Source organism: Lentzea sp. (assembly GCF_035525475.1).
GTDB lineage: Bacteria > Actinomycetota > Actinomycetes > Mycobacteriales > Pseudonocardiaceae > Lentzea.
In genome coordinates this window covers 1-56,217 of record NZ_DATLEC010000208.1, presented here as the reverse complement: position 1 = coordinate 56,217, position 56,217 = coordinate 1, and the positions used below count along the sequence as shown (strand labels likewise).

Annotated in this window: 56 protein-coding genes and 1 pseudogene (1 of these 57 only partly in view); 15 read left to right on the top strand and 42 right to left on the bottom strand. The window is 69.5% G+C overall.

From position 1 onward, the window contains the following. Positions 1 to 755: the 3' portion of a LacI family DNA-binding transcriptional regulator gene (locus VM306_RS32085; RefSeq protein ID WP_325521504.1), read on the top strand. 217 nt of this gene lie to the left of the window's left edge; the window shows 755 of its 972 coding nt (coding positions 218-972); its start codon lies beyond the left edge, outside the window; the stop codon is at positions 753 to 755. On the opposite strand, the gene VM306_RS32080 is transcribed toward VM306_RS32085, so the two are convergent. The 11 genes from VM306_RS32080 to VM306_RS32025 form a co-directional block, all read right to left on the bottom strand. Next, positions 752 to 1,408 (bottom strand): hypothetical protein, encoded by a 657-nt coding sequence (locus VM306_RS32080; protein WP_325521503.1) that lies wholly within the window; start codon positions 1,406 to 1,408, stop codon positions 752 to 754. The genes VM306_RS32085 and VM306_RS32080 overlap by 4 nt on opposite strands. Beyond that, positions 1,405 to 2,280, bottom strand: a complete 876-nt coding sequence (locus tag VM306_RS32075; protein ID WP_325521502.1) for an ABC transporter ATP-binding protein — start codon at positions 2,278 to 2,280, stop codon at positions 1,405 to 1,407. The genes VM306_RS32080 and VM306_RS32075 overlap by 4 nt, the downstream gene beginning before the upstream one ends. Continuing rightward, positions 2,280 to 2,645 carry a GntR family transcriptional regulator gene (locus tag VM306_RS32070; protein ID WP_325521501.1) on the bottom strand — a complete coding sequence of 122 codons (366 nt, stop codon included), beginning with the start codon at positions 2,643 to 2,645 and terminating at the stop codon, positions 2,280 to 2,282. Before VM306_RS32070 ends, VM306_RS32075 begins: the two co-directional genes overlap by 1 nt. Positions 2,646 to 2,781: 136 nt before the next feature. Then, complete coding sequence (locus VM306_RS32065; RefSeq protein ID WP_325521500.1) at positions 2,782 to 2,976, bottom strand: MbtH family protein; 195 nt, start codon at positions 2,974 to 2,976, stop codon at positions 2,782 to 2,784. 22 nt (positions 2,977 to 2,998) lie between these two features. After that, on the bottom strand, positions 2,999 to 4,246 hold the full coding sequence (locus VM306_RS32060; RefSeq protein WP_325521499.1) for a lysine N(6)-hydroxylase/L-ornithine N(5)-oxygenase family protein: 1,248 nt from the start codon (positions 4,244 to 4,246) through the stop codon (positions 2,999 to 3,001). 197 nt (positions 4,247 to 4,443) lie between these two features. Continuing rightward, positions 4,444 to 5,448 (bottom strand): ABC transporter ATP-binding protein, encoded by a 1,005-nt coding sequence (locus VM306_RS32055; protein ID WP_325521498.1) that lies wholly within the window; start codon positions 5,446 to 5,448, stop codon positions 4,444 to 4,446. Next, on the bottom strand, positions 5,445 to 6,263 hold the full coding sequence (locus tag VM306_RS32050) for an ABC transporter permease (RefSeq protein ID WP_325521497.1): 819 nt from the start codon (positions 6,261 to 6,263) through the stop codon (positions 5,445 to 5,447). Before VM306_RS32050 ends, VM306_RS32055 begins: the two co-directional genes overlap by 4 nt. 7 nt (positions 6,264 to 6,270) lie before the next feature. Beyond that, complete coding sequence (locus tag VM306_RS32045; protein ID WP_325521496.1) at positions 6,271 to 7,251, bottom strand: ABC transporter permease; 981 nt, start codon at positions 7,249 to 7,251, stop codon at positions 6,271 to 6,273. Continuing rightward, complete coding sequence (locus VM306_RS41290; protein ID WP_349255705.1) at positions 7,248 to 8,153, bottom strand: ABC transporter ATP-binding protein; 906 nt, start codon at positions 8,151 to 8,153, stop codon at positions 7,248 to 7,250. Before VM306_RS41290 ends, VM306_RS32045 begins: the two co-directional genes overlap by 4 nt. After that, positions 8,154 to 9,797 carry an ABC transporter substrate-binding protein gene (locus tag VM306_RS32030; RefSeq protein WP_325521495.1) on the bottom strand — a complete coding sequence of 548 codons (1,644 nt, stop codon included), beginning with the start codon at positions 9,795 to 9,797 and terminating at the stop codon, positions 8,154 to 8,156. A 103-nt stretch (positions 9,798 to 9,900) separates the two neighbouring features. Continuing rightward, positions 9,901 to 10,896: a LacI family DNA-binding transcriptional regulator gene (locus VM306_RS32025; RefSeq protein WP_325521494.1), complete on the bottom strand. Its 996-nt coding sequence runs from the start codon at positions 10,894 to 10,896 to the stop codon at positions 9,901 to 9,903. Positions 10,897 to 11,169: 273 nt separating this feature from the next. Between VM306_RS32025 and VM306_RS32020 the strand changes: the two genes are divergently transcribed. After that, positions 11,170 to 11,709 (top strand): MOSC domain-containing protein, encoded by a 540-nt coding sequence (locus VM306_RS32020; protein WP_325521493.1) that lies wholly within the window; start codon positions 11,170 to 11,172, stop codon positions 11,707 to 11,709. On the opposite strand, the gene VM306_RS32015 is transcribed toward VM306_RS32020, so the two are convergent. Then, on the bottom strand, positions 11,706 to 12,443 hold the full coding sequence (locus VM306_RS32015) for an alpha/beta fold hydrolase (protein WP_325521492.1): 738 nt from the start codon (positions 12,441 to 12,443) through the stop codon (positions 11,706 to 11,708). The genes VM306_RS32020 and VM306_RS32015 overlap by 4 nt on opposite strands. A gap of 183 nt (positions 12,444 to 12,626) precedes the next feature. Here VM306_RS32015 and VM306_RS32010 point away from each other — a divergent pair, with 183 nt between their 5' ends. The 3 genes from VM306_RS32010 (at position 12,627) to VM306_RS32000 (ending at position 15,562) form a co-directional block, all read left to right on the top strand. Beyond that, on the top strand, positions 12,627 to 13,523 hold the full coding sequence (locus tag VM306_RS32010) for an anti-sigma factor RsbA family regulatory protein (RefSeq protein ID WP_325521491.1): 897 nt from the start codon (positions 12,627 to 12,629) through the stop codon (positions 13,521 to 13,523). A gap of 61 nt (positions 13,524 to 13,584) precedes the next feature. Beyond that, positions 13,585 to 14,874 (top strand): wax ester/triacylglycerol synthase domain-containing protein, encoded by a 1,290-nt coding sequence (locus VM306_RS32005; protein WP_325521490.1) that lies wholly within the window; start codon positions 13,585 to 13,587, stop codon positions 14,872 to 14,874. A 22-nt stretch (positions 14,875 to 14,896) separates the two neighbouring features. Further along, the gene (locus VM306_RS32000) at positions 14,897 to 15,562 is read left to right on the top strand and encodes an HAD family hydrolase (protein WP_325521489.1); all 666 of its coding nucleotides are present in this window, start codon (positions 14,897 to 14,899) and stop codon (positions 15,560 to 15,562) included. A 153-nt stretch (positions 15,563 to 15,715) separates the two neighbouring features. Here the strand turns inward: VM306_RS32000 and VM306_RS31995 are convergent, their stop codons facing one another. The 5 genes from VM306_RS31995 to VM306_RS31975 all read right to left on the bottom strand — a co-directional run bounded on the left by VM306_RS31995 (position 15,716) and on the right by VM306_RS31975 (position 19,783). Beyond that, complete coding sequence (locus VM306_RS31995) at positions 15,716 to 15,934, bottom strand: hypothetical protein (RefSeq protein WP_325521488.1); 219 nt, start codon at positions 15,932 to 15,934, stop codon at positions 15,716 to 15,718. A gap of 159 nt (positions 15,935 to 16,093) precedes the next feature. Beyond that, positions 16,094 to 17,374 carry a serine/threonine-protein kinase gene (locus tag VM306_RS31990; RefSeq protein ID WP_325521487.1) on the bottom strand — a complete coding sequence of 427 codons (1,281 nt, stop codon included), beginning with the start codon at positions 17,372 to 17,374 and terminating at the stop codon, positions 16,094 to 16,096. A gap of 70 nt (positions 17,375 to 17,444) precedes the next feature. Further along, positions 17,445 to 18,659, bottom strand: coding sequence for an ATP-grasp domain-containing protein (locus VM306_RS31985; protein WP_325521535.1), 1,215 nt, complete (start codon positions 18,657 to 18,659; stop codon positions 17,445 to 17,447). A gap of 117 nt (positions 18,660 to 18,776) precedes the next feature. Then, positions 18,777 to 19,394, bottom strand: coding sequence for a ScbR family autoregulator-binding transcription factor (locus tag VM306_RS31980; protein ID WP_325521486.1), 618 nt, complete (start codon positions 19,392 to 19,394; stop codon positions 18,777 to 18,779). Continuing rightward, on the bottom strand, positions 19,391 to 19,783 hold the full coding sequence (locus VM306_RS31975) for a nuclear transport factor 2 family protein (protein WP_325521485.1): 393 nt from the start codon (positions 19,781 to 19,783) through the stop codon (positions 19,391 to 19,393). Before VM306_RS31975 ends, VM306_RS31980 begins: the two co-directional genes overlap by 4 nt. 255 nt (positions 19,784 to 20,038) lie before the next feature. Here VM306_RS31975 and VM306_RS31970 point away from each other — a divergent pair, with 255 nt between their 5' ends. Together VM306_RS31970 and VM306_RS31965 are read left to right on the top strand one after the other, a co-directional pair. Then, positions 20,039 to 20,347, top strand: coding sequence for a helix-turn-helix transcriptional regulator (locus VM306_RS31970; protein ID WP_325521484.1), 309 nt, complete (start codon positions 20,039 to 20,041; stop codon positions 20,345 to 20,347). Positions 20,348 to 20,802: 455 nt separating this feature from the next. Then, the gene (locus tag VM306_RS31965) at positions 20,803 to 21,594 is read left to right on the top strand and encodes an intradiol ring-cleavage dioxygenase (RefSeq protein ID WP_325521483.1); all 792 of its coding nucleotides are present in this window, start codon (positions 20,803 to 20,805) and stop codon (positions 21,592 to 21,594) included. Here VM306_RS31965 and VM306_RS31960 read toward each other — a convergent pair. Then, a complete protein-coding gene (locus VM306_RS31960; protein ID WP_325521482.1) occupies positions 21,568 to 22,830 on the bottom strand; it encodes a PucR family transcriptional regulator in 1,263 nt (420 codons plus the stop codon). The two genes, VM306_RS31965 and VM306_RS31960, sit on opposite strands and share 27 nt — an antisense overlap. An 81-nt stretch (positions 22,831 to 22,911) precedes the next feature. On the opposite strand from VM306_RS31960, the gene gabT reads away from it, so the two are divergent. The 3 genes from gabT to VM306_RS31945 are packed head-to-tail and all read left to right on the top strand — an operon-like array spanning position 22,912 to position 26,549. Beyond that, on the top strand, positions 22,912 to 24,228 hold the full coding sequence (gene gabT / locus VM306_RS31955; RefSeq protein ID WP_325521481.1) for a 4-aminobutyrate--2-oxoglutarate transaminase: 1,317 nt from the start codon (positions 22,912 to 22,914) through the stop codon (positions 24,226 to 24,228). Then, positions 24,123 to 25,535, top strand: coding sequence for an aldehyde dehydrogenase family protein (locus VM306_RS31950; RefSeq protein ID WP_414672472.1), 1,413 nt, complete (start codon positions 24,123 to 24,125; stop codon positions 25,533 to 25,535). The genes gabT and VM306_RS31950 overlap by 106 nt, the downstream gene beginning before the upstream one ends. Positions 25,536 to 25,586: 51 nt before the next feature. Then, on the top strand, positions 25,587 to 26,549 hold the full coding sequence (locus VM306_RS31945) for a LacI family DNA-binding transcriptional regulator (RefSeq protein WP_325521480.1): 963 nt from the start codon (positions 25,587 to 25,589) through the stop codon (positions 26,547 to 26,549). 411 nt (positions 26,550 to 26,960) lie between these two features. Here VM306_RS31945 and VM306_RS31940 read toward each other — a convergent pair whose 3' ends face one another. Beyond that, entirely contained in the window at positions 26,961 to 27,446 is a 486-nt protein-coding gene (locus tag VM306_RS31940; protein WP_325521479.1) for a hypothetical protein, read from the bottom strand. 116 nt (positions 27,447 to 27,562) lie between these two features. Between VM306_RS31940 and VM306_RS31935 the strand changes: the two genes are divergently transcribed. Further along, entirely contained in the window at positions 27,563 to 28,879 is a 1,317-nt protein-coding gene (locus tag VM306_RS31935) for an amino acid permease (protein ID WP_325521478.1), read from the top strand. On the opposite strand, the gene VM306_RS31930 is transcribed toward VM306_RS31935, so the two are convergent. From VM306_RS31930 to VM306_RS31915, 4 genes are all read right to left on the bottom strand, one after another. Next, positions 28,860 to 29,387, bottom strand: a complete 528-nt coding sequence (locus VM306_RS31930; protein ID WP_325521477.1) for a hypothetical protein — start codon at positions 29,385 to 29,387, stop codon at positions 28,860 to 28,862. The genes VM306_RS31935 and VM306_RS31930 overlap by 20 nt on opposite strands. Before the next feature lie 145 nt (positions 29,388 to 29,532). Continuing rightward, positions 29,533 to 29,790 (bottom strand): helix-turn-helix domain-containing protein, encoded by a 258-nt coding sequence (locus VM306_RS31925; protein WP_325521476.1) that lies wholly within the window; start codon positions 29,788 to 29,790, stop codon positions 29,533 to 29,535. A 279-nt stretch (positions 29,791 to 30,069) separates the two neighbouring features. Further along, positions 30,070 to 30,696: a UdgX family uracil-DNA binding protein gene (locus VM306_RS31920; RefSeq protein ID WP_325521475.1), complete on the bottom strand. Its 627-nt coding sequence runs from the start codon at positions 30,694 to 30,696 to the stop codon at positions 30,070 to 30,072. Then, positions 30,674 to 30,853, bottom strand: coding sequence for a CsbD family protein (locus VM306_RS31915; RefSeq protein ID WP_325521474.1), 180 nt, complete (start codon positions 30,851 to 30,853; stop codon positions 30,674 to 30,676). Before VM306_RS31915 ends, VM306_RS31920 begins: the two co-directional genes overlap by 23 nt. A 217-nt stretch (positions 30,854 to 31,070) precedes the next feature. Here VM306_RS31915 and VM306_RS31910 point away from each other — a divergent pair, with 217 nt between their 5' ends. Continuing rightward, positions 31,071 to 31,415, top strand: coding sequence for an ANTAR domain-containing protein (locus VM306_RS31910; protein WP_325521473.1), 345 nt, complete (start codon positions 31,071 to 31,073; stop codon positions 31,413 to 31,415). Here VM306_RS31910 and treZ read toward each other — a convergent pair. The 7 genes from treZ to VM306_RS31875 all read right to left on the bottom strand — a co-directional run bounded on the left by treZ (position 31,334) and on the right by VM306_RS31875 (position 40,927). Then, positions 31,334 to 33,007, bottom strand: coding sequence for a malto-oligosyltrehalose trehalohydrolase (gene treZ / locus VM306_RS31905; protein WP_325521472.1), 1,674 nt, complete (start codon positions 33,005 to 33,007; stop codon positions 31,334 to 31,336). The genes VM306_RS31910 and treZ overlap by 82 nt on opposite strands. Then, a complete protein-coding gene (gene treY / locus VM306_RS31900; protein ID WP_325521471.1) occupies positions 33,004 to 35,097 on the bottom strand; it encodes a malto-oligosyltrehalose synthase in 2,094 nt (697 codons plus the stop codon). Before treY ends, treZ begins: the two co-directional genes overlap by 4 nt. Further along, a complete protein-coding gene (gene glgX, locus VM306_RS31895) occupies positions 35,097 to 37,202 on the bottom strand; it encodes a glycogen debranching protein GlgX (RefSeq protein ID WP_325521470.1) in 2,106 nt (701 codons plus the stop codon). The genes treY and glgX overlap by 1 nt, the downstream gene beginning before the upstream one ends. 60 nt (positions 37,203 to 37,262) lie before the next feature. After that, the gene (locus VM306_RS31890) at positions 37,263 to 37,520 is read right to left on the bottom strand and encodes a hypothetical protein (protein WP_325521469.1); all 258 of its coding nucleotides are present in this window, start codon (positions 37,518 to 37,520) and stop codon (positions 37,263 to 37,265) included. Positions 37,521 to 37,657: 137 nt separating this feature from the next. Further along, a complete protein-coding gene (locus VM306_RS31885; protein ID WP_325521468.1) occupies positions 37,658 to 39,472 on the bottom strand; it encodes a 4-alpha-glucanotransferase in 1,815 nt (604 codons plus the stop codon). Positions 39,473 to 39,576: 104 nt separating this feature from the next. Beyond that, positions 39,577 to 40,002 (bottom strand): RidA family protein, encoded by a 426-nt coding sequence (locus tag VM306_RS31880; protein WP_325521467.1) that lies wholly within the window; start codon positions 40,000 to 40,002, stop codon positions 39,577 to 39,579. A 4-nt stretch (positions 40,003 to 40,006) separates the two neighbouring features. Next, positions 40,007 to 40,927, bottom strand: a complete 921-nt coding sequence (locus tag VM306_RS31875) for a LacI family DNA-binding transcriptional regulator (protein ID WP_325521533.1) — start codon at positions 40,925 to 40,927, stop codon at positions 40,007 to 40,009. A gap of 31 nt (positions 40,928 to 40,958) precedes the next feature. On the opposite strand from VM306_RS31875, the gene VM306_RS31870 reads away from it, so the two are divergent. Further along, positions 40,959 to 41,408 (top strand): peroxiredoxin, encoded by a 450-nt coding sequence (locus VM306_RS31870; protein ID WP_325521466.1) that lies wholly within the window; start codon positions 40,959 to 40,961, stop codon positions 41,406 to 41,408. Here the strand turns inward: VM306_RS31870 and VM306_RS31865 are convergent. The 10 genes from VM306_RS31865 to VM306_RS31820 form a co-directional block, all read right to left on the bottom strand. Then, on the bottom strand, positions 41,395 to 41,883 hold the full coding sequence (locus VM306_RS31865) for a hypothetical protein (protein ID WP_325521465.1): 489 nt from the start codon (positions 41,881 to 41,883) through the stop codon (positions 41,395 to 41,397). The two genes, VM306_RS31870 and VM306_RS31865, sit on opposite strands and share 14 nt — an antisense overlap. 27 nt (positions 41,884 to 41,910) lie before the next feature. Beyond that, positions 41,911 to 42,480, bottom strand: a complete 570-nt coding sequence (locus VM306_RS31860) for a TetR/AcrR family transcriptional regulator (protein WP_325521464.1) — start codon at positions 42,478 to 42,480, stop codon at positions 41,911 to 41,913. 2 nt (positions 42,481 to 42,482) lie between these two features. Then, positions 42,483 to 43,433 (bottom strand): LLM class F420-dependent oxidoreductase, encoded by a 951-nt coding sequence (locus tag VM306_RS31855; protein WP_325521463.1) that lies wholly within the window; start codon positions 43,431 to 43,433, stop codon positions 42,483 to 42,485. A 76-nt stretch (positions 43,434 to 43,509) separates the two neighbouring features. Beyond that, positions 43,510 to 44,166: an O-methyltransferase gene (locus tag VM306_RS31850; protein WP_325521462.1), complete on the bottom strand. Its 657-nt coding sequence runs from the start codon at positions 44,164 to 44,166 to the stop codon at positions 43,510 to 43,512. Positions 44,167 to 44,179: 13 nt separating this feature from the next. Continuing rightward, complete coding sequence (locus VM306_RS31845) at positions 44,180 to 44,860, bottom strand: L-tyrosine 3-hydroxylase (RefSeq protein ID WP_325521461.1); 681 nt, start codon at positions 44,858 to 44,860, stop codon at positions 44,180 to 44,182. Between the two features lie 74 nt (positions 44,861 to 44,934). Then, on the bottom strand, positions 44,935 to 46,446 hold the full coding sequence (locus tag VM306_RS31840; protein ID WP_325521460.1) for an aromatic amino acid ammonia-lyase: 1,512 nt from the start codon (positions 46,444 to 46,446) through the stop codon (positions 44,935 to 44,937). A 193-nt stretch (positions 46,447 to 46,639) separates the two neighbouring features. Further along, the gene (locus tag VM306_RS31835; protein ID WP_325521459.1) at positions 46,640 to 48,067 is read right to left on the bottom strand and encodes an AMP-binding protein; all 1,428 of its coding nucleotides are present in this window, start codon (positions 48,065 to 48,067) and stop codon (positions 46,640 to 46,642) included. 111 nt (positions 48,068 to 48,178) lie between these two features. Further along, complete coding sequence (locus VM306_RS31830; protein ID WP_325521458.1) at positions 48,179 to 49,006, bottom strand: M23 family metallopeptidase; 828 nt, start codon at positions 49,004 to 49,006, stop codon at positions 48,179 to 48,181. A 482-nt stretch (positions 49,007 to 49,488) separates the two neighbouring features. Continuing rightward, positions 49,489 to 51,582, bottom strand: coding sequence for a transglycosylase domain-containing protein (locus VM306_RS31825; protein ID WP_325521457.1), 2,094 nt, complete (start codon positions 51,580 to 51,582; stop codon positions 49,489 to 49,491). Positions 51,583 to 51,707: 125 nt separating this feature from the next. After that, positions 51,708 to 52,736, bottom strand: a complete 1,029-nt coding sequence (locus tag VM306_RS31820; RefSeq protein WP_325521456.1) for a carbohydrate kinase family protein — start codon at positions 52,734 to 52,736, stop codon at positions 51,708 to 51,710. 51 nt (positions 52,737 to 52,787) lie between these two features. Between VM306_RS31820 and VM306_RS31815 the strand changes: the two genes are divergently transcribed. Continuing rightward, positions 52,788 to 53,996: an MFS transporter gene (locus tag VM306_RS31815; RefSeq protein WP_325521455.1), complete on the top strand. Its 1,209-nt coding sequence runs from the start codon at positions 52,788 to 52,790 to the stop codon at positions 53,994 to 53,996. Here the strand turns inward: VM306_RS31815 and shbA are convergent. After that, positions 53,993 to 54,688 (bottom strand): RNA polymerase sigma factor ShbA, encoded by a 696-nt coding sequence (gene shbA, locus VM306_RS31810; protein ID WP_325521454.1) that lies wholly within the window; start codon positions 54,686 to 54,688, stop codon positions 53,993 to 53,995. The genes VM306_RS31815 and shbA overlap by 4 nt on opposite strands. A gap of 192 nt (positions 54,689 to 54,880) precedes the next feature. Next, positions 54,881 to 55,117, bottom strand: a pseudogene (locus VM306_RS31805) (class I SAM-dependent methyltransferase); the annotation flags it as partial. Between the two features lie 306 nt (positions 55,118 to 55,423). Here VM306_RS31805 and VM306_RS31800 point away from each other — a divergent pair. Continuing rightward, positions 55,424 to 56,217, top strand: a 794-nt coding sequence (locus VM306_RS31800; RefSeq protein ID WP_325521453.1) for an alpha/beta hydrolase, incomplete at its 3' end; no start/stop codon positions are given.

Sequence of the window (56,217 nt, the reverse complement as noted above, 5' to 3'; positions counted from 1 at the left end):
GCGATCCGCACCTGGCGAGCGTGGTCAGCGGCGTGACGAGGGTCGTCCGGCCGCTGGGCGTCCAGCTCGTGCTGATGATGACCGGCCCCGGCACCCGCGAGCAGGCCCTGAGCGACCTGCGGTGCGGACGGCTCGACGGCGTGATCCTCGTGCACACCGACCCGGCGGACCCCGTGCCCGGCCAGCTGATCGCGGCCGGGCACCCGGCGGTCCTGGCGGGGCGTCCGCTCAAGCCGATGCCGATCACGTACGTCGACGTGAACCAGACGGCGGGCGCAGCACTGGCCGGGCGCCGCCTGAAGGAGCTCGGACGGCGCCGCATCGCCACGATCACCGGCCCGCAGGACACCCCGGCGGGCCAGGACCGGCTCCAGGGTTTCCTCGCCGAGGTGCCCGACGCGTGGGTCGTCCACGGCGACTTCACGCGGCAGTCCGGTGTGGCCGCGATGGAACAGCTCGTCAAGCTCTGCCCCGACGTCGACGGCGTGTTCATCGCGTCGGACCTCATGGCCAACGGCGCGATCCCCGTGCTGCACCGCCACGGCCGCAAGGTGCCCGACGACGTGGCGATCGTCGGGTTCGACGACAGCACCGCCGCGCTGACGTGCGAACCCGAGCTGACGACGGTCCGGCAGCCGATCGCCGACATGGCCGCGGAGATGGCCCGCCAGCTCCTGCGCCAGATCACCGACGACCGGGCGCCCGTCACGTCCGTGATCTTCGAGCCGTCGCTCGTGGTGCGCGACAGCGGTTAGGTTTTGATGCGGATCGGCATGTCCCGCGCGATCGCCCACGTCCCGGCCAGTGCGACCACGAACGCCGCGCCCGACACCGCGTGCCATCCGGGCCCGAGCAGGTCGGGGACGTTCGCGACGAACGGCAGGGTGCCCGTGCCCGGGATCTGGGCCCTCGTGACGGTCATGAGCGCGAACGCGACCGGCAGCGCGAAGGCCCCGCCCGCCCCGAACCTGGCGAACGCCGCCGCGCAGAACATGCCCGTCACGAACCACACCAAGAACATCAGGGGGTGCGCGAACAACATGCCGCGGTCGTCGGCGTTCCAGTCCATGAGCGGGTAGATCGCGCCCTCGGCGAGGAACCCGAGCCACGCCAGAACCGTCGCCACGACCGTCAGCGCCACGGAAAGCCCGGACGCCGCCACGAGGAACTCGCGGCGCGTGCGGCCGTGCGCGACCGCGATCGGCAGCACGTTGTGGATCGCGTAGACGCCGACGAACAGCAGGAACCACGGCGCGACGTGGGAGGCGACGACGTTCCACGCGCTGATCTCGACGTCGCGGAAGAACGAGACGACGAACGTCAGCACCACGGCGAACGCGAACGCGCCTCCCGCGACCATCGCGGAGAACGAGAGGAGGATCTTGGTCAGGTGCGGGAAAGTCTTCACCGCTTCCCCCCGACGGGTTCGGTGAGGTGGACGAACAGGTCCTGCAACGCGATCGGGCCGAGCTCCAGCCCGAGCCGGCGTGCGCTGACGAGCCGCGCGTCGTCCAGCGCGCCGTAGACCATCGCGGACTTGGTGCACCCCAACGACTTCTCGCTCAGCACGGTCAGCCCGGCGGTGAACTCGTCGACGTCCGGCGCGGTCCCGGTGACCTCGGTGCCGCGCGAGCGCAGCACGTCGGCCTCCTCCTGCAGCACGAGCCGTCCGCTGTCGATGATCAGAACCTCCTCCAGCAGCGAGGCCAGCTCCTCGATGAGGTGCGTGGAGATCATGATCGTGCGCGGGTGGGCCATGAAGTCGCCCAGCAGCGCGTCGTAGAACGCGTACCGCGTGGGCGTGTCCATGCCGAGGTGCGACTCGTCGAGCATCGTCAGCGGCGACCGGCTGGCGAGCCCGATCACGACACCGAGCGCGGACCGCTGTCCCAGTGACAGCTCGCCGACCTTGGCCTTGGACAAGATCTTGAACAGGTCGAGCAGCTCCAGCGCGTACGCGTTGTCCCACGTGTCGCGCCACGCCGCGCCGTACTCGAGGACGTGGGAGACCCTGTCGCCCTTGTCCGCGGCGTCGGCGGTGTGCCGGACCAGGCAGACCTGGCGCATCGCGGCGGCGTTCTCGAAGACCGGCACGCCGTCGAGCGTCACGGTCCCGACCGGCCTGCGGTAGCCGGCGAGCGCCGACATCAGGCTGGTCTTGCCGGAGCCGTTGCGGCCGAGCAGGCCGTAGATCTTGTTGCCCTCCAACGAAAAGCTGATGTCGTCAACGGCGGTGACATCGCCGTAGCGAACCGTTAGACCTCGCGCGTCAACGCGCATCACACGCCCCCGTTCTCGTGCTGCTCGATACGCCGGATGACCTCGGCGAGCGGAATGCCGATGGCGCGCGCCTCCGCCACCATCGGGTCCACGACCTCCCCGAAGAAGGTCTCCCTCCCCTGTGCCCGCAACATGTCGCGAGCCTGCGCGCTCACGAACATCCCTATCCCCCTCTTCTTGTAGAGCACCTGCTCGTCCACGAGCTGCTGGAAGGCCTTCGCCGCCGTCGCCGGGTTGATCCGGTAGTACGCGGCGTACTGGTTGGTCGACATGACCTGCTCGTCGGCCTTCAACGCCCCGTTCAGCACGTCCGCCTTGATCCGGTCGGCGATCTGGCGGTAGATCGGGCTCCGGTCGTCGAACACGGCGTCACTTCCTGGGTTCGTTACTCATGTAATGAACCATAGCAGCAACGAGGCCGCGGGGTGGCGCAAACCCGCTGAACAAAAATGGAGGCGTGACCCACGGGGTCACGCCTCCTCACTTCACCGCTTCACCACTTCACCGGATCGAGGCCGGACGCAGATCCGTCCAGTTCTCCTCGACGTAGGCCAGGCACGCCTCGCGGCTCTCCTCGCCGTAGACCTTGGTCCACCCGGCGGGCACCTCCGCGAAGGTCGGCCACAGCGAGTGCTGCTGCTCTTCGTTGACCAGCACGAAGAAACGGCCCTGCGGGTCCTCGAACGGGTTGGTCATCACTGGCCCTTCCTCACTGGAACTACCGGACTGCCTGAAGCTTCGACAGCGGCAACGCGGCAGGCCGCCGCAACACCGAGTCGAGAATCTCGCCGACACGCACAGCCGTGTTCGACAGCAACGACGACGTGATGCCATGCGTGTGCTCGGTACCGCCCTGCAGATAGATCCCGCCGCGAACGTCCTCACTGGTGACAACGCGGTAGTCACGAGCAACCTTCAACCGCCCGTGCTCATCCCGCTCACAGTGCTCAGCGAGATCACCCAGCAACCCCACCGGGTTGGCCGGCCGGTACCCGGTCGCGTACACGATCACATCGGCATCGACGGGCACCCGCCCACCATCAGCGAGCGACTCGACCACGCACTTCCCGTCAGACCCGACGTCGACGAGGCGCGATGTGTTGTGCAGCAACAACCTCTGCCGCCCGACGACCTTCTCCCGGTACACCCGCCGGTACAGCTCCTCGATGAGGTCCTGGTCGACAACCCCGTAGTTGGTGTTGGCGTGGTACCCCATCAACCGCCGCTTGACCTCCTCCGGCGCCGAGTAGAAGTCGTCGACAGCGGCAGGATCGAAAATCCGGTTGGCGAACGCGCTGTCATCGGCAGGGCTGTACCCGTACCGCGCGAAGACGCCGTGCACCACAACCCCGGGGAACCGGTCGTGGAAGAACGCCACCGCCTCGGCAGCACTCTGCCCAGCCCCCACCACGACGACGTGCCGAGGGTCCCTCAACGACTCCACCCGGTGCAGCAGGTCCTTGTTGTGCCAAATCCGCTCACCAGTGGCGATGCCCTCAGGCAGGTTGGCCTCCAGCCCGGTGGCCAGCACGAGGTTCCGAGCCCGAACCCGCCCCTCCCCGGCAGCGAACGAAAACCCGTCCCCCTCGACTTGAACATCACTCACCGCAGAGCCGTACGACACGTGGTGAGCAACCCGCTCAGCAGCCCACTCGAAGTAGTCGTGGAACTCCTTGCGCAGCGGAAAGAGGTTCTTGTGGTTGACGAAGTCGATCAACCGACCCCGATCCCGCAGGTAGCAGAGGAAGCTGAACGAGCTGGTGGGGTTGCGCAGGGTGACAAGGTCCTTGAGGAACGACACCTGCATGGTGGCGTCCTCGAGCAACATCCCCCGATGCCACCCGAACCGGGCCTGCCTCTCGAAGAACCGAGCCCGAACAGGAAGCGGATGCTCCTCGACGGCGATCGCGAGAGCGAGGTTGGACGGCCCGAAGCCGATCCCGGCCAGGTCTAACACCGGTTCCATCGCGATCCTCTCCTGGCACTCCTGGTGGCGTAAAGTGACCCTAACTTAACTAAGGCATACCTTAGCTAGTACATTCGGACGTGATCCACGTCCTAGACCAGGAGAAGATCCCAACACGAGCACAGCTCGACCAGGCCGAAGCCGCGAAGCCGCCCAAACCACCACGCGTGCCCTCTACCTACGAGCGGCGCCGCCCATCAGATTGCCGGGGGCCTGGGGGCAGCGCCCCCAGAAGCACTCAGCCCGAGGACCCGCGCATCCGACAACCAGCAAGCCACCCGCCGCCGCTCCCCCGCAGCCTCCAACAACGGCATCCGCTCACCACAAACATCCATAGCATGCGGACACCGAGGATGAAACGGGCACCCGGATGGCATAGAACGAAGATCAGGCGGCGACCCGGGAATCCCTCGCAACTCCCGCCGAGGACCACGCAACGCCGGGAACGACGAAAGCAGCCCCTGACTGTAGGGATGCTTGGCCGCCCGATAGATCTCGGAAGCAGGAGCCTCCTCGACCACCCGACCGCCGTACATGATCGCGATCCGGTCGGAGAACTCCACCAGCAACGAGATGTCGTGCGTGATGAAGATGACCGAGAAGCCAAGCGTCTCCCGCAGCCGCATCATCTGACCGAGAATCGACCGCTGCACCACCACGTCCAGCGCGGTGGTCGGCTCGTCCATGATGACGATCTCGGGTTCGAGCGCCAGCGCCATGGCGATCATCACCCGCTGCCGCATGCCACCGGAGAGCTGGTGCGGATAGGACGACAGCCGGTCGGTGGGAATGCCCACCAGTGACAACAGCTCCCGGCCGCGCGCAGTCCTCTCCGGACGCTTCATCGACGGCCGGTGCGTGCGCAGCACGTCGTCGATCTGAGTGCCGACCGAGATGACGGGGTTCAGGGCGTTCATCGCGCCCTGGAACACGATCGCGATCTCGCTCCACCGCAGCACCTGGAGCTGCTTCTCGCTCAGCGCCAACAGGTCCTGGCCCTTGAACAGCACCTGGCCGGACGGCACCCGCCCCGGTGGCTGCAGCAGGCGGGTCGCGGCGTAGGCCAGCGTGGACTTGCCGCTGCCGCTCTCCCCCGCCAGGCCGAGCACCTCGCCGGCGTTCAACGTCAGGGTGACGTCGTGCACGGCTCGGAGCGTTCCGTAGTCCACCGAGAGATCGCGGATCTCCAGCACCGGGCTCATGCGCGCACCTTCCGCAGGCGGGGATTCGCGTACTCGTCGATCCCGAAGTTGATCAGTGCCAGTGCCGTGCCGAGCAGGGCGATGCACAGGCCGGCGGGGACGAACCACCACCACGCGCCCTGGCCGAGCGCCTGGTTGCTCTGCGCCCAGAACAGGATCGTTCCCCAGTTCCAGGTCGACAGCGACACGACGCCGACGAACGACAGGGTGATCTGCAGCATGACCGCGAAGATCACCGTGCCGACGAAGCCGGACGCGATCACCGCCATCAGGTTGGGCAGCACCTCGAACACGATGATGCGCCAGGTCGACTCACCGGACGCCCGTGCGGCCTCCACGAAGTCCCTGCGCCGCAACGACATCGTCTGCGCGCGCAACACACGCGCGCCCCACGCCCACGCGGTCAGCGAGATGACCGCCGCGATCAGCACGGTGTCCGCCGACGGCAGCATCGACGCCACGATGATGATCAGCGGCAGCGCCGGGATCACCAGGAAGACGTTGGACAGCATGGACAACGCCTCGTCGGCCGCGCCGCCGAGGAACCCGGCGGTCACCCCGACCAGGATGGACAGGAAGGTCGCCAGCACACCGCAGACCAGGCCGACGACCATCACGCCCCTGGTGCCCACGAGCACCTGGGAGAAGATGTCCTGCCCGGTCATGGTGGTGCCGAACCAGTGCGCCCCCGAGGGCGGCGACAGCAGGTCGTCGCCCATCGCGGACGGGTCGTACGGCGCGATCCACTCGCCGATCACGGCGATCAGCGTGAAGAAGGCCAGGATGCCCAGGCCGAGTTTCGTCTTGAAGTTCATCGGGGAATCAGCCCTCTCGCCGCGTGCGCGGGTCGAGCAGCAGGTAGCCGACGTCCGCGAGCAGGTTCGCCACCAGCACGGCCAGTGTGATCACCAGGAACACGCCCTGCATCAACGGGTAGTCCTTCGCGCCGATGCCCTGGAACAGCACGTACCCCAGGCCCGGGTAGGAGAACACCATCTCCACCAGCAGCGCGCCGCCGACGATGAAGCCGAGCGACAGCGCGAAACCGGAGATCGACGGCAGCACGGCGTTGCGCGCGGCGTAGGCGAACATGATCCGCCGCGGGGTGAGGCCCTTGGCCTTCGCGACGAGCACGTAGTCCTCCGCCGTGACGGTCACCATCATGTTGCGCATGCCCAGGATCCAGCCGGCCACCGAGCTCACGACGATCGTGACGCCGGGCAGCACGGCGTGCTCCAGGACGCTGCCGATGAACTCGCCGGAGAACTCCGGCACCAGCCCGGCGGCGTAGCCACCGGAGGCCGGGAGCAGCGGCCACGTCACGGAGAACACCGAGATCGCGATCAGCCCGAGCCAGAAGTACGGGATCGACGACAGGAACGTCGTCATCGGGATGAGGTTGTCCATCCACGAACCGCGCTTCCACCCCGCGTAGACACCCAGCAGGGTGCCGAGCAGGAACGCGATGACGGTGGTGACGCCGACCAGCCCGAGCGTCCACGGCAGCGACTGGGAGAGCACGTCCGCGACCGGCGTCGGGAAGAACGTGAACGACAGCCCGAGGTCGCCCTGCAGCAGGGCGCCCCAGTAGTCGACGTACTGCTCCCAGATCGACTTCTTCTCGTCGAGCCCGAACAGGACGTAGAGCGAGGCCATGGCGTCGCTGTTCAGCCGGCCGCCGAGCTTGGTGATCATCGCCTGCACCGGGTCGCCCGGGAGCAGGCGCGGCAGCAGGAAGTTCGCCGTGATCGCCGCCCAGAGCGTCACCAAGTAGAACAGCGCACGGCGCAGCAGGAACGTCATGCGGCCGCCTCCACGTACAGCCAGCACGCCGCCCAGTGCCCCGAGGAGTCGACCTCGGTGCGCGGTGGCGCATCCGTCCAGCAGCGGGACCGCACCTTCGGGCAGCGCGGCGCGAACCGGCAGCCGGTCGAGGCCTGCTCGGTCTCCTCCAGCGGCGCGTCCAGCGCGACCACCGACCGCTCCGGGTCGGGCGCGGACTCGATGAGCAGCTGCGTGTACGGGTGCGCGGGCCGCTGCGTCACGGTCTCGCTGTCGCCGCCCTCGACGAGCTGCCCGCCGTACATCACGAACGTCTCGTCCGCGAAGTACCGCGCCGACGCGATGTCGTGCGTGATGTAGAGGACCGCGAGCTTGAGCCGGTCCTTGAGGTCCAGCAACAGGTTCAGCACGCCGAGCCGGATCGAGACGTCCAGCATGGACACCGGCTCGTCGGCGAGCAGCACCTCGGGGTCGGCCGCGAGCGCCCGTGCGATCGCGACGCGCTGCCGCTGACCACCCGACAGCTCGTACGGGAACCTCGAAGCGAAGTCGGCGGGCAGGTTGACCCGCTCCAGCAGCTCCTCCACGGTCTCGGGCCGCTTGTGGATCTTCAGCGGCCGGGTCAGGTGGTAGCGGATGGTGTGGATCGGGTTGAGCGATGCGAACGGGTCCTGGAACACCATCTGGACCTTGCGCCGGTACTCCCGGACCCGTCGCACCCGTTCGCCGTCGAGCAGGATCTCACCCGCGGTGGGTTCGACGAGTCGCGCCAGCAGCTTCGCCACCGTCGACTTGCCTGATCCGGATTCGCCGACGAGGGCGGTCACGCGCCCGCGACGCAGGACGATGGAGACGTCCTGCACCGCGCGCACGCGCTTGTAGGTCTTGACCAGACCTTTCGCTTCCAGCGCGATCTCGTTCATCTACGATCCCGCGGGCTTCAGCTTCATGACGATCTGCAGGGCGTTGGGCAGCGTGGCCTGCGGAGGACCGTACGGGTCCTCCTCGGTCGGCCAGCCGACCCAGTACTTCGTGCTGTACTCCGCACCGATCGGACCCGCGGAGGTCGGGATCATCGGCACCTGCTCCACCATGATCTTCTGCAGCACCGCGAGGCTCTTGGCGCGCGCGGCGTCGTCCACGGCGTTCGCGTACTCCGCCAGCGCCGCGGTGGCCTCCGGGTTGTTGTAGCGGCCGAAGTTCACCGCCGCGGTCTGCCCGATCGGCTTGATCTCCGCCGCGTCCATGATGTTCTGGTACATCTCGTACGGCGTGGCGCCGGTGTTGGTCCAGCGCAGCGAGCCCTGGAACGAGCCGTTCGCGAAGTCCGACGTCCACGCGTCCGCGGTCTGCGTGCGCACGGTCGCCTCGATGCCGATCTTCTTCAGGTCGCTCTTGATGATGTCGAGCACCGTCAGGTAGTCGGACCAGCCGGACGGGTTGGTGAGCTCGATCGTGACCGGCTTGCCGTCGGGAGCCTTGAGCGCGTCGCCCTCGAGCTTGAACCCGGCCGCGGCGAGCTTCTGCTTGGCGCCGTCGACATCGATCTTGAACTTCGCGTCCTTGTACTCCGGCGCGAGGAACGAGTCACCGGCGGGCAACGGCATGCCGGTCTTCGACTCGAGCTTCGGGAACAGGCGCGCCTCACCGCGGACGAAGATCGCCTCGCGGTCGATCACGTCGCTCATGGCCGAGCGCAGCGCGGCGTTGTCGAACGGCGCGACGGTCGTGTTCAGCCACAGGCCGTGGATGCCGAGGCCGGCGGGGAACCAGAGCTTGTGGTTCGCCGGGTCCTTGTCCACGTACAGCTTTTGGTAGTCCGGGATGAAGACGTACGACCACTGGCTCGCGCCCGACGCCAGCGCGGTGGTCTGCGCCGTGTTGTCGTTGTAGGAGGTGTACTGGATCTCCGGGACCTTGGGCAGTTCCTGCCAGTACTCGGTGCGCCGCGCGATCGTCACCGTCTGCGAGGTGAACGACTTCAGCTGGTACGGGCCCGTGCCGACCGGGCTCGGGTTCGTGTAGGTCGTCGGGTCGGGGACGGTGCTCCAGATGTGCTGGGGGACCACCATCGCGCTGATGACCTTGTTGCGGTTCACGAACTGCGGCGAGCCGAAGGTGACCTCGACCTTGCCGTCCGGCGTCGCCGTCGCGGTCTCGACCTTGAGCGAGTCGCGGTTGTTGAGCGCCGGCCACTTCTTCAGGATCTCGTACGAGAAGGCGACGTCAGCAGCGGTGAGCGGCTTGCCGTCGGACCACTTCACGTTCTCCCGGAGCGTGAAGGTGACCTTCTTGTAGTTGTCGGTCCAGTCCCACTTCGTCGCGAGCCACGGCACCGGTTCCTGGGCCGGGCGCGTGTTGTTCACGAACGCCAGCGGCTCGTAGATCTGGTAGCGGTAGCCGAGCGAACCCGCTGCCGACGTGGGCAGGAACGGGTTGTGGTTCTCGGTCAGCGGCCCGTTGGGCATGCCCACGGTCAGCACCCCGGAAGCCTTGGTGGCGCCACCAGAGGAGCAACCGGTCGCCGCGAGCGCCAGTGCTAACGCGACGATGACTGTTCTGCGCATGGGGGAGTCTCCCGATACGACGGCGTATGAGAGCGCTCTCTCATACGTACGGCGAACTAGCCAGACCGCGTGCGGTCCGGCCAGATCGTTCAGTTGTGGTGGGTCAGGGCGCGGATTCGCGCACGATCAACGAGGTGGGCAGCACCAGCGGGTGGTCGGGCATCGGCTGTCCCTCGAGCGTGGAGAGCAGCATCCGCGCGGCGGCGGCGCCCATCTCCTGCGCCGGCTGGCGGATCGTCGTCAGCCGGGGTGCGGTGTGTCCCGCGACCGGGACGTCGTCGAAGCCGACCACGGACACGTCGTCGGGCACGGTCCTGCCGGCTTCACGCAGTGCTCGCAGCACACCGACGGCGGAGATGTCGTTCTGCGCGAACACGGCGTCGAACGGGATGCCGCTGGCGATGATCTTCTCCACGGCCACTTCCCCGCCTTCCTGGGTGAAGTCGCCGTCCACCACCAGATCCGGGTGCAGCGTCAGGCCCGCTTCCGCCAGGGCGAGGCGGAAACCGTCGAGCCGTGCCTGCGTGCACCCGAAGGTCGGTGGCCCGGTGACGACGGCGAACCTGCGGCGGCCGGCCGCGACGAGATGCCTCGCGACATCCGCGCCTCCCTGCCGGTTCGTGGTCGTCACCGAGGGGAACTCCGGGTGGGAGCCGCGGTCGTCGATCATGACGACCGGCAGTCCCGCCCGGTACAGCGTGGAGATGTAGTGCAGGGCGTCCGGTGGCTCGACCACCAGCAACCCGTCGAAGGCGTTGGCGGACACGTGGTTCGCGAACTGGTTGAGCGACTCCGGCCCGCGGTTCAGGGTGTAGAGCAGCAGCCCGTACCCGTCGGCCTCGAGCTCGTCGACGATGCCCTGCAGGACCTCGCCCATCCACGGCCACGTGAGCGAGGGAGCGAGCATCGCGACGGTCCGGGTGCGCCCTCTCGCGAGGCCGACCGCACGTGCGCTCGGCACGTACCCGATCTCGTCGATGACCTTGCGAACTCTCTGCGCCGTGCTGGCGTCGACGTCGGGTTTTCCGTTCAGCACACGTGACACGGTCGCTTTGGACACCTGGGCGCGTTGGGCGACCTCTGCGATCGTGACACGCATGCCGAACTTCCTTCCGCCGCCTCTGGAACCGGTTCCGTAACCGGTTCCGCTGAGGTGTGACGGAGTCAACAGGCTGACCTGACTATTCGTCAAGACTCTTGCCGGAACTTCGTGAGAGCGTTTCCACGGCGGTGGTCGTCATCGCAGGTGAGACCCGCTCGGACGAGCGCGATTGATACGTGCGCTCACCCCTTGACCGATCACTGCCCGACCACCCGGCTAGGCCGAAAAGAGCAGCGAACACCCCGTCTCGGTTCGTGCAGAATCGGTGCCATGGGGGTTGTCACGGCGGTCAGCCGCAATGAGGAGTACACGTTCACCAAACCGGCGCGGGAGAGCATCACGCTGCTCGCCGGTCTGGGTGTCGAGGGCGACGTCCACCAGGGCGTCACGGTGAAGCACCGGTCGCGCGTCGCGAAGGACCCGACAGCGCCGAACCTGCGGCAGGTGCACCTGATGCACGCCGAGCTCTTCGACGACCTGCGGGACAGGGGTTACGTCGTCGAGCCGGGCGCGATCGGCGAGAACGTCACCACGCGCGGGATCGACCTGCTCGGCCTGCCGACGGGAACGCTGCTGCACCTGGGTCCCGAGGCCGTCGTCGAGGTGACCGGGCTGCGCAACCCGTGCGCGCAGATCGACGGGTTCTCCCGGGGGCTGCTCAAGGAGGTCCTCTTCAAAGGTCCCGGCGGCGACCTGGTCCGGCTCGCGGGGATCATGTCGGTCGTGCGCACGGGCGGTGTCGTGCGTCCTGGCGACGAGATCCGCGTGGAGCTGCCGGCCGAGCCGCACGCGGCGCTGGTGCCGGTCTAACTGTTGCCGAAGTGGTCGTCGAGGATCACCGAGATCGTCTTCGGTGCCTCGACGACCGCCAGGTGCGCCGCGTCGGCCACGACGTAGAGCTCCGAGTCCGGCAGCTCCTCCGCGATGTGCCGGGCGAACTCCGGTGGAGCCGCGTGGTCCTGCGCCGCGGCGATCACCACGGTCGGCGCGTCGATCTTCGCGAGGTCCGGCCTCAGGTCCATGTCCCTGATCGCCTCGGCGCACGCGATGTACGACGGCACGTCGACCGCCACCAGGTCGGCGCGGAAGCGCGCGACGACAGCCGGCGAGAACGCCGGCGTGAACCAGCGCGAGACGATCGCGTCCGCGAGCGGTTCCATGCCGCGCGAGCGCAACACCTCGATCCGCTCGTCCCAGAGCGACTTGTCCGGGTACCACGCGGTCGTGCACATCAGCGCCAGCCGCGAGATCCGGTCGGTGTGCGAGGCGAGCCACATCCCGACCATCGCGCCGAGCGACACGCCGCAGTAGTGCACCTGGCGCAGTTGCAGGTGGTCCAGCAGCTCGACGACGTCGTTCGCCAGGTCTCCGATCGCGCAGGGCCCCCCGGTGGGCGCGCTGCGGCCGTGGCCCCGGTGGTCGAAGCGCAGCAGCCGGAACGGGAGCGCGAACTCGCGCCACAGCTCGGTGGTCGTGCCGAGCGCGTTGCCGAGCACCAGCACCGGCGCGTCCTCCGGTCCGGTCAGCGTGTAGTGGCCGATCACGGCGTCACCTCCTCACCAGACCCCGACATCACGTGAGTCTGCCTGGGGTTTTCCCCGTCCGCACGACGAGGTGCGCCGACTGGTGCAGGTGCCGCGACAACCACCGTCCCGGCCCGCGCCGTAACACTGTTACGGGGAGCAGAATGAGGGTTCGCCCACGCCGCCGACCTCACCGGGAAGCCGATGAACACCGCAGCTCCGTTCACGCACGAGGCCCTGTTCTACCGGGACGAGGACACCTTCCTCTCCAGCACGGCCGGATTCGTCGCGGACGGCGTGGACAGAGGCGAGCCGGTGCTCGTGGCGGTGCGCGAGGCGAGCATCGGCCGGCTCCGCGAGCGGCTGGGAGACCAGGCCGACCAGGTCCACTTCATCGACATGACCGAGGCGGGCCGCAACCCCGGGCGGATCATCCCCGGTGTGCTGATGGCGTTCAGCGCGAGCACCCAGCGCCGGTTCCGGGTGGTCGGCGAGCCGATGTGGCCCGGCCGCACCGAGCTCGAGTACCCGGCGTGCGTGCAGCACGAGGCGTTGATCAACACGGCGTTCGAGGGCAGGCGGGGCGTCATCCTCTGCCCGTACGACGCGGGGTCGCTGCCCGGCCACGTGCTGGAGGACGCGCGGCGCACCCACCCGGTCGTGATCGACGGCGAGCGGCGCGTCGCGAGCGAGTGGTACACCGACCCGTCCGGTCTCGCCGAGATCTACAACGTGCCGCTGCCCCCGCCGCCCGCCACGGCCGAGGAGCACACGTTCTCCGTCAGCACGCTCGCGCACACGCGCAAGCTCGTGGCGACGTTCGCGCACTGGCTGCGCCGCGAACAGGTGGAGGACCTGGTGCTCGCGGTGAACGAGCTCGTGACGAACAGCATCCTGCACGCGTCCGGCCGCGGGGTGCTGCGGCTGTGGCGCGAGGGCGGCACCGCGGTCTGCGAGGTGAGCGACTCCGGCGAGGGTCTCCCGCCGTCGTTCACGGGCCTGTCCGGCTTCGGGATCGTGATGGTGAACCTGCTGTGTGACCTGGTTCGCACCCACACGAGTCACACCGGTACCACCGTTCGAGTGTACTTGGGGCGGTAGGGAGTCGCCGCCACCTCATCGCAATGCGCGGGACACGCGGACCTGTTTACCTGGCACACCTATGACAGACCACCTCTCCCCCCTCGACATCGCCTTCCTCGCCATGGAGGGCAACGCGAACCCGTTGCACCTGGGTGCGGTCGCGACCTTCGCACCGCCCACTCCGGTCCACCCGGCTCGCATCGCCGCCGTGCTGTGCGAACGGGCGCAGGAGATCCCGCGCCTGCGCCAGCGCGCCCGCACGTCGTTGCTGGGCGGTGCCCGCTGGGTGGAGGACCCCGGTTTCGCACCTGAGGACCACGTCTTCACGCACCACGTGCGCGGACGAGATCGTTTCGCCACCTCGGTCTCGCACCTCATGGCGCAGCCGCTGGACCTCGCGCGCCCGCCGTGGGAGCTGCACGTCATCACCGGCCTGGCGGGCGGCCGGTTCGCCGTCGTCGCCAAGCTGCACCACTCCCTGTGCGACGGCATGAAGGCCGTCGGCCTGGGCCTCCAGCTGTTCGACGCCTCCCGTCTGTCCATTCCGGACGCTCCCCCGCAGCCGTCGCGCTCGATGATCCCGACCCTGCGCGGGATCAGGGACACGATCGACATCGCCTCCTCGGTGCTGATGAACACCCGCCCGCCGACGCTGAACTCGCCGGTGCTCACCTCCTCCACGCGGCCCCGCCGGGTGGTGATGTCGCGCCTGGACCTCGCGGACGTGCACCGGATCCGGCGCACGCACGGCGGCACGGTGAACGACGTGCTGCTCGCCCTGGTGACGGGTGCGTTGCGCCACTGGCTCTCCGCCCACGACAGCGCCGGCCCGTCCTCGGTCGTGCGCGCGCTGATCCCGGTCAACCAACGCTCACGCTCCGGCGACGGCGCCTCGGGCAACCAGATCTCCGGCTTCCTGGTCTCGCTGCCGGTCGGCTGCGCCGACCCGGCGGAACGCCTGCGCGACATCCGTTCCCAGATGGAGACGGCCAAGGCCGCCGGCCCCCGGCAGGGCGCGGGCGCACTGCCGCTGCTGGCGGACCGCGTGCCGCCGCTGGTGCACCGCCTGGCCGCCCCCGTCATGGGCCGCTGCGCACCGCTGCTGTTCGACACGCTCGTCACCTCGGTGCCGCTGCCGTCCGTACCGCTCGCCCTGGACGGCGCCGCGTTGTGCGAGATGTACCCGGTCGCGCCCGTCGCACCAGGGCACGCGGTGGGCATCGCCTTGTCCGTCTACCGCTCGTCCGTGCACGTCTGCTTGAACACCAACCAGTCGTGGATGTCCGACGCGCAGTGGCTCGACAGCGTGCTGCGACGTGAGGTGGCGTCCCTGCAGGACGCGCACGAGCTGGTGGGTTTGCCTCGCTGAGAGCGCGGGCAAACCTGGGATCATGAGCAACACCGTGGTCCTGGACGTGGACGGCACGCTGGTCGACACCAACTACCACCACACGGTGGCGTGGCTGCGAGCATTCCGCAGCCACGACATCACCGTGCCGGGATGGCGGCTGCACCGCTCGATGGGCATGGGCGGCGACAAGCTGGTCGCCGCGGTGGCCGGGGACACCGTCGAGCGCGCGCACGGTGACGACCTGCGGGCGGCTTGGGAGCGGTACTTCGACGAGATGCTGGACGAGATCCAGCCGATCGAGGGGGCGCACCGGCTGATTCGCGCGGCCACCGATCTCGGGCTGGCCGTGGTGCTGGCCAGTTCGGGGAAGCGCAAGCACGTGGAGCACTACCTGAAGCTGCTCGATCCCGGGGACATCGCCTGGACTTCTTCCGACGACGTGGATGCCAGCAAGCCTGAGCCCGATCTGATCCAGGTGGCTTTGCGGCAGGCCGGTGCCTCGCGTGCTGTTGTCGTCGGGGATTCGGTGTGGGACTGCGAGGCTGCTGGGCGGGCCGGGTTGCCGTCCGTCGCGGTGTTGACCGGTGGGTTCGGCGAGGACGAGCTGGTTGATCGCGGGGCTTCGGCTGTGTACCCGGATTTGGACCGGTTGCGGGCCGAGTTGAAGGATCTGCCGTTTGCCGCGGTTGGGGCGTTGGGATCCTGATCTTGGAGCCGATTGGGGCACACCGCTACCCAGCGGTTCACAAGGCTGTCCGGCTCGCTTCGCATCGCCATTGGGGGCACCACGCGTCGCGAGACCGAGCGGCGGCCTCGTTGTCACCGCCCGGCTGAGCAGATGGCCGGCCATGGCGTCGGCTCACACTCCGAACAGCGTGTGCAGTTCGCCCAGCGGGTCGGCGGCGGTGAGCGCGCGGGCGCCGTCGGGGAGCAGTTGCAGAGGGCCGGAGTGGGTGCGCGCCGCCAGCAGCGACCGTTCCCAGATCAGGACGATCTGGACGATGACCGCTTGGTGGGCGTGGTACGCGTCGCTGCCCTTGGGCTTGCCGAAGCGGCGGTTGATCTCCTTGTCCAGCACGTTCCGCGCTCGCTCGCGACCCAGTCCGCCCGCTGAGTCTGCGGTTGAAATGCCGCGACGTCTCGCGGCGCGCGTGTCAGACCTGCTGAGTACGTTGGGTCGCGGGGGGTCCTCAACACCAGGGGACGCCTGCGTCAGCCTGCCTGCCCACCCGGGCTGCTAGGGCTGGGGAACCTGCGACGGAGTAGTCGCCTGCGACGACTTCTTGTTCTTCTTCTCCTTGCTCGCCGTCGTCGACTCCTCGGGCGGCACGACGGTGTCATCGGCCGGAGTTCCCGCGGTCGTCGTCGCGGCACCCGAAGGCACAATTGCTCCTGGCTGCGGTATTGCTCCTGGCTGCGGTGCTCCGGGGGCGTCAGGCGTGCCCGACGGGCCTGGGGCGCCGGGCGTGTGCACCACGGTCACCGTGGACGCGGAGACGGTGACCACCTGGGTGTGCGGGTCCGGCACCTTCTGGTCGGCTGCGGGTGCTTCGTTGCCGCCTCCGCCGAAGTTCGCCACCGCCACGGCCACCGCGGTGACCGCTGCGGCCGCCGCGCCTATGGCCAGGCGCTTGCCCCGGCGGGGTTGGGGGAGTTCCGGGGCTGTGACCGCCGCGTCCGGCAGCAGGGCCGGCAGGCCTCGGCTCGCCTCGAAGGCGGCGTCCAGGGAGCGGGCGCACTGGGCGGCTGTCGGGCGGCGGGAGGCGTCCATGTCCGTCATCGCGGACAGCAGGGACACCCAGGCCGGTGGCAGGTCCACCGGGATGCGCGGGGGGCGGGCCAGGCGCGCCAGGGCCGCTTCCGCGTCGCCGCCGGGGTATTCCGTGCGGCCCGTCAGGCATTCCAGCAGGACCAGGCCCAGCGAGTAGATGTCGGCGGCCGGGCCCACGTCCGAGCCCCTGACCTGTTCCGGCGACAGGTAGCCGGCGGTGCCGACCAGGACGCCGGAGGTGGTCACCCTGGTGACCTCGGCGACCAGTGCCAGGCCGAAGTCCGCCAGGTAGGCCTGCTTCTCGGTGTCGTCGAGGAGGATGTTGGACGGCTTGATGTCGCGGTGCACGACGCCCAGACCGTGCACGTGGTCCAGGACCGCGGCGATCTGGCCGCCGATCCTCGCCACGAAGCGGGGTGGCAGGGGCTCGCGCATGCGCTGGCGGAGGGTGCCGCCGGTGATCTCGCGCATCACGAAGTACGGGCGGCGGGAGATCGTGCCGGCCTCGTAGACCGGGATGATGCCGGGGCAGTCCAGTGACGCGAGCATGGTGGCCTCGCGTTGCAGGCGCAGCTCGTCGTCCGGGAGGCCGGGGCCCGAGAAGACCTTGATGGCGACGGACGTCGTGGTCGCGCGGTCGTACGCCCGGTAGACCTCCGCCATGCCGCCGGACCCGAGGAGTGACCCGATCACGAAGCGGTCGTGGATCACCGCACCGGTCAGGTCGCCGTCCCAGGGTTCGCTCATGGGCCTCCGCTCGTCGCGCAGAAACCTAACCGGTCACCCCGAACGAGTGCCACCCGGTACGGCTCCGAGATCACACCACGATGAGCCCCGCCTCGATCTCCCTGACGGTGGCCTCGTCGCGTTCCAGCTGTTCAGCGTCGGTGGTGGCCAGCACCACGTGTCCCAGCGACGTCCGCAGGTCGTCGGTCCTGGGCACCATCGACCCCTCCCGGTACGGCAGGACGTCGCGCTGGTAACTGGGCAAAAGTGAGGCAAGCTCGTCAAAGCGGACCGAGTTCGCGAGCTCACCGGCAGCGGGTGACGAGAGGTACACCGACCTCACGTGCTGGTGCCGCTCGTACCGGCCGACGGCCTTCGAGCCGTCCGCGTGGTGGCGCACCGTCCTCGTGATCTGGTTCTCGCCCGTGCCGAGCAACGTCAGCTCCTGCTGCTCGGCGCCGGCCAGCCGCGCGGCGATCTCGATCAGGCGCGGGCCGTCGGGGGTCATCACCACCTCGACGTGCGCGGGGCCGTTGCGCACTCCGGTCGCGTCGAGCACCTGGCCCACGTAGCCGAAGAGCGCGTCGACCACCGGCTCGGACGGCGAGACGAGCGTGTTCGAGCGGAAGATGCCGAGCCCGTCGTCGCGGCCCTCCTTGGCGCACCGCCAGACCGCCACGAGACCGTGCTCGCCGTCGATCGAGTAGGTGTCGACCTCGTACTCCGTGCCGACCGCGAGCTCGCGGACGAGCACCTTGTCGTTGCGGAAGCTGGTCCTGTTGACGACGAGGATCCGGTTGAAGCTGGTGCGCCAGTCGTCGCCGGGCATCGCCACGAACACGTCGTCCATGTCGCCGCTGTGCTGCGGCTTCAGCACGACCGGCGAGTTCTCGAGGCCCTCGCGCCGCAGCCAGGCCGCCACCTCGTCGGGGCACTCCGAGCTGACCTGGCGCAGGTGCGGCACCCCGGCGGTGCGCAGCGCCACGTCCCTCTGCCACCTGTCGCGGCGCGCCGACGAGAGCGCCAGGACGTTCGACTGTCCCGGCACGACCAGCTCGGACAACGTCTCGGCCGCCTCCACCCCGGTGGCGGAGCCCGCGACGACGGCGATCGGGTCGTGCACGGCCAGCTTCGCCGCCAGCTCGTCCAGGTCACCGAGGGTGTGCATCTCGTGGTAGTCGTCCGGTTCCCACACCCTGCTGAGCCAGCTGGGCGGCGTCGCGGTCGTCAGCACCGCCACCGCCTCGACGCCACGGGCCGCGAAGGCGGGCGCGATGCCCTTGCCCGCCGAGTGCGGATCCACCACGACAATGCTGCGACCGGACACCGCTGTCCTCCCGATGGTCAAGACCCTGCCGGATGAGTGAGGACAACAGCGGAGGTGTGACCGGCCATTCCTGTCTCGATTGGGCCGAGACGACCGTCACTCGAACCGCAGCCTCGTGCGGACGGGCTCCGTCACCAGAGCGCCCGACGACGCGCGCCAGACCCTGGCCAGGCGCGTGCGCAGGTCGGTGCCGCCGCTCAACGCCTGGGCCACGAACTGCAGCCCGAGCAGCTCCGCGACGATCTGCTCGGCCGCGTGCCGCACGTTCACCTCCGGCAGGAGCTCACCGCGGTCCTTCGCCAGCGTCAGCAGCTCGCGCACCACCGACACCCAGCCGATCACCTGCGCGGCCGCCACGACGTCGAAGAACACCGCCTCCCGCAACAGCTTCGCGCTCACCCGCACGATCAGGTCGGTGTCGAGCCTGCCGACGAACTCGAACGACATCGAGATCAGCGCCTGCACGGGCGACGGTTCGACGGCGAGCTGTTCGTCGCGCAACCGGTGCCACAGCAGCGACTGCTCCTCGACGATCGCGACGCCGAGCGCTTCCTTGGACCGGAAGTGGCAGTACAGCGCGCCTTTCGACACGTCGGCCCGTGCGCACACGGCGGTGAGGCTGGACCTGGCGAAGCCGTCGCGGTCGAACACCTCGGCGGCGGCGCGCAGCAGCCTCTCCCGCGTGTGCGCCGCTTTCCCACGGCCAGAGCTCATGCCGCGGTCCTCGTCACGGCCAGGGTGTCCGGCAGGTGCCAGTACTGCTCGATCTCCCCCAGGTGCACCGAGATCACGGACGCGAACCGGACCTGCACCGGGTCGCCGGTGGCACGGACCCGCCAGCGCGCCGAGCCGATCACCGCCGCGTCTCCCCCGTCGACGACCAGCCGGCGCGCGGACAGCTGCTCCAGCTCGAACGCGGCGAACAGCGTGAGGAACCAGGACTCGACCTCCCTGCGCGTACGCGGGCCGAGCGACCACCTGGCGCCGTTCGGGTCTGGCGCCTCCCACTCCACCGCCGGCGCGCACAGCCGCGCGATGCCCGGCGCGTCCTGGGCCGCGAGCCGCGCCAGGAAAACCTGCACCACTTCGACCGTCGAAAGCATTCTTTCCCACCTTCTCATCCCGGTCATTGCTGCGGCACAACGAACCCGGCGCGATCACACTAGTCAGATGCGCGATAAGCGAGCGCGCACACCCCATTGGACCAGCTTCGTTCCACCGAACAACCGATCAAGTGATTCCGACGGTGGCTGAACTTTCAACGACCGCCGGTATCACCGCAATGCACGGCACGAACAGCGCGGCTTTGAGGCAGGCTGGACGACACACCAGCCATCTCACTGAAACGGAGCAGAACCGTGCTCAAGGCAGCCCCCCAAGCCCGCGAGCACCAGGACGTCCCGCCGATTACCGCCCTGATTCCCAGGGCACGGCGAGAGCAGGGCCTCACGCAGCGCGAACTCGCGGACCTGTTGTGCGAGATCTCACAGAACGACAGCGTCACCCGCGAAGAAGTGTCGAGGTGGGAACGCGGAAAACGCATTCCCGGCCCCTACTGGCGTGCCTGGATCAGCGCGGCGCTCCGCGTGCCGCACGCCGAGGTCGACAGGGCGGCGGTGGTCGAACGGGAGTGTCGCAGGACCAAGGCGGAGACCCACTCCGGCTAGCGGAGCGCGGGCAGACGGCAGGGTCTGCCCGCCCGCGGGAGGGCGGCGCTCGACAACCCCTCGCGAGTGCCGCCCTTCTCGAAAGAAAAACCCCATCGCCGTCAAATTAATCCATTGTCCAGCTTTCCGGGTGCGACACCTCGCACATCTTCACAACCGCGACATCGGACCAACGCAATCCCGGCTTCCGAGTGAATACTTCGTGATGGTGACACCCCCGTTCACCGAAACAGCGGTGCCGCCGGGTCGCCTCAGCTGCACTACAGGCCGAGAACGAGATCCCGATCACAAGCTCGCCGGCTCCGCCAGGACATTCCGGCCCTCGGTGAAATCACCACACCGGCCGGCGCGCGCAAAACACTTCGACGACAGCGGAATTCCTGAGCACGCGGTTGCTATCCCCGTGACAGCTCATCCACAGGCGGCCCACAGGAAACAGCCCCAGTCTTGTCCCCATGACGGACAACCACGACCGCGGCCTCCAGTTCGACCTCGCCACGCTGATCGGGCGCAGGCGGGCCTTGTCGCTGCTCGGCGGGACCGGCCTCACGCTCGTGGCCTGCGCTCCGTCGACCACCCCGACCGCGAGCACGACCGGCACGTCCGCGGTGGACGGCGAACCGCTCGGCGCGATCCCCGAGGAGACCGCCGGCCCGTTCCCCGGCGACGGTTCCCACGGCCCGAACGCGCTCACCCAGAGCGGCATCGTGCGCTCGGACATCCGTTCCAGCTTCGGCTCCTCGACCCGCACGGCCGAGGGCGTCGGACTCACCATCGACCTGACCGTCCAGAGGCAGGAGGGCACGCCGTACGCGGGCGCCGCCGTCTACCTGTGGCACTGCGACATCAACGGCGACTACTCGATGTACTCGGACCGCGTGAAGAACGAGAACTTCCTGCGCGGCGTCCAGGAAGCCGACTCCTCGGGGAAGCTGAGGTTCGTCAGCGTCTTCCCCGGCGCGTACTCGGGACGCTGGCCGCACATCCACTTCGAGGTCTACCCGAGCCTCGCCGAGGCCACCAGGGCGGGCGACAAGATCACGACCTCGCAGCTCGCGTTGCCGGAGACCACGTGCAAGGAGGTCTACGGCACGACCGGGTACACGCAGAGCGTGCAGAACATGGCGCGGACGTCCCTCAAGCAGGACATGGTGTTCCGCGACGGCGTCGACCACCAGATGGCCACGATGTCCGGTGACGCCGCGTCCGGGTACACCGCCTCACTGACCTTCGCCGTGGAGGGCTAGCCACAGTTCCGCACGTACGCCGGGCGAGTCCAGCGACCGGCCGAGCGCCTGCTCGGCCCTGCGCACGCGGTTGCGCACCGTGTGCCGGTGCACGCCCAGTTCGGCCGCCGCCGGGTCCCACGCGCCGTGGTGGGCCAGCCACACCCGCAGCGTGGAACGGGTCTCGGCGTCGAGCGGCCGCAGCACCGCGTCGGCGAAACCGTCCGGCAGCGGCAAATTCCCGGCGAGGTCCTCGAACGTGCGGACGCCCGCCCGGCGCGCCTGACGGGCTTCGCGGTAGCCGCGCGCGACCTGAGTCGCGTCCACTTCGGACGATGCGACACCGTCCACCCCGTTGCCGAGCACGACGAAGTCGCCGTCGTGTTCGGCCCAGAACACGGTGTCCTCCGGCGGTCCGTCGGTGAGGACCACCCGGAACCGGTCCGGCAGGCCGTCGACCGGGAGTCCCGCCAGCAGCATCCGGAACTGGCCTGCGCGGAGCTCCCTCCTGGCCGCGTCCACGGCGTCGTTCCGGGCGAGCGCGAGCACGAGCAACGACGCTGCGGTGTTGACGATGCCGGGATCGGGCCGGGCGGCGCCGACCGCGAGGACTCCCCTGGCGCGGCTGCCGAGGACCTGGAGGACCACGTGCACGCCGTCGAGCTCGAACGCGGCGCTCGCCAGGCCGCCCACGCCCTTCAGGCGGGCGAGCTCGGCCGACAGGTCCGGGACGAGGCGCGCGTTGTGGGCGTGCACGGGCTGACCGGCCTCGTCGAGGAGCACCACCCAGCCGTCGACCCACTGCCCCAGCCTGCGCACCACTCCGCCGACACCGGCCCTGACCGCGGCTCTCGTCAGCGCGCGCTGGGCCTCGCTGGTGCGGGCGAGAGCGGCGTACTCGTCCGCGGCGAGCGCCTTCGACACCGCCTTGCTGATCGCGATGAACGGCACCTCGCGCGGCACCTCGACCAGCCCCAGACCGGTCCTCCCCGCCGCGTCCACCAGCGCGGCGGGCACCACGTCGTGGCCCAGCCCCGTCCCGAAGCCGAGCCCGACCACGCCCGCGCGCACCAGCCGTTCGACGTAGAGCTCCCCCACCTCGGTGAGGCCCGTCGTCAGCAGCAGCTCGCCGCCCTCCAGGAACGGCGTGGGGTCCGCGAGCTCGGTGCCGTGCACCCATCCGACCGGCCTCGACACGTCCCCGGCCAGCACGGGCAGCCCCAGTGACCGGGCGAGGTCGTGCACCGTGATCGGCATGTGCCAGTTTGTACAACTTCCGCACCACAGATGGCCATTTCAGGCAGTGCGCCCCGCGCTGACCAGGACCATGCTGAGAGCATGACCCGATCGCTGCCCAGGAACCGGCTGGTCACCGCGATTCCCGGCCCCAGGTCGCTGGAGCTCCAGGCGCGGCGCGGGGACGCCGTCGCCGCGGGCGTCGGCTCGAGCCTGCCCGTCTACATCGCCTCCGCCGACGACGGCCTGCTGGTCGACGTCGACGGCAACCAGCTCATCGACCTCGGGTCCGGCATCGCCGTCACGGGCGTCGGCAACCCCGCCCCCGCCGTGGCCGAGGCGGTGCACGAGCAGATCGACAGGTTCAGCCACACCTGCTTCATGGTCACGCCGTACGAGAGCTACCTCGAGGTCTGCGAGGAGCTGAACGCCCTCACCCCCGGTGACCACGAGAAGCGGTCGGTGCTGTTCAACTCCGGCGCCGAGGCCGTCGAGAACGCGGTCAAGATCGCCCGGCACGTCACGGGCAGGCAGGCCGTCGTGGTGGTCGACCACGGCTACCACGGCCGCACGAACCTCACGATGGCGCTGACCGCCAAGAACATGCCGTACAAGCACAGGTTCGGCCCGTTCACGCCCGAGGTGTACCGGGTGCCGGCCTCCTACCCGCTGCACGACGGCCTCACCGGTGCCGAGGCGGCCCAGCGCACCATCTCGGCCATCGAGAAGCAGGTCGGCGCCGGCAACACGGCAGCCGTCGTGATCGAGCCGATCCAGGGCGAGGGCGGATTCATCGTTCCCGCGGAGGGTTTCCTGCCCGCGGTCGCGCAGTGGTGCCGTGAGCGCGGTGTGCTGTTCGTGGCCGACGAGATCCAGACGGGCTTCTGCCGCACCGGGTCGTGGTTCGCCTCCGACCACGAGGGCGTGGTGCCGGACCTGGTCACCACCGCCAAGGGCATCGCGGGCGGGCTGCCCCTCGCCGCCGTCACGGGCCGGGCCGAGATCATGGACGCCGTGCACGTCGGCGGGCTCGGCGGCACCTATGGCGGCAACCCGGTGGCGTGCGCGGCGACCCTCGGCGCCATCCGCACCATGCGCGAGCGCGACCTCAACTCCGCCGCACGCCGCGTCGAGCAGACCGTGCTCGGCCGGCTCAGGGCGGTCGCGGAGAAGACCGTCGCGGAGAAGACCGACGTCATCGCCGACATCCGCGGCCGTGGCGCGATGCTCGCGATCGAGTTCACCGAACGCACGCCCGACATCGCCGCCCGCGTCGCGAAGGCGTGCCACGACCGGGGTGTCGTCGTGCTGACGTGCGGCACTTACGGCAACGTGATCCGTCTGCTGCCCCCGCTGGTCATCTCGGACGACCTGCTCGCCGAAGGTCTCGACGTCCTCGAAGGAGCCCTGCTCGCATGATTCCCTTCCACACCACCGAAGACGTCGAGACGGCGGTAGCGAAGGCCGCCGCCGTCGCTCCCGAGCTCGCCGCACTGCCTGCGCACCGCCGTGCCGCCGCGCTGGACCACGTGTCACGACGCCTGTCCGAGCGCGCCGAGGAGTTCGCGCAGGCCATCAACGACGACTCGGGCAAGCCGCTGAAGTGGGCGCGCTCCGAGGTGACCCGTGCGATCTCCACGTTCCGGTGGGCCGCAGAGGAGGCCCGCCGGTTCTCCGGTGAGCTGCAGCGCCTCGACACCGACCCGTCCGCCGAGGGCCGCCTCGCCCTGGTGCGCCGTGTGCCGCGCGGGCCGGTGCTCGGCATCGCGCCGTTCAACTTCCCGCTGAACCTGGTGGCGCACAAGGTGGCTCCCGCGATCGCGGTCGGCGCGCCGATCGTGCTCAAGCCCGCGCCCGCCACCCCGAAGGTCGCCTTCCTGCTGGGCGAGGTGCTGGCGGAGACCGACCTCCCCGACGGCGCCTGGTCGGTGCTGCACCTGTCCAACGAGGACACCGCGAAGCTGGTCGAGGACCCGCGGCTGCCGGTGGTCTCGTTCACCGGGTCGGGCCCGGTCGGCTGGGGCATCAGGGAACGCGTGCCGCGCAAGCACGTGACGCTCGAGCTCGGTGGCAACGCGGCCGCGATCGTCGCTCCCGACTGGCAGGACGTCGAGTTCGCCGCGCAGCGCATCGCCACGTTCGCCATGTACCAGGCGGGCCAGTCGTGCATCTCGGTGCAGCGCGTCTACGTGCACGCCGACGTCTACGACGCGGTCTCGGAAGCCGTTGTGCGGTACGTGAACGAGCTCGACGTGGCGGGTGACGTCGGTCCGTTGATCAACGACGCCGCCGCTGACCGCGTCGAGGCGTGGGTGCGGGAGGCGTCCGCGAAGGTCCTCACCGGTGGCACCCGCGACGGACGCACCTACGCGCCCACCGTGCTGACGGACGTGCCGGAGGACGCGAAGGTCAGCGTCGAGGAGGTGTTCGGCCCGGTCGTGACGCTGAGGAGGGTGGACAGCGTCGAGGAGGCGTTCGACCTCGTCAACGCGTCCCGCTACGGGCTGCAGGCGGGTCTGTTCACGACCGACGTGCGGCTCGCCTTCCGTGCGGCGCAACGGCTCCAGGTCGGCGGCGTGATCGTCGGCGACGTGCCGAGCTACCGCGCGGACCAGATGCCGTACGGCGGTGTGAAGGAGTCCGGCACCGGCCGCGAGGGCCTGCGCGCGGCGATGGAGGACCTCACGGAGCCCCGCGTGCTGGTGCTGACCGGTCTGGATCTCTGAGGATCATCGGACGACTGAGTCCTTCTTGACCTTGACTGCCATGATGCACGCGTGGCCGTCACCATCAGGGATGTCGCTCGCCAGGCTCAGGTCTCCGTCTCGACGGTCTCGCGCGCGCTGAGCGCTCCGGGTCTCGTCAAGGACGCCACCCGGCAACGGGTCCTGGACGTCGTGGCCGGGCTCGGCTACCAGCCGAACCGGGCCGCGCGCAGCCTGATCACCGGCCGCACCGGGAACCTCGGCATCGTGGTGCCCGACCTCACCAACCCGTTCTTCCCGTCCGTGCTGCGGGGAGTGCAGACGCGGGCGGGCGAGGCGGGCACCTCGGTGTTCTTCTGCGACAGCAGGGAAGATCCCGAAACCGAGGCGGAGCTGGTGCGGACGATGGCCGCGCAGGTCGACGGCGTCGTGCTGTGCGCGTCGCTGCTGCCCGACGAGGCGGTCGCCGAGCTCGCGGCCCTGACACCGCTGGTGCTGATCAACCGGATCGTGCCGGGCGTCTCGTCCGTGCTGATGGACAGCGCCTCCGGCATGGAGCAGGTCGTCGCCCACCTGGAGGCGTTGGGCCACGACGACTTCGTCTACCTGGGCGGTCCGGCCGCGGCGTGGTCGAACACCCGGCGGATGCAGGGCCTGCGGGGCCGCGCGCGGCTGCTCGGGTCGTTCGAGCCGAACTTCGGCGGCGGGGTCGCGGCGGCCGAGCAGGCGCTCGAGACCGGCGCGACGGTGTTCATCGCGTACAACGACCTGATGGCGCTGGGAGTGTTGAGCCACCTCGCGGCGCGCGACGTGCAGGTGCCGCGGCAGATCAGCGTGACCGGCTTCGACGACATCCTGTACGCGGCGATGTGCTCACCGGCGCTGACGACCGTCCACATGCCGACCGAGGAAGCCGGCGAGGTCGCCGTCGACCTCCTGGCCGCTCTTCTGGACGGCGGCCCTGCCGACCAACGGGAGCTCCCGACGACGCTCGTGGTGCGTTCCAGCACCGCCGAGGCGCATTCCGCACCGTGAGAAGAGAGGTCGCTCGAGCCGCGAGGGAGTCTCTTCGGGTCACTCCCTCACGCGGCCGATGAGCGGTCGCTAGTCGTAACCGCGAACGTGCCCGTCCTCGTCGGCGAGGATTTCGTACCCGTCCATGCCCTGCTCCTTCCGCCGGTGTCCGACCTCACAAAGCTAGAGGCTCGTCGGCGTCTTGTGGAGTGAATTTCCGCCGCATCCGGTGTAGTCGCGGGTGACTCCCAGGAGTCGCGCGAAGATCGTGGAACTCGTCAACACCTACCGCGAGAAGCAGATTTCCAGCACCGCCCGGACAACCCGCACGGCGGAAATCTTTTCGGATGAGCGGCCGCGAGCGGACGATCGGCGAGGTCGCCACGAACGCACTGGAGAACCGGTGAGCCGAATCGGTGCGTCTGCCGCCCGTCAGCGCATCCCGGACGTCTCCGTGACCGTCCTCAACGCCGCCACCACGGCGGAGAACGGCGGCAGGAACGGCCGGCCGGAGGGCACCTCGCCCAGCCACCGGACCCCACCGCCGTCGATCCGCGACGGCGGCAACGGCACCAGCGTCCCCAGCCGGTGCGTCAGCGCCCCGCGCGCACGCAACCGGATCAGGTTCACCTGGGAGGCCTCGTCTGCCGACTCGGTGAGGAGGAGCCATCGCCCGGGAGACCCCGGCAGCACCACCACCGGACCGCCGAGCATCCGGACGGACAGGTAGTGCCGCACCTCTCCGCCGATCCCCGCCGCCATCTCCACGGCGGACACCTGGTGGTCGGTGGTGAGCAGCAGCCGGTTCTCCGACCGCAGCACGAGCCACCCCCAGTCCGAGTAGCGCTCCAGCGCGCTGGAGAACGTGTCGAGCTGCGGCAGGACCCCGGACGGCAGTACTCCCTTAGGCGAGTTCATCGATCTCACCCTCACTTGTTCCGGTGCGGTGTAACTCCGATCACACGATTTGACTCTTCCCCGCCATGAATCCACTATCGGCCGGCCATCGGCACACTCGAACGGGGCTGGAGAGCGTGACTCACCTGCGGGAACGGCATGTCACCATGATCGCGCTGGGTGGCGTGATCGGTGCGGGGCTCTTCGTCGGGACGGGCGCGGGCATCGCGCTGGCGGGACCGGCGGTGCTTATCTCCTTCGCACTGGCCGGAGCCCTGGCCCTGCTCGTGATGCGCATGCTCGGCGAGATGGCCGCGGAACACCCCAGCGGCGGCGCCTTCTCCGTGCACGCCGAGAAGGCGATCGGTCCGTGGGCCGGTTTCACGGTCGGCTGGGTCTACTGGTCGGCGGTCGGCGTGGTGCTCGCCGTCGAGGCGACAGGAGCCGCCAAGATCGCCTCGGGATGGTTCCCCGCCGTGCCGCAGTGGGCCTGGGTGCTGCTCTTCATGGCCGTGCTCACCGCCGTGAACCTCGCCGACGTCCGCCACTTCGGCGAGTTCGAGTTCTGGTTCGCGGGCCTCAAGGTCGCCGCGATCGTGCTGTTCCTCGCACTCGGCGCCGCGGCCATCGCGGGCGTGCTGCCCGGCGTCGAGTCCCCCGGCCTGACCAACCTGAGCGACTTCCTCCCGCACGGCTGGGGCGGAGTCGTCGCCGGGTTCATGGCGACGGTGTTCGCGTTCGGTGGCCTGGAGGTCGTCACGATCGCCGCCGCAGACGCCGAGGACCCCGCGCGCGCCATCAGGAAGGCGGTCCGCACGTCGATGACGCGGCTGCTCGTCTTCTACCTCGGCTCGATGGTTGTGGTCGTGACCCTGTTGCCGTGGAACGACTCCGAGGTCGGCGCCAGCCCGTACGTGGCGGTGCTGAACAGGATCGGCATCCCGGCGGCCGGGCAGATCATGAACGTCGTCATCTTCGTGGCGCTGCTGAGCGCCATCAACGCCACCCTCTACGGCGCCGCCCGCATGCTCAGCTCGCTCGCCGAACGCGACGAGGCGCCCAAGGCGTTGCTGGGCAGGAAGAACGGCGTCCCGCGCAACGCCGTGCTGGCGTCGACGGCGTTCGGGTTCTTCTCGGTGCTGCTCAACTACCTGTGGCCCGACACCGTCTTCCTGGTGCTGCTCAACGCCGTCGGCTCGGCGCTGCTGATCGTCTGGGCGTTCGTCGCGGTCTCCCAGATCCGCCTGCGCCGCACCACACCCGACCCCGCGGTCCCGATGTGGGGCTTCCCGTACCTGTCCTGGGTCGCGCTGGTGGCGATCGCCGCCGTCGTCGTGCTGATGCTGAGCGACGGGCAGGCCCGCGGGCAGATCCTGTCCACGGGCGTGCTCGTCGGCGTCTTCGCCGTGATCGGGCTCATCCGGTCGCGGTCGCTCAGCCGGTCACGTTCCTGAGCCGGTAGGGCTGGTACGCGCTGTTCGGCTCCAGGCCGTAGGTGAGCGGGCGGTGGTCGGTGCCGAAGCCGCCGCGCTGCTCGTAGGCCAGGTACTCGGAACGGTCGTCCTTCGTCCACTTCTCGAAGATCACGACGTGCCGGAAGTCGGTGCCCGGCTCGTCCACCGCGTCGATCAGGAGGTCGCCAGGAAGCAGGTCGGAAATCGCCACCGGCTCGGTGTAGTCGCTCGAGGCGAGTGCCACGGTGTTCGGTCCGCCCCAGGGATTCTCGTTCCCCAGTTTCGCGGCCATCGACACGAATCCCGAGCAGTCCTGCCGATAACCGTCGGTCCAGTACTCCTGCATGCTGTACGGGACCTGGCTGCCGTTGTTCGCGGTCCGCCACGACTCGGCGCGTTCCAGCAACTCGGCGCGGCTGACCCGCTCGACCTGCACCGCGGTCGCCGCCGGCGCCGTGACGAGCGTCAAGGAGAGAAGAGCGGCGAGGACCGCTGAAATGAACCTCATCATTTCTCCCGTGTCGAGAAGTGCCATTTTCCTGACACCACGGCAACACGACACAGGTTTGAAGTCAAAGGTTTACCGGCGCACGCGCGGGGTAGAACCGGATTTCCCTGACCCGGCCGGGGAATTCAATACCGGAGTGGGTGATCTAGGCAGATCGGCTCTGCGGGGCCAGCAGCTCGGTGATCGAGTCGAGCGAGATGCCGAGCGCTCCGGCGAGAGCGGCGATCGTGAAGAACGACGGCGTGGGAGCACGTCCGGTCTCGATCTTGCGCACGGTCTCCGCGGACAGTCCCGCACGGGCCGCGATCTCGACCATGCTCTCCTCGCCGCGGGCGTCCCGCAGCAACTGGCCGAGCCGTCTGCCGCGCTCCCGTTCCAGCGACGTCAGTGGGATGCGCACCATGGGTGCGGATTCTACGCGAAAACCGCGGGCCGGACGGCGTGAGAAAAGTCCGTTGCGAGGTCCGGGGATCTCGACATAGGTTCGAAGTACACAAGAGAGGAGGTGGTCCCAAGTTGTATAGCTACAGGACTCGTGAGGTGGCTGTCCGATAGGACCGCCTTTGGTGACGCCTGTCGCAAACCCAGGCAGCCACCCGACCCCCGGACTTCGAGCGCTGGTCCCGCTCGGCCTGTTCACGCAGGAGTCGTCCGGGGGTTGTCCCGTTCCGGGGCGTTGTGTTCAGAGTGCCTTCTGCAGGGCCTCGAGATCGGCCACGAACGCGTCGAAGGACTCGGTGAAGTTCTCGGACCGCACCACGGCCGACGGGTGCACCGTCACGCCGACCCGCAGGTCCTCGTGCTCCAGCACCTCACCGCGGTGCTCGGTCAGCTTGAACGACGGCCCCAGCACCGCCTTGGCGGCCACGGCCCCCAGGCAGATCAGCAACCGCGGCTCGACGACCCTGATCTCCTCGCGCAGCCACGGGAAGCACGCCACCACCTCGCCACGCCGGGGCGTCTGGTGGATCCTGCGCTTGCCGCGCTCGACGAACCGGAAGTGCTTCACCGCGTTCGTCAGGTACGTCTTCGAGCGGTCGATCCCCGCCGCGGCCAACGCCTTGTCCAGCAACCGCCCCGCCGGGCCCACGAACACGTGACCGTCGGTGTCCTCGCGGTCACCGGGACACTCACCCACCATCATCAGCTTCGCGGGCACGGGTCCTTCGCCGAACACTGTCTGCGTCGCGTCCTGGAACAGGTCGCAACCGCGGCAGCCGGAGGCAGCGGAACGCAACGCCGCCCAGTCCTCCCCCGAAGGGACGAACTGGGCGGCGGAGACGGTTCTACTTGACCGAGTTGAAGGCATCCTTGACCTTCTCGCCGGCCTGCTTCAAGGCACCCTTGGCGCGCTCGGCGCGGCCCTCGGCCTGCCACTGCTCGTTGTCCGTGGCGTCGCCGACAGCTTCCTTGGCGCGGCCCTTGAGCTCCTCGGCCTTGTTGCTGAACTTCTCGTCGGCACCCATGGATCAGGCTCCTCACTAGCGGGTCAGCTACGCCGACTGGTTACCCGGCGAGCACCGCCTGAAACAGTTGATAAGGTGATCACTCGCGGTTGAGAACCCAGCCGCAAGCCGATGTGACGGCTTGCTCTGGGTGTGCCCGCCCTTCGCTGTGCAGCTCCAGAGCACCGTCGTCACACCGGCATGCCGCTGTGACATGACGACGCGAAAGGAGTCGGCGGTGCCGTCCGCGAGAATCACCGCCCTCGAGGCCGAGGTAGCGGGGCTGCGCAAAGCCCTGGTGTCCCGGACTGTCATCGGGCAGGCCTCAGGCCTGATCGCCGCACGCAAACCCTGCACGCCTCAGCAGGCTTTCCAGCTGCTGGTCCACATCTCCCAGCACCACAACATCAAGTTGCACGTGGCCGCGGACCGGTTGGTCGCGGCCTTCGTGCACGCGCACCTCGGCCGGCCGGTGGACCTGGCCGACCAGATGTTGTGGGATCACGTCGACGCGACGACCGCGAACGACTCCGGTGAGAGCGACGACGGGTTCGCCGAGGAGGTCAGCAGCACTTCGCCCTGAGGCAGCGGGACGGGCGTCGTGCCGAGGTTCACCACCACGCGGGTGGCACCGCGGTGCAGCACGAAGCACGCCCCGTCCTGCTCCACCACGAACTTGTCCAACCGCGGATCGGCCAGCTCGGGGCGGGAGCGCCGCAACGCGATCAGGGACCGGTACGTGTCCAGCACCAGCGCGTGATCACCAACACCTGCCTCGTCCCACCTCAGCCGCGAGTTCTCGACCGTCCGCGGCGACATCGGGTCCGGGACGTCGGACTCGCCCCACCCGTGCCGGGCGAACTCGCGGCGCCGGCCCGTCCGCACGGCCTCGGCCAGCCCGGGGTCCGGGAACGACGCGAAGAACTGCCACGGGGTCGACGCGGCCCACTCCTCCCCCATGAAGATCATGGGGGTGTAGGGCGAGCACAGCACGATTGCCGCCGCGCACAACAACTTCCCCGTCGACACCGTCGCGGTCAGCCGATCGCCGGTGGCGCGGTTGCCGATCTGGTCGTGGTTCTGCGTGTACGCCAGGAACCGGTGGCCGGGGACCAACGCCGTGTCGACCGGCTTGCCGTGGTGCTTCTCCCGGAACGACGACCAGGTGCCCGCGTGGAAGAACACCTTCTCCAGCGTGTTCTTCACCGCTCCCGCCGCCGCGAAGTCCTCGTAGTAGCCGAAGGTCTCCCCGGTGAGCGCGACGTGCAGGGCGTGGTGCAGGTCGTCGGACCACTGGGCGTGCAGCCCGTACCCGCCCCCTTCGCGCGCCGTCACGAGCTTCGCGTCGTTGAGGTCGGACTCGGCGATCAGGCTGAGCGGGCGGCCCAGCGACGCCGACAGCGCGTCCACCTCGACGGACAGCTCCTCGAGGACGTGCACCGCGCGCTGGTCGGCCAGGGCGTGCACGGCGTCGAGCCGCAGCCCGTCGACGTGGAAGTCCCGCAGCCACTGCAGCGCGTTGTCGATCACGTACCGGCGCACCTCGTCGGAGCCCGCCCCGTCGAGGTTCAGGCCCGGTCCCCAGTCGTTGCGACCGGCGAAGTACGGGCCGAACCTGTCCAGGTACGCGCCGGACGGCCCGAGGTGGTTGTAGACCACGTCGAGCAGCACGGCGAGCCCTCGCGCGTGGCAGGCGTCGACGAACCGCTTGAACCCGTCCGGCCCGCCGTAGGGCTCGTGCACGGCGCCCCAGAGGACGCCGTCGTAGCCCCACCCCTCCACGCCGTCGAAGCTGTTGACCGGCATGACCTCGACGAACGTGATGCCGAGGTCGACGAGGTGGTCGAGCTTGCCGATGGCGGCGTCGAACGTGCCCTCCGGCGTGAAGGTGCCGATGTGCAGCTCGTAGATCACACCGCCCGGCAGCGCCCGGCCCGTCCAGGCGCTGTCGGTCCACTCGAAGTCGTGCCGGTAGACCCGCGAGGCCTGGTGCACGCCGTTCGGCTGCCACAGCGACCGCGGGTCCGGGTACGCCTCGCCGTCGATGACGAACGCGTAGTCCGTCCCCTCTGCGTCAGAACGCCACCATTCGCCGTCGCGCACCATGGCGTGGTCGGCACCATCGACCCGGACCTGCACCGACTCGAGCGCCGGTGCCCACACGGAGAAGCTCACTGGTCCCCCCGCACGAGCAGTGCCACCGGATAGCGGTCGAGTAACGAACCCAGGTCCTCCGCGGCGGGACGGCCGGTCAGCACGTCCGTCCACTTCGAACCCTGCCGGTTCGAATCGGGCAGCGGCAGGACCGTGTCCTGCCAGCCCTTCTGCGCCAGCGCGACGGGCAGCCTCGTCGCCACGGTGATCACGCCGCCGCGTTCGAACGCGAGCACGTGCTCCGCGGCGGCCCCCTCGGCGTGCAGCGCCCGGTAACCGCGCAGACCCCGATTGCGGACCTGGAGGGCCTTGTGCACCACGAGGAGCTTCGCCGCGCCGGAGTCGTCGACCTCGGGCAGCCAGCCCGACTCGATGCGGTCCAGCAGCTCACGCCGCGCGTCGTAGTCGACGGGGCGGCGGTTGTCCGGGTCGACGAGCGAGAAGTCCCAGAGCTCGGTGCCCTGGTAGACGTCCGGCACGCCCGGCGCGGTGAGCTGGACCAGCTTCTGCCCCAGCGAGTTCGACCAGCCGGGAGCCTTGATCCGGTCGGCGAACGCGGCGACCTCGGGCTCGCCGAGCACCTTGGCGGGCCACGCGGCCACCTCGGTGTCGAACTCGGCGTTCCGGTCGACCCACGACGTCTTGACCTTGGCTTCCCGCGACGCCTTCTCCAGGTACTGGCCGAGCCGCTCCTCGGTGATCGGCCATGCGCCGACGAGAGACTGCCAGGCGAGCCTGTTGAGCGTCGGCTCGGAGATGCCGTGCCTCTCGCTCATCGCGGACTCGAACGCCAGGTACTCGTCCGGGATCTCCGCCAGGACGGCGAGCCGGGCCCGCACGTCCTCCGACCGCTTGGTGTCGTGCGTCGACAACGCCGTCATCGCCTGGGGCTCACCGGACTCGCGCGTCGCCGCGCGCTGGTGGAACTCCTCCGGCGACAGGCCGAACCTGTCGGGCGAGCCGCCGACCTCGTTGAGCGCCACGAAGTTGGTGTACCGGTAGAACGCGGTGTCCTCGGTGCCCTTCGCGACGACCATGCCGGACGTCTGCTGGATCCGCGTCGCCAGCTCGCCGTGCGGGTCGGCGCGGACCTGCTCGTCGAGCGCCCGCACCGCGGGCGACTCGCTGAGCCTGACCGCCGTCTCCCAGTGCCGCGCGCCCTCGGGGAGGTACGAGCGGTACACCGGGAAGTTGACCATCACCTCGGCGACGGCCCGGCAGGCGTCCTCGAACGGCACGCCCTGCACCAGCCGGGCGATCCTGCGCACCTCGGCGACCAGGATCGAGTCCGCGACCTGCTGCCGTGCCGAGTGCTCGACGGAGTGGAAGTCGCCGGCGAACGCGTCCGTCGGCGCGATGAACACGCCGCAGATCTCGCGCAACGCGTCGTAGCCCGTCGTGCCGTCGACCGGCCAGCTCTGCGGCAGCGCCTCGTCCGGCCCGAGGATCTTCTCGACGACGAGCCAGCCGTCGAAGTGCTCGCGCAGCCGCCGGAAGTACCCGCCGGGGTCGGCGAGGCCGTCCGGGTGGTCGATGCGCAGGCCCTGGACGCCCCACGACAGGACCTCGCGGTGGGTCGCCTCGAAGACCTCCTGGTCCTCGACGCGGATCGCCGCGAGCTCGGTGATGTCGAAGAACCGCCGGTAGTTCAGCTCGGTGTTGCCGCGCCGCCAGTTCGCCTTGAGGTAGTGCTCGTGCACCTCGTCCTCGGCGTCCTCACCGAGGACCGGCAGCAGGACCTTGCCCGACGACCAGTCGATGTCGAAGTACTTCGCGTACTTCGACGCCTGGCCGTGTTCGAGGACGTCGTCCCACCACGGGTTCGGCACGACCATGTGGTTGGGCACGATGTCGACGACCAGGCCGAGGCCCAGCTCCGACAGGCGCTCCTGCAACGCCACCCTGCCCTCGTCACCGCCGAGCTCCGGCCGTGCGCGGGTCGGGTCGACGACGTCGTAGCCGTGCGTCGAGCCTTCCCGCGCGTCGAGCATCGGCGAGCCGTACAGCGCGCCGACGCCGAGGCGTGCCAGGTAGTCCGCGATGCCGGCGGCGTCGGCGAAGGTGAACGACGGGGTGAACTGGACGCGGTAGGTGGAGGAAGGCGCGCCCATCAGCCCACCCTGCGCAGCACGACGAGCGAGCGGGCGGTGAGGTTCAGGGTCTCCCCCGCGGCGATCGGCTTCTCCGAGTCGCCGACCTGGCCGGTCGTCGTGTCGACCACGACCGTCCACTCCGGCCCGTACTCGGCGTCGGGCAGCGTCACCTCGATGTCCTCGTGGTGCGCGTTGAAGGCCATCAGGAACGAGTCGTCGACCACCCGCATGCCCCGGGAGTCGAGGTCCGGGATGCCCTCACCGTTGAGGAAGATGACGATGCACTTGCCGAAGTCGTCCTCCCAGTTCTGCTCGGTCATCTCCTCGCCGGACGGGGTGAACCACGCGATGTCGCGCAGCTCCTCGCCCTTGCGGATCGGCCTGCCCGCGAAGAAGCGCTTGCGCCGGAACACCGGGTGCGCCTTGCGGAACGCGGTCAGCGCGGAGGTGAACTCGACCAGCTCGGTGTGGGTCTCCACCTGCGACCAGTCGACCCAGGAGACCTCGTTGTCCTGGCAGTAGGCGTTGTTGTTGCCGTTCTGCGTGCGAGCGAACTCGTCGCCGTGCAGGATCATTGGCACGCCCTGCGACAACAGCATGGTCGCCATCAGGTTCCGCCGCTGCCGGGCCCGCAGCTCGAGCACCTCGGAGTCGTCGGTCGGACCCTCGACACCGCAGTTCCACGAGCGGTTGTGGCTCTCGCCGTCGCGGCTGTCCTCGCCGTTGGCCTCGTTGTGCTTGTCGTTGTACGAAACGAGGTCGTTCAGCGTGAAGCCGTCGTGCGCGGTGACGAAGTTGATCGACGCGTACGGGCGGCGGCCGTCGTCCTGGTAGAGGTCCGACGAGCCGGTGATGCGCGAGGCGAACTCACCCATCGTCGCGGGCTCACCGCGCCAGAAGTCGCGCACGGTGTCGCGGTACTTGCCGTTCCACTCGGTCCACAGCGGAGGGAAGTTGCCGACCTGGTAGCCACCGGGACCGACGTCCCACGGCTCGGCGATCAGCTTCACCTGCGAGACGACCGGGTCCTGCTGCACGACCTCGAAGAACGTCGCCAGCCGGTCGACGTCGTAGAACTCGCGGGCCAGTGCGGCCGCGAGGTCGAACCGGAACCCGTCGACGTGCATCTCGGTGACCCAGTACCGCAGCGAGTCCATGATCAGCTGCAGCGTGTGCGGCGAGCGCACGTTCAGCGAGTTCCCGGTGCCCGTGTAGTCCATGTAGAACTTCGGGTCGTCCTCGACCAGCCGGTAGTACGACTCGTTGTCGATGCCGCGCATGGACAACGTCGGGCCGAGGTGGTTGCCCTCCGCCGTGTGGTTGTAGACCACGTCGAGGATGACCTCGATGCCCGCCTGGTGCAGGGCGCGGACCATGCCCTTGAACTCCTGCACCTGGTTCAGCGGCAGCGCCGCGTAGGCGTCGTGCGGGGCGAAGAACCCGATCGTGTTGTAGCCCCAGTAGTTCGACAGGCGGCGCTCCGCGAGCGTGTGGTCGCTGACGAACTGGTGCACCGGCATCAGCTCGACCGCGGTCACGCCGAGCTTGAGGAGGTGGTCGATCATCACCGGGTGCGCGAGGCCCGCGTACGTGCCGCGCAGCTTCGGCGGGATCTCCGGGTGGTCGATGGTGAGCCCGCGGACGTGCGCCTCGTAGACCACGCTTTCGTGGTACGGCGTGCGCGGCGAGCGGTCGTTCGTCCAGTCGAAGAACGGGTTCACCACCACGGACTTCGGCACGAACGCAGCGGAGTCCGCGTCGTTGCGCTCGTCCGGCGAGCCGAACTTGTAGCCGTACAGCGCCTCGTCCCAGACCAGGTTGTCGGAGATCGCCTTCGCGTACGGGTCGATCAGGAGCTTGTTGGGGTTGCAGCGCAGTCCGCGTTCGGGATCGTGCGGGCCGTGGACGCGGTAGCCGTACCGCTGCCCGGGGCCGACGCCCAGCAGATAGCCGTGGTGGACGAAACCGTCCACCTCCGGCAGCCTCACGCGTGTCTCTGTGCCGTCCTCGTCGAACAGGCAGAGCTCCACGTACTCCGCGACTTCGGAGAACAAAGCGAAATTGGTGCCCACGCCGTCATATCCAGCGCCTAGCGGATAGGGCTTACCAGGCCAGGGTCGCACATTGCTCCTCACACGCAGGTAGCTACCCGTCGACCCTATCCGGCTAACCCTTGTCCAGCATCACGCTCCGGCTCGCGCCACAGCCAGCTGCCCACGTGCGGCCGTGAGCAAAGTGCGGGCTTCCTGGATCTCGCAGTACTTCAGGTGTTCACAAGCGGCTTCCGCGCACGCCAGGGCGTACTGCAGGGCCATGTTGTCGTCCACGGGACCGGTGTCCCGCAGCGCGTCGCGCAGTGACTCCTCCGCGCGTCGTGCCCCGGCCACGGGGTCGCCGAGTGTCGCAGGTCTCACCGAAGCGAGCACCTGTTCGACGGCCATCTCAAGCACATCGGTCGATGTCCGTGTGTCCACGGCTGAGCTCATCGGCACGCCACCTCCAAAACGTTCGTCGTCCGCCGTCGGGTGACGGTCTCACAGTACTCCGCAAGCGCATGACCTGCCGTTGAGCAGAAGTTTCATCTTCCACGGCTGCGCAGCGGCCGGGTGATCTCCCGGACCCGGGGGAAGAAGTCCTCCAGCGTCACCGGCAGGGGGATCCTCCAGTTGGGATGCTCGTCGATCGTCCCCGGCACGTTCGGCTGCCGGGTTTCCCGCAGAGCGTCCTGAGGTGAGGTCAGGACCAACGCGCAGGGTGCCTGCGCGAGCAGTTCGTGGGCGCCCTCGACCCGGTCCGCGGCCTCCACGCCCTCCTGGCGCATCAGCTCGTCGAAGTCGGGGCCGTCCTGCCCCGCGAAGAACGTCGCGGCGGTCGGCAGGTCGTGCGTGGAGATGCTGGCCATCTGGTTCGGGTTCCACCGCGACGGCGGGATCAGCGGGTGACCCTCCGCGTAGTAGTCGCGCTGGAAGTAGAGGACGGCGCTGGTCAGCATGCCGTTCTCCTGCAACGTCTTCGTGACGACCGGCTCGACCGTGCCGAGGTCCTCCCCGACCACGACCGCGCCGGCCCGGTAGGCCTCCAGCGCCAGCACGCCCAGCATCGCGTCGGCGTCGTAGTGGACGTAGGTGCCGCGCGACGGCGGCTCGCCCGGCGGGATCCACCAGAGCCGCCAGAGCCCGGCGACGTGGTCGATCCGGATGCCGTCGGCGTGCTGCAGGACGCTGCGCAGCACCTGCCGGAACGAGCGGTAGCCGGTCTCGGCGAGCTTGTCAGGGCGCCACGGCGGCAGGCCCCAGCCCTGGCCGTCCGCGCTGAACGCGTCGGGCGGCGCGCCGACCGTGACGTCGATGGCGAACGCCTCGGGGTCCGCGAACGTGTCCGCGCCACCGGGAGCGACGCCCACCGGGAGGTCGTGGATGACGCCGACGGCCATGCCGGCCTCGTGCGCGGCGAGCCGGACGTCCTGCAGCTGGCGGGTGCAGAGGTGCTGGATCCACGCGTGGAACGCGACCCGTTCGGGTGACGGCGCCGCGTGGTCGGCCGGCCACTCGCGCCAGTCGGGACCGTGGACCTCGGCGAGCGCGCAGTAGGTGGCGAACTTCTCCAGCTCGGCGTCCATCTCGACGTCGCCGCCGGGGAAGAGCAGCTCCAGCGCCTGCCTCTTCGCGTCCCAGATCGCGTCGTAGTCGATCAGGTCCTGGTTCTCGGGCCGGAGGTCGCGGATGAGCTGGCGGGTGCGCGGGCAGGCCTGCAGGAACTCGGCGGTGTCGGTGATGCGCAAGTAGAGCGGGTTCGCGAAGCGGCGGCTGGTCGGCGAGTACGGGGAGCGCTCGACCGGGTGCGTCAGGCTCGGCGCCTGCACCGGGTTGACCAGCACGACCCCGGCGTCGAGCTCCAGGCTGCTGCGCCGGGCGATCGTGGCGAGGTCGGCGAAGTCGCCCATCCCCCACGAGTCCTTCGAGCGGGCCGCGTAGAGCTGCAGCATCCAGCCCCAGGTCTTCGGGACCTCCGGCAGCTTCCTGGGCGCGACGGCGAGCGTGACGGTCTGGCCGGCCGCGACTATTCGGTGCCAGCCGAGCGGAAGGCCCTCCGGGAGGTGGCGGTCGACGGCGAGCGAGGTGCCGTCCTCCAGCTCGACCGTCGCGGGACCACCCACGTCGTACGTCTCGTGCTCGCGGATGACGATCGTGGGCGGCAGCGTCCGCGCCGCCCTGCGCTCCTCGACCTCGGCCAGCGCACGGGCCACGGCGTCCTCAGTGGACGCGTCGACGCCGAACTGGGCGAGGACTTTCACCACGACGTCCGTCTCGACGACCACCTCTTGCTGGTCCGCGTTTTCATAGCTCGTGGCCACGCCCCAGGCGTTCGCCAATCGCGCCAGCAAATCGTCCACGAGTACTACCTATGTCACAGCTCGGGCGGCATTACCAGAGCAAATGGTCCCTGGTCACCCGATGGGTGCAGGCCAGTCGAGACCTCGGATCCGCACTGTTTTGTTCAAACATCCGATGCTTGTTCGGGAATGGCCACCACGGCCTCGACCTCGACCAGATATTCCGGCCCGAACAAAGCCGCGACCTGGACCAGCGTGCTCGCCGGGTTGTGGACTTCACCGAGGACCGGCCGCAGGATTTCGTCACGCACGTCGCGAATGGTCTGCACCTCGGACGCGTCGAGCACGAACCACGTGAACTTGACGACATCCGACCAGTCCGCGCCAAACCTGGAAATGACGTGATGAAGATTGCTCAGCGCCTGCCGCGTCTGGGCGGCCAGGTCGTCCACACCGACCACACGGCCTTGAGCGTCGATCGCGACCTGTCCGGAGATGAACGCGAGCTTTCCGCTGACCGCCACCGCGTGGGCGTAGCCCGGGGTGTTCGGCAACGCGGGCAGCTCGGTCAGGCGCTCTTCGGCGGGCATGCGGTCACCCTACTTCGGCGACCGGCCCGCTCGAGTTGCGCACGACCAGCCGCAGCGGGTGCTCCGCCGGCTCGATCTCCCCGCCCCTGATCAGCGTGAACAGGTCGGCGACGGCCCGTTCCCCCTGCTCCTTCGCGGCACCCTCGACCGCGGTCAGCCCGACCACGCGCGTGAGCTCCTGCCCGTCGAGCGACACGATCGACACCTCGTCCGGCACCGCCCGCCCGTCGCGCTGCAGGCGCAGGAAGATCCCCAGCGCGGCCGCGCCGTTCGAACTGATCACCGCCGTGGGCAGCCGCTCGCCGTCGAGCAGCACGTCCACCACCTGCTCGCCGCCGTCGACGGTGGGCGAGCACCAGACGGTCCACTCGGGACGGACCTCGAGCCCGGCCGCCGCGAGGATCTCGTCGTACGACTCGTCGACCCCGTCGGACAGCACCAGCGCCACGTCGTGGTGCCCGAGTGCCCGCAGGTGCTCGACGGCGGTCTGCAGCCCGTGCCGGAGATCGGTGTCGTCGACCGCGATGTGCGGGACCTCGAGCGACTCCAGCGCCGTCTGCTCCCCGGCGGCCATCGACATCGACAGCACCAGCACACCGTCGACCCTGCGCCCCAGCGGCAGCTCGTCGAAGAACTTCGCCCGCGCGTCCCGATCGGCCAGGACGTAGAGCAGCACGTCGTACCCGGCCTGCCGCAGCGCGCCCTCCGCCCCCGCCAGCACGGGGCTGACCTCGGACGTGAGCACCGCGATCGCGTACCGGCGCCCACCGGCCAACGAGGACGCGTCGCGCGCGATGGCGTACTTCATCCGCCGCGCGACCTCGCTGACGTGCTGCCTCGTGGCCTCGGACACGCCCGGTTCGCCTCGCAGGGCACGCGATACGGTCGCAGCGGACACCCCTGCGGCCTTGGCCACGTCCGACATGCTGGTCACGGCCCGAGCGTATTGGAGATCCATGGAGCCCGGCGACGTCGCCCCCGACTTCACGCTGCCCGACCAGGACGGCACCGAACGCAAGCTCTCCGAACTGCTCGAGAACGGTCCCGTCGTGCTGTTCTTCTACCCCGGCGCGATGACGCGCGGCTGCACGGCGGAGAGCTGCCACTTCCGCGACCTGGCCGCCGAGTTCGCGGAGGCCGGGGCCCAGCGGGTCGGCATCTCCATGGACGACGTGGCGAAGCAGAAGCAGTTCGCCGAGCTGAACAGCTTCGACTACCCGCTGCTCTCCGACGTCGAGGGCGAGGTCGCGGAGCAGTTCGGAGTGCGGCGCCGGTTCGGGCCGATCCCGATCAAGCGGCACACGTTCGTCATCGGCACGGACCGCGCGGTGGTCGAGGTGATCAGGAGCGAGTTCTCGATGAACTCGCACGCGGACAAGGCGCTGGCGGCGCTCAGGAGTCGGTGATCGTCAGCACGCCGTAGGGCCCGTGCGCGCTGCCCGTGCGCACGGTGGTGCCGTCGATGGTGTACTTGCCGTGCACCTCGTTGCCCTCCGGGCCCGCCACCACCACGAGCATCACGGTGTCGGGCGCACCGACCGGTATCTCGGCGAAGTGGAACCACGGCAGCGTCACGGACGTCTCGCTCTTGACGGACGCACCGGCCGTCGTGGTGATGGTGAACGCCTTGCCCACGCCGGTCACCTCGAACGCCACGCGCCGCATGTCCGGGTCCTTCGCCACGGGAGCCGGCGGTGGTTCTTCCACGGCCGCCGGCCGGACGGCCGCACGCACCGCCTCGACAGCCCGCGGGCCGTACGTCACGCCGCCCACGGCGAGCAGTGCGACGACCAGGAAGACGATCCACGGGCCCTTCGGCGTCTTCTGCACCTCGTGCAACGGCGGCGCGAGCCCGTACTCCGGCTTGTGCTGGTGCGACATGTGACCCCCTGCCGAGATCCTATGCGGTCACCGCAGACCGGCGAGCACGAAGTCGGCGATCTCCCCCGCCAGCCGGGCCGGCGTCTTCTCCCCGTCCGGCCGGAACCACATCGGCAGCTGGTTCACGACGCCCACCGCGATCCGCACCACGGTGTCCGCCGGCACCGCGGAGCTGAACTCGCCGTCCGCCTGGCCCTTCTCGATCACCGCGAGGAACGTCTCGTGGTAGCGCCGCCGCTCGGCGCGGAAGTCGGCCATCCGCTCCTCGCCGAGGCGGTGCAGCTCGCGGACGAACACCGCCGTCTCGTCGACCCGTTCCGCGGTGGAGACGACGAGCGACGCCAGGATCTCGCGGACCGTGTCGGCCGCCGGCAGGCCGAGGGCGATGATCCGGTCCATGTCGGCGGACTGGGCCGTGATCAGCAGCCGGTAGATCTCGAAGAGCAGGTCGTCCTTCGAGCGGAAGTAGTGGTACAGCGCGCCCTTGGTCACCTCGGCGGCCTTCACGACCTCCTGCACCGAGGTCGCGTCGTAGCCCTGCGCCGCGAACAGGCGCACGGCCGCGTCGATGATCTTCTGCTCGGTCGCGCTCGACACCGTCAGCTCCGTGGTGCCAGTGCGCGCACCTGCGCGAGCTGGTCGCCGCCGGTCGGCAGCAGCGCGATGATCGGCGTGTCGACGCCGGCGGCCTGGTACTCGGCGACGCGCGCACGGCACTCGTCCGCCGAGCCGTGCACGACGAGCGCGTCCACGACCTCGTCCGGGATCGACTTCGACGCCGCCTTGCGGTCGCCCGCCGCCCACGCCTCGTGCATCGGGCGCAGCGCCTCGCCGCGGCCGAGCCAGTCGTGGAACGCCGCGTACGCGGGCACGGTCAGGTAGGTGCTGATCAGCATGCGTCCGAGGGCCCGCGCGGCGTCGGCGTCCTCGGTCGGGCACACGAAGATCCGTGCCGCGAGCTCGGCCTCGCCCAGCTCGGCGCGCACCTGCGGCACGTCGGTGGCGGCGAGCCAGTTCGTGATCGCGCCGTCGGCCTCGCGACCGGCCAGGCGCAGCATGTTCGGTCGCAGCGCCGCGAGCATGATCGGCACCTTCTCCGCGGGCGGGCGCTCGAGCTTGAAGCCCTTGACGGAGAACGTGTCGTAGTCGGCGGAGACCTTCTCGCCCGCCAGCGCGGCCTTCAGGAAGCGCAGCGTGTCGCGGGTCCGCTTGAACGGCTCCTCGAACGGGATCGCGTTCCAGCGCTGCACGATCGCGGGCGAGGACGAGCCGATGCCCAGCACGAACCGCCCGCCGGTCACCTCGGCGAGCGTCGCGGCGGTCATCGCGAGCGTGGCCGGTCCGCGCGTGTAGACGGGCGCGATCGCCGTGCCGAAGCGCAGCTCGGAGGACCACTGGGCGGCCAGCGCCAGCGGCGTGAACGCGTCCGTTCCGGTCGTCTCGGCCGACCACACGTCCGTGTAGCCGAGCCCCGCGAGCTCGGACACCAGCGCGCGGTGCTCCAGCACCGGCACGCCGATCAGCGGCAGCGTGATTCCCCAACGAGCCATGAACGCCTCCAGGTCAGTGACACCGTCACCAGGACTTGGAGGCCACCCTACCGACCGGTCGGTATGTCCTACAACCCTACTTCTTCCTCGCCACGGTCAGGCCGTCCGCGATCGGCACCAGCACCGACTCCACGCGGTGGTCGTTCAGCACGAACGTGTTGAACGCGTCGATCGCGGCGGCGTTGCCCTCCGGTTGTTCGTCGGCGGCCTCCCCGTAGTAGAGCGTGTTGTCCGCGAGCAGCAGCCCGCCCTGGCGGACCCGCGGCACGAGCAGGTCCCAGTAGTGGGCGTACCCCACCTTGTCCGCGTCGATGAAGACGAGGTCGACGACCGGCTCCTCGGGCAGCTCGGCCAGCGTCCGCGCGGCCGCGCCGATGCGGAGGTCGATCCGGTCGCGCACCCCCGCCGCCTGCCACGCCTCCTCGGCGATCGCCGCCCACTCGGTGGAGACGTCGCAGGTGATGACCTTGCCGTGCGGCGGCAGTGCCTGCGCGAACGCGAGCGTGGAGTACCCGGTGTAGGTGCCGACCTCGACCACGGTCTGCGCCCCCGTGAGCTTGACCAGCAGGGACAGCAGCACCGCCTGTTCGTGCGGGATCTGCATCTCCGCCGAGTCGCCGAGCTCGGCGGTGCGGGCGATCAGCTTCTCCTGCACGGCGGTGGGCTGCCCCGCCTGCTTGCGCACGTAGCGGTAGATCTGCGGCGTCATGACCACGGCCTTGAAATCGTTCACGCGCGGCCTTCTCTCATAGATGGGTGAGCAATGTCCTGACTGTGTCGCGGTACTCGGGCCGCAGCGGATGTTTCGCGAGGTCGTGCTCAATGGCGGACAAGACGGCGGTGCCGTGCGCGTGATAGCGGCTCACGCACACGTTCTCCCGGCTGACGAGGAAGAACTCGTCGAACCGCGCGCGCTCGGCATCGGTGGTGGGCACCCGCGTCCGTCCCGACTCGCGCAGCAGCGACTGGCCGTCGGGAACGAGTTTGCGCATGACTTCCATGTGCGCCACCAAATTGGCCTTGCTCGCCGCGGAAAGCGGTTCGGCGGCCACCGGTCCCAATGCGGTGCGCGCGCGGCGCAGCAGTCCGGGCAGTGGTTCGTAGTCACGTGCCCACCGCCCGCTGAACGCCGGGTCGAACGCCACCATCTTGGGTCTGATGACGTCCTCGTACACCTCACGGGAACAGCTGCCCGAATAGGCGAGCATCACCGAGTACGCGTCGTATCCCAGCGCGGCGAGGCGGACCAGCTGCGAATCGTGCTCGCGCGTCAGCCGGTCGAGTGCGGTCAGCAGAAACCGCCACACCAGAAAAGCACCGTGGTGACCCAGAAACCACCGGTGCACGGCGCGGTCGACCGGCTCCTCCGGCGCGGTGATGTCGATCGGGATCTGATAGCAGCCGTTCTCGCACGGGATCAGTTCCACGCCCGGCAGCGGCAGGCGCAGGACCGGCAGGTCGACCCAGGTGTGACCCCAGGCGGGAAGACATGCGGGAGCGCTCATCGCAGACCCTCCACTTCGGACGCGACGGTGTCGAGCAGGTCGGCGACCCCGCCGATCGCGGTGTCGAGCGGCCGGTCCTCCACGATCGGCGGCACCTCGTCCGCCATCCGGTCGAAGACCTCGGCCAGGCGGGGCGCCTGCGGCCGGCGCGCGCCGACGTGCACGGCCTGGCGCAGCGCGATCGCGAGCCCGGCGTGCAGGTAGCGCAGCAGGCGGGCCTGGTCGAGCGCGGTGAAGGCGGCCTGGGTGCCGAACGGGACGACGTCCTGGTTGTGCAGGTTCGTCGGCAGGCTCTGCACCGAGGCGGGCGCGGCGGCACGGCGCATCGCCGCGACGGTGGCGGTCGCCCCGATCTGCACTCCCTGCAGCGCGTGGTGCTGACCGGGCAGCGGGCTGAGCATCGGCGGCAACCCGCCGGTGCGCCGGGGGTCCACCAGCAGGTCGAGCTGGCGTTCGGCCAGGTTGCCCAGCTGCACCAGCGCGACGTTGAGCTGGTCGGCCGCGAAGGCGCTGGGCTGGCCGAAGAAGTTGCCGCCGTGCACGACCTCCCCGGTCTCGGGGAAGAACAACGGGTTGTCGCTCACGCCGTTGAGGTCGCGGCGCGCCACCTCGTCCGCCTGGCGGATGCTCGTGCCGGCCGCGCCGATCAGCTGGGGCGTGCACCGGATGCTGTAGGCCTCCTGCAACGGCCGCTCCCCCGACGGGGTGCTGCCCGCGAGCCACGTCCGCAGCGCGGCACCGGTGTCCACGACGTCCGGGTGCCCGAACGCGGCCAGCAGTCCCACCGACGTGTACTCGGTGCCGCAACCCAGGACGTCGACCATCAGGGCGGACAACAGCTCCGCCGTGCGCCGCGCGCGAACCGCCTGCGCCACAGCGAGTCCGAGCGCCGCCGCGGTCACCGAGATGCCGTTGACCAGCGCGAGCGCGTCGCGCCCGTCGAGCGCGACCTTCCGCAGGCCCGCGAGGGTGAGCGCCTCACCGGCGGGCATGAGCCGGCCTTCGAAGAACGCGTTCCCGTTGCCGCGCAGGGCGTGGGCGACGTAGGCCAGCGGCTGGAGGTCCCCACTGGCGCCGACGGACCCGAGCCGCGGCACGGCAGGGGCGAAGTCCGTGTCCAGCATGCGGATCAGCGACTCCACGACCTGCTCGGACACCCCCGACCTCCCCTGCGCCAACGAGAAGAGCCGTGCCAGCACGGCGGCGCGGGCGACGGCGGGCGGCATCAGCTCACCGTGGCCGACGATGTGGTGGATGATCGTGTTGTCACTCTGACCCGCGCTGTCAGCACGGCCCTCGAACTCGACGAGCGGACCGAAACCCGTTGTGACGCCGTAGATGGCGCGCCCGGATCCACTTACTTCGAGCACGAACTCGCGACAACGCGCAATCCGTTCCCGTACATCCTCCGAAAGGGTGATGCGCAAGGGATTTCGCGCGAGCTCGAGGTGCGCCGGTTCGAGAGCGAATGCCAAGTTCAAGGCAGCAGGGGAAGTTCCGACAGTCATGACGCCTCCTGACGACTGGGGGCCACTCGCGACGATCCCCGTTGACCAGCCGGCGAGGAAGGGTCTTATGTACGCATTCTCAGGAAAAACCTCTTGTTCGCGTGCATGCGTGTGACTGAAATCGTTGCCCGTTGACAGAGAGTTCGTCCGCGCGGCTGCTCCACCGGCGTGAATTCGAGCGGAAACCCTTGCTTCACGCCGAATCCTCCTTCAGCAGTCGGCGCAGAACCTTGCCGGACACGGACTTCGGTATCTCCGCCACGAACTCGACCCGGCGCACCTTCTTGTAGGGCGCCACCTCCGCCTCGACGAACGCCATCAGCTCCTCCGCCGTGACAACGCCCTGCGTCACCACAAAAGCGCGGGGAATCTCACCGTTGACCCGATCGGGGGCACCGACCACCGCCGCGTCCTTCACCGCGGGGTGCTTGCGCAGCACGTCCTCCAGTTCCGCGGGCGCGACCTGGTACCCCTTGTACTTGATCATTTCCTTGATGCGGTCGACGACGTGGAACCTGCCGTCGCGGACCCGCACGAGGTCGCCGGTGCGCAGCCATCCGTCCACGAACGCCTGGCGCGTCGCCTCGTCGTCGTTCAGGTACCCGTCCATCACCTGCGGGCCGCGGATGAGCATCTCGCCTTCGTCCGCGTCCCTGTCCGTACCCGGCTCGACGATCCGCGCCTCGGTGCCGGGGCAGAGGACGCCGACGCTCGTGGGATCGCTCTCCAGGTCGTCGTCGAACGTCTGGTGCGTGCCGCCCGCCTCGGTGAGCCCGTAGCCCTGCCGGACGGGCGCCCCGAGTTTTCGTTCGGCTTCCCGGCGGATGGCGTCGTCGAGCGGCGCGGCACCGCAGAGGACGAGCTTCAGGTGCTGCCGCGGCGGCGGCTCCTCGTGGTCCGCGATCGCGGCGGCGAGCGGTGGCACCAGGAACGCCCGCGTGACGCGGTGGCCTGCCAGGCGCCTCAGGTAGGTGCCCGCGTCGCTGCGGGGCAACGTCACCAGTGTCGCGCCGCCGAGCAGGCCGGAGTTGAGGATGATCGTGAAGCCGTAGATGTGGAAGAACGGCAGGTTCGCGGCGAGCACGTCGGTGGAGTCGATGCGCCAGCCAGGCCGGTGCTGCTCCAGGTTCGCGACGATGGCGCGGTGGCTGAGCTTCACGGCCTTCGTGCGACCCGTGGTACCGCTGGAGAACAGGATCGCCGCGGTGCCGCGCGGGTCCGTGCGCGGGAGCGCCTCGGCGTCGCCCTCGGGAAGGTCGTCGAGGTCGAGCGTCGTGGTGGCGTTCGCGAGCTTCTTGAGCTTGTCGACGTCGTGCGGCGGGAGCACGGGGTTGATGAGCGCCGCCGTGGCGCCCGCCGCCATCACCGCGTGCAACCCGACGGCGAACCGCGGCCGGTTCAGGCTGGCGATCGCCACGGTGTCACCGGGCCTGATCCCGTTGCGGACAAGGCCTTTCGCCGTCCTGCCGACCTGCTCCACGAGCTCCGCGTACGTGATCGCCTCGCCCGTGACGGCGTCCACGAGCGCGACCTTGTCGTTGTGGTGTGCGTGTTCCAGCACGTGCTCGGGGACCGTGGCCTCGGGAACGGCCACCGCCGGCAGGGGGCTGCGGTAGATCACAGCGGCGGCTCCCGGTTTCCACGCCGCCGGGCCTGGCGCCCGACGGCGTGGCCGGAGAGTATCGGCACTTTCAGTGGTCGTTCGACCACTTGTACACGCTCGGCCGATCGGCTAAAGGCTGACGCCGCGCTCCGCGAGCCACCCCACGGGGTTGATCTTCTGCGAGCCGGCGGCCCACACCTCGAAGTGCAGGTGCGGCCCGGTCGACTCACCGCGGTTGCCGATCGTCGCGATCTGCTGCCCGGCCTTCACCTGCGCGCCCTGCGGCACGTCGATGGTGTTCATGTGCCCGTAGACGGTGATCGTGCCGTCGGCGTGCTGGATCCGGACCCACAGCCCGAACCCGGACGCGGGCCCGGCCTCGACGACGGTGCCGTCCATGGCGGCCACGATCGGCGTGCCGATGGCGTTCGCGATGTCGACGCCGTTGTGGCTGGTGCCCCAGCGAGCACCGAACCCGGACGTGAACGACCCTTCGGCCGGCCTCACGCACTTGGGCTTCTTCGCTTCTTCCTCAGCGGCGATGCGCGCCGCCTCGGCCTTGGCGGCCTCCTGGCGCTGGATGCGGGCACCCTCCGCGGCCTTGGCGGCCTCCTGGCGCTGGGTGTAGGCACCCTCCGCGGCCTTGAGGGCCTCGCGAACGTGGAACTGGGCCTGGATCTGCTCGGCCTGCAACAACTTGCGCGTTTCCGCGCCGGTGTCGAGCGAGTGGATCGTCTGCGGACCCAGGTCGGGCTGCGCCGTCATGGCAGCCGCGAGGTTCTTGGTGGCCGCAACGGGGACGATGCGGTCGACCGGCGTGACCGTGGCCAACGCCTGGGTGAAACCGGCGCCGATGAGAGCGCCGGCGGCTACTACCGCCGTAACGGCCTTCTTGCGGTCCAGGTCCACCCTGTCGATCACGTCGACCAGTGAGCCCTTCACTCGATGCCGTGCCAAACCTGCCTCCATGCACTCGGGGAGGGTTCGACCGCGCGTTCGTCCCGGCTTCGGGGGCCGTGGCGGGGTGGGCTTTCGGGGAGCCCGGCGGACTGGACCGTTTCGGGGGCGATCCGTGTCCTCGCGGTTATCGAACCGTGACATGCGGCCGGAAACGTAACCTCGCGTCACCGCCACAAGCAAGCGAAGTGGGCGTTCAGGTGATTAGGCCCACTGTTTATCACGGTGCGTAGTCAAGTGGTTCGACGGCTCGATAACGCGCTGTGGACCAATCCACGCCTCGGGGTTTGTACTGGTCAGTCGCTTTATCGTGAAAGATCTCGTGCCGGCGACGGCACGGTACGCGTGGGTCTGTTTGCACGCGAATGGTCACAGTCCAGTGGAGGCCGAGCAGACCGGTTCGCCACCGCACGGCAAAGGGCCGCCGGACGCACGTGGCGTCCGACGGCCCTCGTTCGGGCTCCCCTACCGGGAGCGCCGCACTACTTGTACTTCGGCGCTGCCGGCGGCAGCGGTGCCACGGGCAGGCCCTCGTGGATCACCTTCATCGCGTTGAACCAGGTCGGGGCTGCCACCTGGCCACCGAACACGCCCTGCGAGCTGCCGGGGCAGAAGCGGATCGGGTTCGCGCAGATCACCTCGGGGCGGTTGCCGTCCGCGTAGGTCATCACGGCGCCCGCGTACTGCGGGGTGGCGGCCAGGAAGGCCACCGACTTGTGCTCTTCTGTCGTGCCCGTCTTGCCGATGGCCGGGCGGTTCCAGCCGGAGGCGGAGGCGGCGGCCGCCGCGGTGCCGGAGCCCGTCACGTCGTGGGACATGCCCTGGGCCAGGGAGTTGGCCAGGTCGCTGTTCACGGCCTGCTCGCAGGGCTTCTCCTTGAGCGGCATCTCCTTGCCGTAGCGGTCGAGGACCTTCTCCACCGGGGTGGGCGGGCACCAGGTGCCGCCGGAGACGATGGTGGCCGCCACGTTGGACAGCTCCAGGACGCTCGTGGCGCCGGGGCCGAGGGTGTAGGAGCCCGCGTTGTTCTGCTTCGTCCAGTCGCCCTGGGTCGGGCCGTTCGACTTGTCGGCCTTGATCGGCTCGCCTGCGCGGTTCACGCCCTGGAGGGTTTCGCGCATGCCCAGGCGGTAGGCCATGTCCACGACGCTGTCGAGGCCGGTCTTCTCCTGCAGGATCACGAAGCCCGTGTTCGGGGAGGTCGCGAGGGCCTGGGTCAGCGACATCTTGTCGCCGTAGTTGCCCGCGTTCTCGACCTTCCACGGCGCGCCGCCGTTGGGGTAGATCCTCGAGTAGTAGACCTTCGGGACGTCCATCTGCTTGTCGATGCCGATGATGCCCTTCTCCAGGGCCGCGGCCGCCGTGAAGACCTTGTTCACCGAGCCGGGGCCGAACGGGAGGACCTCGGCGGGCACCGGGCGGGCGACCTGGCCGAGCTCGGCGTCGTTGCCGTAGTCGCGGGAGGCGACGAGGGCGCGCACCTTGTGCTTGTCCTTGCCCGGCTCGACGACCGACATGACGTTCGAGATGCCGTTGATCGTCTTCGAGACCTGCTGCTCGGCCGACTGCTTCGCGGCCCTGGTGGCCTTCGGGTCGAGCGTGGTCTTGATGGTGAGGCCACCGCGCTGCAGCTGCTTGTCGGTGACGCCCGCCTCGCGCAGGTAGTCGAGCAGGTAGGAGCAGAAGAAGCCGTAGATCGGGCCGTCACCGGCGCCGACGCAGCCCTTCGGCAGGATCTGCAGGTCCTCGACGACGCCCAGCGGCGCGGCCTTGTACTCCTCGGCCTTCGCCTTCGCCTCGGTCTCGTCGGCGCCGAACGCGCCGTTCTCGCGCATCTTGTCGATGACCGTGTTGCGGCGCTCCAGCGCCTTCTCCGGTGCGGCGCCGGGGTTCAGCGACGACGGGCGGTTCGCGATCGCGGCGAGCAGGGCCGCCTGCGGGACCGTCAGCTTGTCCGCGGTCGTCTTGAAGTAGGCCTTGGCCGCCGCGCCGACGCCGTAGGTCTGGTTGCCCAGCGGCACGATGTTGAGGTAGCCGGTGAGGATCTCTTCCTTCGTCATCTGCTGCTCGAGCTGCAAGGCGACGCGCGCCTCGCGCATCTTGCGGCCGATCGTCGCCTCGGTGGCCTTCTCCCAGGCCTCCTGCTCGTTGTCGGCGCCGAGCACGAACGCCATGTAGTTCTTCACGTACTGCTGGGTGAGCGTCGACGCGCCCTGCGTCGCGCCACCGTCCACACCGGCCTTGGCGGCGGCACGGGCGATGCCCTGCCAGTCGACGCCCTGGTGCTCGTAGAAGCGCTTGTCCTCGATCGCGAGGATCGCGGCCTTCATCGTGTCCGAGATCTGCTGCGACTCCAGCGGAACCCGGTACTGGTCGTACAGGTAGGCGATCGGCTCGCCGTTCATGTCCTGGATGGTGGTGACGAGAGGCAGCTCACCCTTCGCGAGATCCCCCGACGTCTGGTCGACGGTGTCGGCCGCGCGGTTGGACGCGAGACCGAGACCTCCGACGATCGGGAACACCATCGCGGCGAGGAGCACGCCCGCCGTCAGGCACAACCCCAGCAACTTGACCAAGCCTGACGCGCGTGCGGCGAACAAACCGCAACTCCTTCCGAACCAAACCCCTGGGAAGATTCCCCTACGTGTTAAGTCGCGCGAGAAGCCCGTGAGGTTGCGTCCGCTGATCGACTGTTTTCAACCTACCGGAGCAACCGCAGGCCGATCGTCGGACTGGCCCTCCGCACCTCGACGCCCGCGTGGTCGGGCAGCACGTCGTCGAGGAACCCGTAGCGGGACAGCTCTTCGTCGGGTCGCCTGCTCACCGTCCGCCACCAGACGGCGATGTCTCCCCAGCCAGGAGCGGACAGCGACCCACCGAAGTGCTGGACGGACAGCGCGGCGCACAGGTTCGCGAACCGCACGCGGTGTTCCAGCGGCCACCCGGCCAGAGTGCCCATCACGAACCCGGCCCCAAACACGTCACCGGCACCCGTCGCGTCGAGCTGGGCGACGTTCAGCCCCCGCACGTCCACGCATTCGCCAGTAGCGCTGTCGACGGCGACCGCTCCCCCACCTCCACGTGTGACGACCACCACCGGCACGTGCTCGGCGAGCTTGCGCGCCGCGGCCTCCGGCGTATCGGTGCGCGTGTACCCCTGCGCCTCCACGTGGTTCGGGAGGAACACGTCATATCCGTCAAGGCGGCGCAACAGCTCCGGCGACCACGCCCCGGTCCGGTCCCAGCCGATGTCGGCGAAGAGCTTCGCGCCGTTCTGCTTCGCCGTGCGCACCCACTCCTCGTCCTCGGCCTGGATGTGCACGAAACACGCCTTGGCCGACGGCGGCGGGTTGAAGAGGTCGTCCGCGACGACCGGCGACTTGTGCCCGTGCGTGACCATCGAACGGTCGCGCTCCATCGCCATCGACACGGTCACCGGTGAGTGCCACCCGTAGAACCGGCGGCAGTAGGTGAGGTCGACGCCTTCCTGCTCCGCCAGCACGTCCCAGCAGAAGTCGCCGTACGCGTCCTCGCCGAACGCCGCCGCCAGCGCCGTCTTCAGCTCCAGCCTGCGCAACGCCACCGCGAGGTTCGCGATCCCGCCGGGACACGACCCGAGGCCCTCCGCCCACACCTCGGTGCCGGCGGCCGGCGGGCGGGGCAGGCCGGTGAAGATGATGTCGAGGAAGACGGTGCCGGTGAGCAACACGTCGTATTCCTGATCAGTCATGCGTGAACTCTGCCATCCGCCAGCGGTGCGCATGCGTTAAAAACGACGGCCATGGGGGTTCCGCTCAGGAAAAACGTTCAGTTCCAGCTGCTGTGGCTCGGCGGCGCCGTCTCTCAGCTCGGCACCACGATCACCGCGCTGGCGGCACCACTGCTGATCATCGCCCTGACCGGCTCGCCGTTGTGGGCGGGCGTGGTCGGTGGTGTGCGGGCCGCCGCGCTGATCATCGCGCTGCTGCCGGCGGGCGTGTGGGTCGACCGCTGGGACCGCAGGGCGACGCTCGTGTGGAGCCAGACGGTCCAGGCGGGTGCCGCGGCCTCGCTGGCGGTCGCGATCCTCACCGGCCACGCCCCCATCGCGGTCTTCCTGGTCCTGGCGGCCGTCGACGGCGCGTGCTCGGCGTTCTCCGGCCCGTCGCGCACGACCGCGATCCAGGCCGTGGTGCCGAAGGACCAGCTCAGGACCGCCTACGCCCAGGAGGAGGCACGAGGCCACGCGGCTCGGGTCGCCGGACCTCCGCTGGGTGCGCTCCTCATGGCGGCCGGACGGGCGGTGCCGTTCGTCGTCGACGCGATCACGTTCGCAGTGGCCGCGGTCTGCGCGTGGTTCGCCAAGATCCCCGCACGGACCGAAGAGCGGCCACGCCAGAAGATGCGTCACGACGTCAAGGAGGCGGGCGCCTGGCTCTGGCACCAGAGGGGCCTGCGCAACCTCACCGCCGTCTTCCTGGTGCTGAACCTCCTGGGCGGCGCCACGCTGCTGCCCGTCATCGTGCTGGTGGGGGAACGCGGCGGCACCGCGCTCGACACCGGTGTGGTGTTCGCGGGCATCGGCGTCGGCGGAGTCCTCGGCTCGTTGCTCGCGCCCCGTGTCTCCCTCGCGCCCGGCAGGCTCATCGTCGCGGTGCTCGTGGTCTTCGGCCTCTGCAACCTCGCGATGGCGCTGCCGTTCGGCGTCTTCTGGCCGTTCGTGCCCCTGGCGGTCACCGCGGTCGTCACGCCGTTGGTCAACGTGGCGGTCTCCGCGCTCTTCACCGAGCTGGTGCCCGAGGACATGATGGGACGCCTGGACGGCATCACCACCCTGGCCAGCCGGGTGCTGACCCCGCTGGCCCCGGCGCTCGGAGGCTTCCTGGCGGGTGCGGCGGGCGGAGGTCCGGCGCTGCTCGTGTCCGGCGCGCTGATCCTGCTGACGGCGCTGGTCGCCGTTTTCACCGATCTCAGCGCGTCGGCTCCGCAGGAGGTTCCGCCGAGGGCCTAGGCCTCCTCGGCGATCATCTCCCGCATGCGCGCGAGCGCGCGGTGCTGCGCCACGCGCACCGCACCCGGCGTCGACTGCACTGCCAGCGCCACCTCCTCCGCCGACAGGCCCACCGCCACCCGCAGCACGAGGATCTCGCGCTGGCGGGGCGGCAGCTTGTGCAGCAGGCGGGTGACCTGGGCCATCATCTCGCCGTTGACCGCGTGCTGCTCGGGACCGTCGTCCAGGGAGGGGCAGTCCGGCAGCTCGGGGACGACCTCCGCCCGGTTGCGGACGGCCTTGCGTCGGGCGTCGGCGACCTTGTGCGCGGCGATGCCGTAGACGAAGGCCAGGAACGAGCCCGGCTCGTAGCGGTACTTGGACAGCGCGCCCAGCACCGCCACGCAGACCTCCTGCGCGATGTCCTCCGCCGAGACCAGCGTGCGCTCGCGACCCCCGACACGGGCGCGGCAGTAGCGCACGATGAGCGGCTGGATCCGGCCGAGCAGGTGCTCGACCGCGCGTCTGTCCCCGTCGAGAGCGGCGTCGACGAGATCCGTGAACTCGGCTTCGGCGAGCCACTGGCTGGAGACCGGCGCCTGGTGCACCCGGCGGCGCATGGGCACCGTTGGCCGGTTCCGAACCTCCGCGCTCGAACTGGGCGCGAGGACCGCGACACCGCCACCGGTACGCACGGCTGTGGGCTGAACCATCCCGGCGACCCTCCTCCACTACAGCGACACTTGGGGCTTCACTGAAGTAGAGAACGCAGCGAGCCATTTGATACCGCCTGCTTCCAAGAGGACCACGAAGTCCAGGCGGGTGGGACGAGCAGCACCCTTTTGAGGTACAACGTGGTCCTAATGGCCCAGTCTTTCGGCCATGCCGAACTGCTGGACGCCGAACTACTGGACGCCGAGGTACCCGACGCGGAACCCGGCCTCCGAGCAGGCCGGGTCGAACTCCCACATCCGGCGGAAACTGTCGTCGAACCCCAGCTCACGCACCTCGTCCCACCGGGTGAGGAACGTCTCGCGCCAGCGCCGCAGCGTCTCGGCGCAGTCGTCGCCGAACGAGCGCGTCCCGGCGATCCGCAGCCGCGGCATGGTGACCGCCCGCAGCACCACCCTGCCGTCGGGCAGCCGCACGGTCACCGGCAGCGTGCGCACGGCGTTGCGGAACAGCGACTCGGCGACCCGCGCGCGCAACGGCGACCGCGGCGCGGTGAAGAGCCCCGGCCACATGCCCCGGCCGGGTCGGGGCAACGACAGCGTGCTCGTCCATCACTCCTGCGGATGACCGGGACGCGCCTCAGGTAGAGCGCGACTCCGTGGCGGCGGGGTGAAGACGTAGCCGGGCACGCGGGCACGAACTGCCCGATCCGGCGAAGGCACGCGACGCCGCCTGTGGGACGTCTCGGCCGAGCTCACGCAGTAGGGTTCGAACCCGTGATCGACCACATCAGCATCCCCACCGAGGCAGGAACCTTCGACGCCATCGCGTCCGGCCCCGAGGACGGCCGCCCGGTGCTGTTGCTGCACGGTTTCCCCGAAGCCGCGATCGAGTGGGAGCACCAGGTCGCGGTGCTCGGCGTGAACGGCTTCCGCGCCGTGGCCCCCGACCAGCGCGGCTACTCCCCCGGTGTGCGCCCGGAGCAGGTCTCCGAGTACACGGTCACGCACCTCGTCGGCGACGTGATCGCGATGGCCGACGCGCTCGGCTGGTCCACGTTCGACCTCGTCGGCCACGACTGGGGCGGCGCCGTCGCGTGGTGGACCGCGATCGAGCACCCCGACCGCCTGCGCACCCTGTCGGTCTTCTCGACCCCGCACCCCAATGCCCTCAAGACCGCGTTGCAGACCGACGAGGAGCAGCGGATGCGGTCGCAGTACATGCTCGACTGGCGTGAGCGCAGCACCGAGAAGCGCATGCTGGACGACAACGCCCACGCCCTCAAGCAGATGTTCGAGTGGCGGGTCCGGCCGTCGCACGTCGAGGAGTACGTCCAGCGGCTGTCCGAACCGGGCGCGCTCACGGCGGCCCTCAACTGGTACCGCGCGGGCAAGCCGCACGGCGCCGCGGACGAGGTCGGCGTCAAGACGATGTACGTGTGGAGCACCGAGGACGTGGCGTTCGGGTCGGCGGCCGCGTTCGAGACCGAGAAGTGGTGCACGGGCGCGTACCGGTTCGAGATGGTCGAGGACGTCAGCCACTGGATCCCCGAGGAGATGCCGGAGGCAGC

Bases quoted from the DNA above. Each gene is read 5' to 3' on its own strand.
- VM306_RS31920 (WP_325521475.1), bottom strand. From the start codon at position 30,696: ATGCCTTCAACTCGGTCAAGTAGAACCGTCTCCGCCGCCCAGTTCGTC.
- VM306_RS31915 (WP_325521474.1), bottom strand. From the start codon at position 30,853: ATGGGTGCCGACGAGAAGTTCAGCAACAAGGCCGAGGAGCTCAAGGGC.
- VM306_RS31875 (WP_325521533.1), bottom strand. From the start codon at position 40,927: ATGTCGGACGTGGCCAAGGCCGCAGGGGTGTCCGCTGCGACCGTATCG.
- VM306_RS32055 (WP_325521498.1), bottom strand. From the start codon at position 5,448: ATGAGCCCGGTGCTGGAGATCCGCGATCTCTCGGTGGACTACGGAACG.
- VM306_RS31815 (WP_325521455.1), top strand. From the start codon at position 52,788: ATGGGGGTTCCGCTCAGGAAAAACGTTCAGTTCCAGCTGCTGTGGCTC.
- VM306_RS32030 (WP_325521495.1), bottom strand. From the start codon at position 9,797: ATGCGCAGAACAGTCATCGTCGCGTTAGCACTGGCGCTCGCGGCGACC.
- VM306_RS32050 (WP_325521497.1), bottom strand. From the start codon at position 6,263: ATGAACTTCAAGACGAAACTCGGCCTGGGCATCCTGGCCTTCTTCACG.
- treY (WP_325521471.1), bottom strand. From the start codon at position 35,097: ATGGGCGCGCCTTCCTCCACCTACCGCGTCCAGTTCACCCCGTCGTTC.
- VM306_RS32025 (WP_325521494.1), bottom strand. From the start codon at position 10,896: ATGCGTGTCACGATCGCAGAGGTCGCCCAACGCGCCCAGGTGTCCAAA.
- VM306_RS31975 (WP_325521485.1), bottom strand. From the start codon at position 19,783: ATGCTTTCGACGGTCGAAGTGGTGCAGGTTTTCCTGGCGCGGCTCGCG.
- VM306_RS32020 (WP_325521493.1), top strand. From the start codon at position 11,170: ATGGGGGTTGTCACGGCGGTCAGCCGCAATGAGGAGTACACGTTCACC.
- VM306_RS32010 (WP_325521491.1), top strand. From the start codon at position 12,627: ATGAACACCGCAGCTCCGTTCACGCACGAGGCCCTGTTCTACCGGGAC.
- gabT (WP_325521481.1), top strand. From the start codon at position 22,912: ATGACCCGATCGCTGCCCAGGAACCGGCTGGTCACCGCGATTCCCGGC.
- VM306_RS31890 (WP_325521469.1), bottom strand. From the start codon at position 37,520: ATGGCCGTCGAACAGGTGCTCGCTTCGGTGAGACCTGCGACACTCGGC.
- VM306_RS31870 (WP_325521466.1), top strand. From the start codon at position 40,959: ATGGAGCCCGGCGACGTCGCCCCCGACTTCACGCTGCCCGACCAGGAC.
- VM306_RS31880 (WP_325521467.1), bottom strand. From the start codon at position 40,002: ATGCCCGCCGAAGAGCGCCTGACCGAGCTGCCCGCGTTGCCGAACACC.
- VM306_RS41290 (WP_349255705.1), bottom strand. From the start codon at position 8,153: ATGAACGAGATCGCGCTGGAAGCGAAAGGTCTGGTCAAGACCTACAAG.
- VM306_RS31990 (WP_325521487.1), bottom strand. From the start codon at position 17,374: ATGAGCGAACCCTGGGACGGCGACCTGACCGGTGCGGTGATCCACGAC.
- shbA (WP_325521454.1), bottom strand. From the start codon at position 54,688: ATGGTTCAGCCCACAGCCGTGCGTACCGGTGGCGGTGTCGCGGTCCTC.
- VM306_RS32075 (WP_325521502.1), bottom strand. From the start codon at position 2,280: ATGCGCGTTGACGCGCGAGGTCTAACGGTTCGCTACGGCGATGTCACC.
- VM306_RS31840 (WP_325521460.1), bottom strand. From the start codon at position 46,446: ATGACTGTCGGAACTTCCCCTGCTGCCTTGAACTTGGCATTCGCTCTC.
- VM306_RS32005 (WP_325521490.1), top strand. From the start codon at position 13,585: ATGACAGACCACCTCTCCCCCCTCGACATCGCCTTCCTCGCCATGGAG.
- VM306_RS32060 (WP_325521499.1), bottom strand. From the start codon at position 4,246: ATGGAACCGGTGTTAGACCTGGCCGGGATCGGCTTCGGGCCGTCCAAC.
- VM306_RS31865 (WP_325521465.1), bottom strand. From the start codon at position 41,883: ATGTCGCACCAGCACAAGCCGGAGTACGGGCTCGCGCCGCCGTTGCAC.
- VM306_RS32000 (WP_325521489.1), top strand. From the start codon at position 14,897: ATGAGCAACACCGTGGTCCTGGACGTGGACGGCACGCTGGTCGACACC.
- VM306_RS31925 (WP_325521476.1), bottom strand. From the start codon at position 29,790: ATGGTGCGCATCCCACTGACGTCGCTGGAACGGGAGCGCGGCAGACGG.
- VM306_RS31855 (WP_325521463.1), bottom strand. From the start codon at position 43,433: ATGGCTCGTTGGGGAATCACGCTGCCGCTGATCGGCGTGCCGGTGCTG.
- VM306_RS31980 (WP_325521486.1), bottom strand. From the start codon at position 19,394: ATGAGCTCTGGCCGTGGGAAAGCGGCGCACACGCGGGAGAGGCTGCTG.
- VM306_RS32045 (WP_325521496.1), bottom strand. From the start codon at position 7,251: ATGACGTTCCTGCTGCGCCGTGCGCTGTTCTACTTGGTGACGCTCTGG.
- VM306_RS32065 (WP_325521500.1), bottom strand. From the start codon at position 2,976: ATGACCAACCCGTTCGAGGACCCGCAGGGCCGTTTCTTCGTGCTGGTC.
- VM306_RS31930 (WP_325521477.1), bottom strand. From the start codon at position 29,387: ATGAGGTTCATTTCAGCGGTCCTCGCCGCTCTTCTCTCCTTGACGCTC.
- VM306_RS31940 (WP_325521479.1), bottom strand. From the start codon at position 27,446: ATGAACTCGCCTAAGGGAGTACTGCCGTCCGGGGTCCTGCCGCAGCTC.
- VM306_RS31960 (WP_325521482.1), bottom strand. From the start codon at position 22,830: ATGCCGATCACGGTGCACGACCTCGCCCGGTCACTGGGGCTGCCCGTG.
- VM306_RS31820 (WP_325521456.1), bottom strand. From the start codon at position 52,736: ATGACTGATCAGGAATACGACGTGTTGCTCACCGGCACCGTCTTCCTC.
- VM306_RS31965 (WP_325521483.1), top strand. From the start codon at position 20,803: ATGACGGACAACCACGACCGCGGCCTCCAGTTCGACCTCGCCACGCTG.